The organism is Candidatus Thiodiazotropha sp. AKIB8, from assembly GCF_058244675.1.
In genome coordinates, this window is sequence record NZ_JBSYOO010000005.1 from 1 (window position 1) to 57,671 (window position 57,671).

The following is a 57,671-nucleotide window of genomic DNA, read 5'->3' on the forward strand; positions in this document are numbered from 1 at the left end:
ATGAACTCTTTGCCATCGATGGCTGCAAGATGCCGTCTAATGCCTCAAAGGAATGGTCGGGTACATTTAAAGAGCTTGATCAAAAGCGAAAAAAGATTAAACGCCAGATCCGTTACAACATGGATCAATACAAAAAACAAGACAAGCATCAGCGTCGTGATGATGAACGTGATCAGCGACGAAAGAAAACAATAGAAACATTGAATCAAGCGTTTGAGAGGATAGATAACTTTTTAAAGTCGGAAAGCCCAAGGATGGGGCAAGGCAAAATAAAAAAGGAAGTAAAGAGTAATATTACAGATAATGAAAGCGCCAAGATGACGACCTCAAAAGGCACAATCCAAGGCTACAATGGCGTGGCTGCCGTCGATAAGAAGCACCAGATTATTATTGACGCACAGGCCTTTGGAGAGGGCCAGGAACATCATACGTTAAAACCTATCCTTGAATCCGTTGAACAGCGGTATCAGCGTCTAAAGATCAATCAAGAGATCATCAAGAGCAATATTATAGTTACAGCAGATACCGGCTTTGCCAATGAAAACAATATGCAATATCTGCATGAGAATAAAATCAACGCCTATATTCCGGATAACAGATTCAGAAGCCGTGATCCTAAATTCAATGAGCAGAGAGAGAAATATGGCAAGCGCCATCAGGTGGGTAATAAGAAATCACAAAAGATAATCTCTGCTAGTGAGTTCAATTTTGTAGAAACAAGTATGACCTGTGTCTGTCCAGCAGGTCAGCAACTGAGCTTTCGCCGTGAAGGCGAGGATAAACTCGGTAATCACAAAGCCTTCTTCGAGGGAAAGCTATTACAATGCCGTCACTGTGACATCAAACAGCGTTGCATGAAGAATCCTGAATCAGCAGATCACCGCAAAGGCAAAGGACGACAAGTCTCGTTCATATTAAATAAGAGTGACAAACCAAGTTACACTGACTGGATGAAGCAACGTGTTGATAGTGAAGAAGGCAAACAGATATATAGTCACCGAATGTCGACTGTAGAGCCGGTCTTCGGTAATATCGGAACAAATAAGGGACTCAAACGATTCAGCCTAAGGGGCAAACGTAAAGTCCAGGGTCAATGGCAACTCTATTGTATAGTCCATAATATCGAAAAGATTATGAATTACGGAAAGATAGCAGCGTAAAGAGGCCAATCAGTAATAAATAGCTTCGTTTTTCGAAGTAGTTTAGATATTAAAGGATACATAAAGTATGTTGAACATTAATATTACTGAAGAAAGTCGCACTGCGACTTTTTTGTGTTTTCTTCAGCCTCGTTATGTGAGAAAGGATCGATAAATGAAGGATCAAGAAAAATCCAAAAAAATGCTACCGAGAGCAGAAGTGCTACTTATTGTACTTAGCTTCGCGCTTATTGGTGGTTTTATTGGTGTGTTAGTGCGGCTTTTCTATGGCTCGATAACTATTCTCCCAATTTCTGCCTTAATAATTGATATTGGTCCAGCAATACTTATTGGAGCCATTGTCGGTGGGATATTAGCCTATAAATTTCCGCGTGTGGCGTCCGTAGTAGCTTGCTCGTTACCAGTAGGTTGCGAAGTAAGTTGAAGGTGAGTTACCACATAACAAGCAAAGCAGCCGACGCTGTAAAGTACGCGGCTGCTTTGAACGTTAGGTTTTCAAAATGAAAAGGAAAATTCTTACATTTATCACAGCTCTATTTGGTGTTTCTGGATTGGTAGTAGCTGCAGTTCCATTTATAGCATCGTTGAATGTTAGTGAGCGAGCGTTAGCAAATCGACCGCATATTCCTATCGACCACATTGGAGAAGGTGAATCTGAGATAATTACCTCCGAAGGAGCTACCTATTCGATGACATTTATGGTGTATCGATCTTTGAAGGGAAATGTGCGTGTTTGGAAAATCCCGGTTTATAAAGGAAAAGTAATCCTACCAGACATTCATTGGGGAAGGTGGGCAATGTTATGTGATGAATTCACACTAGATAAGGTGAAAAATGTTTTTAGATGCCTAGATGAGCATTTACAACAATATAGTTGGGTTACAGATGAGATGCTGTGGGATGTAGATGGAAAGAATTTAGGTAAATTCACTGAAGATATGATTCTAGCAAAAGGAGTTCACTATTCTAAATACTTCGTAGTTGGTGTAGCCCCAAAATGAAACCTACCCAGCAGCGCAAGACGGACTTCGGTGCTGGCGCGCCTCTGCTGGTTCGCTGAACGTTATATGCTAGTAAATAGCAGATCTATAGCCGAAATTATTTCTACCCTAAATGCTTCGACTTCCGTTACTTGGGTTCGAAGCAGAGATTCCGGAACAGTTGTAATTTGATGGGTTAAAAGTACAAACTCTTTATCACTTATCTTTATTAATGGGCAAAGCTTTTTGGCAACCCTATGTTTTATCGAACCGGGTGTTGAAAAAGGTATAACTACTCGTGAATTAAGTTCATCGAGTAAATCATTTTGTACGTTTAGAAAATAAGGGTATGTTTTCTTTGTTGCCTTATCATCATTTTTATAAACCGAAAATTGACTCATTAAAAATCTCTGAATGAATCAGAAAACAATCCATGTTCCTCAACCAATTCGTTCAATGATTCGATGGCTTCCCTATTATCACTTTTCCATTTTTCACGCTCGCTTTGGCGTAATTGTTGAGCTAGTGCTCTCTCAAGTGTGGCTGAGAGGTTTATTTTCTGCGCGCGAGCTTTTGAAAGTAAGTCGCTATTTATACTTAAATTTGTTGGTTTCTTCGGGGCTTTTGAGTCATAAAACTGTGGCATTAGAACTTGCCTCCTAGATGTAATGCGTATACTCAATGCGTATAAATAGTTTACATTGTGAGTTAGCATATAACAAGGCAAATCACTCGGATGAAAAAAGGCTGAGCTGCGCTCTGCATTTACTGTCCGGTTATGGCTGGTAAAAAGGTTAGAAGATACATCCATATGTTTGTGAAGAATCCTGATTATTTCCACACATTTGTCACTAGAGAGTTGATAGTAGATTGTGTGGCTTATAACGGGGAAATTCTGATAGCCAGGTCTAATCTAATCGCAGGCGCTTCCAAGATTTGGATTTTCAGCTAACTGATTGAAGGAATCATCGAGCTGTTTAAGATACTTATTGCGCTGGTCTTTCGCCCACCGCTTCTGAGTGAAAACAGCAATAGCCATTAAATCATCTCTGGCTTTATTTTAAGCGAAAAGTTACGAGACAAATTTATACGTAGCGAGGCAGACTGGACGGGATGGCACTCTGTTGATGTGGCCATGGCGGCATTAGTAGGTATATTTTCGTTTTGTGGGGCCGTTTTCATATAGGTTAACCACGGTTTTATCGGATGCAGTCGCTAACGCTTCTGCACCGCTGATAGATACTTTATACATTACATTTGAGTGCATTATGAAAAGAATATTATTGGCTGGATCAACAGGTTACTTGGGAAGCTATATTGCAAAGGAACTTCAAAAAAGATCCTGCTTTTTTAGAACGATTGCTCGAAACCCAAAAAAACTTGAGCAAAATAATATTGAAGCCAACGAAGTGCTTAAGGCGGAACTGACTGAACCAGATTCCATCAGTGAGTGCTGCAAAGGTATTGATATCGTTATTTCAACAGTTGGCATTACAAGGCAAAAAGATGGTCTTACTTATATGGATGTAGATTATCAAGCTAATATGAATTTGTTGAATGAAGCTAGAAAAAGTGGAGTTAAAAAATTTATTTATGTTTCAGTTCTAAATGGTGACAAGCTTAGAAATTTGAAAATATGTGATGCGAAAGAGATGTTTGTTGAGCAATTGAAGAAGTCAGGGTTAGATTATTGTGTTGTTCGTCCGAATGGGTTTTTCTCTGATATGTCAGAATATTTTAAAATGGCAAAAAGAGGGAGAATATATCTTTTCGGAGATGGAGAGCTGAGAGCGAACCCAATCCACGGTGAAGACTTAGCGACTGTTTGCATAGATGCTATCGATAAGCCGTATAAAGAGGTTGAAATAGGAGGCCCTGAAACAATCACTCAGAATGATATTGCATTGATAGCTTTTGACATTTTGGGCACTAAGCCGAAAATAACTTATATTCCAGATTGGGTAAGAGTTACCATTCTCAAAATGGTCAGGTTATTAACTGGAAGTAGAGTATATGGACCAGTTGAATTTTTCATGACAGTCATGTCAATGAATATGCTAGCCCCTGAATACGGCAAACACACGTTAAAAGAATATTTCACGATTTTGAACAATACCAATGTATAACAACCGCTCGCTCACGGATTAAAAAAAGCGTTCGTTCTTCGCTCCGCATTTTATGCCCTGTGAAGAGGACGTTAAGGCTGTAGAAAAAAACTTTATAATATGTACGCCCTGCGCCCTATTCGAAAGTAATTGTGATTATCAACTATAGGGGGTCTAGAATTTACGTGGGTACGAAAAAAGATAAACAGAAAATGGTCGATAATTATTTCTATGAAAACTAATGAAGTTTTCTACATTCTCGATAGATCAGTATAATGAAATACATTTGTAGAGACTGTGGGTATAAAGTCGTTAAGAAGTCGAGTAAAATATCCTGTCCGAAATGTAATTCAATTTACATATTAAACAAGGAATCTACCTCAAATAGAAAAGTAACTGAGCCTAATGGAAGAAAGCCATTAATAGTCATTATACATTCAAGAGTTACATCTTGAATGTTTGATTATAGTTTCGATTCCTTTATCAAAACGGGTAACTCTCTTCTTTTCAAGTAGAAGTGTCAGATCTGGTTGAGACCAGTTCATCTAAATCTAAAACTGGTTCTGCGGTTTTATTCAGCTCTATGTTGATACAACCTCTGCGATCTCTTTCTCTCTGTCTGCCTCTTCTTTGAGAACCCGCAAAGTGATTTCCGCTGTTCTCATAATGTGTTGTTCTATGGCGTCGCAGGCCCGTTGTTTATCCCTGGCCAGGGCAGCATTACGTAACTCTTCGTGCTCTTGGTGCAGATCCCGGGGGATCTCTGTGCTCAAGGCGATGTTGCGATAGCGTTTGTGCTGATCATAGAGGATGCCGTAAAAGCGACGCAGCCATTTTGAGGTGCATCCGGCAATCAGCGCTTCATGAAAATCGTGATTGCGGATCTCCCACTCTGCCGGGTCTCTCTTTTCGGACTCCTCTACTTTCTCAAGTTGATAAAAGGTTGCCACGATCTGGGATTCCCAGGCATCGTCTCCATGTTCGATGCTCTGACTCAGGGCCTGTTTCTCCAGCAGGATACGCATGCGGGTAATGTCGGCGAGGTCTGTCTCTGACATTGGAGCCACACGAAAGCCGCGCTGCCCCTCGGCTGTGACAAATCCATCAGCGGTAAGGCGGCTCAGGGCTTCACGAAGTGGGCTTGCGCCAACGCCGTAGCTCTCCCTCAGGTGCTCAATACGTAGTTTCTCTTCCGGCTGCAACACCCCATGAATGATGTCGGACCTTAGCTTTAGATAGGCTTGATCGGTCAGGGTCCTGGCACCGTTCTGTGTGTTGCCATCATTGTAAGTTCTTGCCATAGCAGCATTTTCCGGTTAACGACTGTGAGGGGAGAGCAAACTATACCCTACCTTCTATTTATATGCGCAACAGTGACTTTTATCAATATTCTAGTCGTTTAATATGGATTTACAAAAAATATCGATAATAATCTTGCAAATCGATAAAATATCGCTATTCTTGTGTTTATCGATATTTTGGAGCGATTACCATGTCCTACCAACTTACCATCGAACCCACCGGTGACGAGGTCGAAGTCGAAGAGGGTCAGAATATCCTGGATGCCTGTCTTCGAGCGGGTATCTGGATGCCTCATGCGTGCTGCCATGGTCTATGTGGTACCTGCAAGGTAGAGGTGGTTGACGGTGATGTGGAGATTGGTGATGCCTCAAATTTTGCTTTGATGGATATGGAGCGTGACGAGGGGAAGGTGCTGGCCTGTTGTGCAACTCTTCAGTCGGATACGGTGATCGAGGCCGACATTGATGAGGAGCCCGATGCCCGTGTTATTCCAGTCAGGGATTTCGAAGTCGAAGTCGTCAGGCTGGAAAACCTGACCCATGATGTGAAGGGGGTGTGGCTGCAGTTGGATGGAGATGGTATCGACTTTCAGGCTGGCCAATATATCAATCTCTATCTGCCTGGGATTGAAGTACCTCGCGCCTTCAGTCTGGCCAATAAACCATCTGACAGCAATCTTATCGAATTGCAGATCCGTCTGGTTGCAGATGGTCAAGCGACACCGATTATTCACAACGATCTGAAGGTCGGCGACAAGTTGAAAGTCACCGGGCCCTATGGTCGTTTTTTTGTGCGCAGCTCCCGTACCGAACCGATGCTGTTTATCGCTGGGGGTACTGGTCTTTCCAGTCCCAAGTCTATGATTCTCGATCTGTTGGAGAACGGCTCTACTACTCCAATCACACTGCTGCATGGTGTACGTGCGAAGCGGGATCTCTATGACCAGGAGCTGTTCAGCTCTCTGGCTGAAAAACATCAGAACTTCAGTTATGTCCCTGTGCTTTCACAGATGGAAGAGGGGGATGAGTGGCGTGGGGAAACCGGTTATGTCCACGAAGCGGCACAGCGTCTTTTCGATAACAGCTTTGCCGGAAACACTGCCTATCTTTGCGGTCCCCCGGTAATGATTGAGGCGGCAATTCGTGCCTTGATGCAGGGCCGTCTGTTTGAAAACGATATTTTCACCGAGCGTTTTCTCACCAAGGATGAAGAGAGTCGTAAACGCAGCCCGGTATTCAAGAGGCTCTAGTGCGATTTGAAATCTATGTCGAGGACAAGGATGCCAGTTTCCATTGTGGTGATGAGCAGCGCCTGTTGCATGCGATGCAGGCCCAGGGTTTAGGCTCGATTCCGGTTGGTTGCAAAGGCGGCGGCTGTGGCGTCTGTCGTATCCAGATCACCAAAGGAAATTACGAGACCCGCAAGATGAGCCGCACCCATGTAAGTGAGGAAGAGGAGCGCCTGGGCATTGTTTTGTCGTGCCGTGTCGTCCCCAAGAGCGACCTCTGTTTGAGGTTGGCGCCGAAACCGAATCAAGAAGTATCCGAGAGCGCAGTATAGCGCTCCGTAAATAGAAGAAGCATAAGCACAATATCAACGATAGTGGGTGAAGACCCAATAGGAGGAGTTCATGGCGGTAACTAGCGACGATCAGGCGGTTCGATTTATCCAGATCACTCTGGGCGAAGTGGGTGTCTCCAGGGATCAGTTAAAGATCGATGGTTTCACTGAAACAGGTCACCAGGAGAATGCACGCCACTTTATGAAGAGCTGGAGTGAATTTGACCGTAGTAATGATGCGTCTGGGCATAAACGTAAAGAGAAGAATTGAAGATGGCTGTAATAACTGTCAGTGCAAAAAGTCTCCATTGGCAAAGTGCCATGGAGGTGGTGAAGGCTGCCAATCGGCGAGCTGAGGAGTTGGGTGTCACGGTGAATGCCGCTGTTGTTGACCGGGGTGGCAATCTGCTTGCTTTTCAACGTCACAACAATGCGGCCCTGCACTCTATCTCGATCTCTATAGACAAGGCCTATACCGCGGTGAGTTTCGGTTTTCCCACTTCGGAGTGGATGTCGGCAATCGGTGATCAGCCGGCTCTACGTGAAGGGCTGGTACAGCGCGATCGGCTGGTGATTTTCGGTGGCGGTCTGCCTATCCGGGTGGATGGTGAACTGGTTGGTGCTGTCGGTGTATCCGGCGCTTCGGAAGCTGAGGATGAGCAGTGCGCTTTGGCTGGATTGGAAGCCATCGGGATTGCCACAAATTGAACAAAACCCCCGATGCATGCAGCGGGAAATCTTAGGACATAGGCGTAATGACGGTGAATAGAATGAAAGAGGTCAAACACTTCATCAATGGTGAATTTGTCGGATCTGCTTCGGGCAAGTTGTTCGACAACATCAACCCGGCGACTGGGGAGAAGATCGGCATAGTGCATGAGGCAGGTGCACCAGAGGTGGACGCAGCAGTGAATGCAGCCCGTGCAGCTCTGCAGGGGGATTGGGGCAAGATGCCACTGGCGGAACGTACCAACCTGTTGCACAAACTGGCGGATGGTATTACCGCCAGGTTCGATGAGTTTCTTGAGGCGGAGTGTCTAGATACGGGCAAACCGCAAAAGCTGGCCTGTCATATCGATATCCCGCGGGGTGCGGCCAACTTTAAGATCTTTGCCGATGTGGTGAAGAATGTGCCGACTGAGAGCTTCATGCTGGATACGCCGGATGGGCAGGGTGCACTCAACTATTCAGTACGTAAACCCAAAGGTGTGATTGCAGTGATCAGTCCCTGGAATCTGCCCCTGCTGTTGATGACCTGGAAGGTGGGTCCGGCACTGGCTTGTGGCAATACCGTGGTGGTCAAACCATCAGAAGAGACTCCGTTGACCACTGCGCTGCTGGGTGAAGTGATGAACCAGGTGGGGATTCCGAAGGGGGTCTACAACGTAGTGCATGGTTTCGGCCCCAACTCTGCCGGTGAGTTCCTCACCCGCCACAAAGGGGTTTCTGGCATTACCTTCACCGGCGAAACCGGAACCGGTTCGGCGATTATGAAAGCGGCTGCAGATGATATTACCGACATCTCCTTTGAGCTTGGTGGCAAAAACCCGGCTCTGATCTTTGCCGACTGCGATATGGACAAGGCTATCGAAGGTACCCTGCGCTCAGCCTTTGCCAACTGTGGTCAGGTCTGTCTGGGGACAGAGCGGGTCTATGTTGAACGGCCGATCTATGAAACCTTCGTTGAGCGGCTGAAAAGCGGTGCCGAGGCTTTGAAGCTGGGCAAGTGGGACGACCCGGAAACCGATTTGGGGCCGCTGATCAGCGAAGAACACCGGGATAAAGTGCTCTCCTACTATCGTAAAGCAGAGGAGGAGGGAGCTACTGTAGTCACCGGCGGCGGCACCCCTGAAATGGCCGATTCTCTGGCATCAGGCGCTTGGGTAGAGCCGACCATCTGGACCGATCTGCCTGACGATGCTGCTTGTGTACAGGAGGAGATTTTTGGTCCCTGTTGTCACATCCGTCCTTTCGACAGCGAAGAGGAGGCGATCGCTCTGGCCAACGATACCGAATATGGCCTGGCAACAGCGATCTGGACCGAGAACGGCTCCCGTGCCCATCGGGTTGCGGCTCAAGTGGACGCAGGCATCGCCTGGGTCAACTCCTGGTTTCTGCGCGATCTGCGCACCCCCTTTGGTGGCTCCAAACAGTCAGGTATCGGCCGTGAAGGTGGCGTTCACTCTCTAGAGTTCTACACCGAACTCAAAAACGTCTGTATCAAGCTTTGAGGAGTTATCGATGTTGAACGAACAACGTATAGATGAGCTGGGGGACGAGCTCTATCAGGCCCTGAGTCAGCGGCAGATGATCGATCCGCTGACGGAGCGGGAGCCGGAGATCACCATGGAGGATGCCTACCACATCTCCCTGCGAATGGTGAACCGACGGGTTGAGAGCGGTGAATCGATCATTGGTAAGAAGATTGGTGTCACCTCAAAAGCGGTGCAGAACATGCTCAATGTGCACCAGCCGGATTTCGGTTATCTCACTGATCGAATGGTCTACGGTAATGGCGATGAGATGCCGATCAGTGAACAGCTGATCCAGCCTCGGGCAGAGGGGGAGATCGCCTTCATGCTGAAGCGTGATCTGATCGGCCCCGGCGTCAGTAATGCTGATGTATTGCGGGCTACCGAAGCGGTAATCCCCTGCTTTGAAATCGTCGACTCCCGCATCCGGGATTGGAAGATCAAGATCCAGGACACGGTGGCGGACAACGCCTCCTGTGGACTATTCGTGCTGGGTGACAGGGCGGTGGATCCACGCAAGGTTGACCTGGCAACTGCAGGCATGGTGGTAGAGAAGAACGGACAACTGCTCTCTACCGGCGCTGGTGCTGCAGCACTCGGTTCACCGGTGAATTGTGTCGCCTGGCTGGCCAATACCCTGGGCAGCTTCGGCATTCCCCTGAAAGCGGGAGAGGTGATCCTCTCTGGCTCTCTGGTACCACTCGAACCGGTGGTGGCGGGAGACTTTATGCGGGTGGAGATCGGTGGTATCGGCTCTGCTTCGGTCCGTTTCACCTGATTTTCCATGAGGAGCTGGGATGCAGGTAAACATAAGAGCAAGGGCTGAGGCCCTGTTAAATCTACGAGGTTAGGATTAATGAACAAAATCAACGCCGCCCTGATCGGCTCCGGCAACATCGGTACCGATCTGCTCTACAAGGCACTGCGCAGTGACTGGATCAATCCTGTCTGGATGGTGGGTATAGACGCCGCTTCCGAGGGGTTGGAGAGAGCCCGTAAGCTGGGCCTGAAGACCACCCATGAGGGGGTCGACGGACTGGTGCCCCATATGAAGGATGACAATATTCAGATCTGTTTCGACGCCACATCTGCCTATGTACACGGGGAAAACAATCGCAAAGTACAGGAGCAGGGCTCGATCATGATCGATCTTACTCCGGCTGCGATCGGTCCCTTCTGCGTGCCGCCGGTCAACCTCAAGGATCATGTCGGCAAGCGTGAACTGAACGTCAACATGGTGACCTGCGGTGGACAGGCGACCATTCCAATGGTTGCCGCAGTCAGTCGGGTACAAGCGGTGGCTTACGGGGAGATCGTTGCTACGGTTTCATCCCGCTCAGCCGGGCCTGGCACACGCAAGAATATTGATGAGTTCACCCAGACCACATCCGGTGCTGTGGAGAAGGTTGGTGGTGCCAAAAAAGGTAAGGCGATCATCATCCTCAATCCTGCGGAGCCGCCATTGATGATGCGCGATACCGTTCATTGCATCACCGAAGATGAGCCTGACCAGGCTGCCATTACGGCGTCGATTGAAGCGATGATCAAGGAGGTACAGAAGTACGTGCCTGGCTATCGATTGAAAAACGGTCCGGTGTTCGACGGTAACCGGGTCTCGGTATTCATGGAAGTGGAGGGGCTGGGTGATTACCTGCCAAAGTTTGCCGGTAATCTGGACATTATGACTGCGGCCGGTCTGCGCACTGCGGAGATGTTCGCGGAAGAGATCGTCAACGGAACATTAGTATTGCAAGCGGCATCGGCCTGAGGAGTAAATCATGAATCTATCCGGTAAGAAAATAACCATCCACGATATGAGCCTGCGTGACGGCATGCATGCCAAACGCCATCAGATCAGCCTTGATGAGATGGTTGCTGTGGCCTCGGCCCTGGATGAGTCCGGGGTGCCGATGATCGAAGTCACCCATGGCGACGGCCTGGCCGGGGCATCGGTGAACTACGGCTTTCCCGCACACAGTGATGAAGAGTATCTGCGGGCGGTACGCCCATATGTGAAACAGGCGAAGATCTCAGCGCTGCTGTTGCCAGGTATCGGCACGGTACCTGAGCTGGAGATGGCTGCCGATTGTGGTGTGGATACCATTCGCGTGGCGACACACTGTACCGAAGCCGATGTCTCTGAGCAGCACATCACCAAGTCCCGCGAGTTGGGCCTCGACACAGTCGGCTTTCTGATGATGGCGCATATGGTCGGCCCAGAAAAACTGATCGAACAGGCGAGACTGATGGAGGGTTTCGGTGCCAACTGTATCTACGTTACCGACTCCGCAGGCTACATGCTGCCCGATGATGTAAAGCTGCGACTGAGTGCAGTGCGGGAAGCTCTTCAGCCAGAAACTGAACTGGGTTTTCATGGTCACCATAACCTCTCACTGGGGGTGATCAACTCATTGGCAGCGGTGGAAGCCGGTGCTAACCGCATTGATGGTTCTGCTGCAGGGATGGGCGCAGGCGCCGGTAATACCCCTCTTGAGGTGTTTGTCGCTGTAGCCGAGCGGATGGGTGTCGAGACCGGTGTTGATCTGTTCAAACTGATGGATGTGGCAGAAGACCTGGTTGTGCCGATGCTGGACCGTCCTATCCGGGTGGATAGGGATTCTCTGACACTGGGTTATGCCGGGGTCTACTCCTCCTTCCTGCTGTTTGCCAAGCGGGCTCAGGAGCGTTATGGCGTCTCATCCCGAGATGTACTGGTTGAGCTGGGTAAGCGGGGCATGATCGGTGGTCAGGAGGATATGATCGAAGATGTGGCGATGGAGATGGCCAAGGCGCAGGGGGCAAACTGATGGGTACTTTGACAGAGACACAGATCGCGGAGCTGGCGGAGTATCTGGAAAACAGTGAGCTGGAAGCGAAAGACGCCACCAAGATCACTAGCCAATATCCTGATATGGACTTCGAGGATGCCTACGACATCCAGTTTGAGATTCGTCGCCGCAAGGAGGCAAGAGGCACCAAGATCATCGGTCTGAAGGTGGGTCTTACCTCGCGGGCGAAGATGAAGCAGATGGGGGTGGAGACACCGATCTACGGTTTTCTCGCCGACTACTTCGACCGTCCCGATGGCGGCGAGATCGAGACCGATCAGCTGATCCATCCCAAAGTTGAGGCCGAGCTGGCATTTGTCACTAAGGCACCGTTGCGTGGCCCAGGTTGCCATATCGGCAATGTGCTGGCCGCGACTGACTTCGTCATCCCGGCGGTGGAGATCATCGACTCCCGATATGAGAATTTCCGTTTCGACCTGATCAGCGTAATCGCTGACAACGCCTCCTCATCCCGCTTTGTGCTGGGCGGCCAGATGGCCGATCCCGCCGATGTGGATATGCGCACCCTCGGTGTGGTGATGGAGAAGAATGGCGAGGTGGTGGAGCTGGGCGCTGGTGCCGCTGTATTGGGCCATCCTGCTGCCAGTGTGGCACTACTGGCCAACATGCTTGGTGAGCGGGGTGAGGAGATCCCTGCTGGCACCCTGATTCTCACCGGCGGTATCACTGCGGCTGTGGCGATGGAGAAGGGAGATTGCCTGAATGTTAGATACCAGGGATTGGGCAGTGTCGGGATGCGGTTTGTGTGAAGTGAGATTGAGATGGAGTTCCGAGGTGAGACATCGATGGTGCGGCAGGGCCACACCCTACAGAGGATTGGTGGGTAGGGTGCGGCCCTGCCGCACCGAATAGTGTACTTAGTGTCGGCATCACCGCTGCTGTGGCGATGGAGAAGGGTGGCTGCCTGAATGTGGGCTACCAGGGAATGGGTAGTGTTGGTATGCGGTTTGTGTAGGGTTCGGCCCTGCAGAAATGCATAGATATGAAAATAATAACCACCCATTCTGAAACTGAACGGGTTGGAGACAAGAGGATCAGCAGATGAGTAAACATCATCGAACGAAACCACTCAACCCTTGGCATGCCGTCCCCTGGTTGTTCATAACGCTATTGATCGGTGGCTGCGAAGCCCCTTTGGATCTGACCCTGGTCGAGCGGGAGATAAAGAAACCGATCTACCGCTTTGATCAACTGAAGGCAGCAGCTGCCAACCATCGCCGGATCATTGCGGTGGGTGACTACGGCACAGTACTGACCAGTGTTGATAAGGGTGAGAGCTGGCAGCGAACCCAGCTGCCGACAAAATCCTCACTGATCGCAGTGAGCAGTTGTGAAGATGGCAGCTTTGCCGCTATCGACACCGTGCGCAAGGTCTGGTTCTCCGATGCCCAGGGTGGTGAATGGCAGGCGACCCAGCTGGAGACCATGGAGAGTCCCATGGCAATCAGTTGTGACCCCTGGGGTCGGCTCTGGGTCACCGCCAGTTTCAGTACCCTGATCCATAGCGATGAGAATCGTGGTAATTGGCAGGAGGTATCCCAACAGGAGGATATGCAGTTTACCTCGATCCAATGGCTCGATAGGGATAATGGTGTGGTTGCCGGGGAGTTCGGCTCGCTCTACTTCACCCATGACAGCGGTGAAAGCTGGGAGCGGGGCAATGATATCCCCAACGAGTTCTACCCGATGGCAGCCTGGTTCCGCACCCTGGATGAGGGCTGGGTTGCGGGTTTGAGCGGCACCATCCTGCATACCAAAGACCGGGGAGAGAGCTGGCAACGCCAGGACTCGGTCAGTAAGGCGCCAATCTATAGTCTGATTCCCCAGGGGGAGCGGCTCTACGCCACCGGCGATAACGGAACCCTGCTAGAGCTGCAAGGCGACCGCTGGGAAAAGGTGCCTGATGCACCCCGTCTCTTCTCCTATCTGATCACCGCTATACCTCAGGGTGAGGAGCGTCTGTTGGTGATGGGTGGGCAGGGAACCATCAGCCCCATCGCAACCGAATTTGCAGGAGCTGTCCAATGACCATGCACGCCTTCTCCCACTGGTTGAAAAATATTGACGACCTGGTGTTCAAATTCCCCAAGGTCTTTCTCATCGTAATTGCTGCATTGACCATTTTCTTCGCGTTTCAGGTTCCAAAGGTGCAGATGTACTCTGACTTTGCCGACCTGTTGCCCCAGGAGCATGAGTACATCCAGCTGCATAATTCGATTCGCGACACCTTTGGTGGTGCCAATAATGTGGTGATGGCGGTGGTGGTAGATGAGGGTGACATCTTCACCCAGCAGACCCTGGCGCGTATTCACCGTATCACCCAGGCGGTGGATAATGTCAGTGGCGTCAACCACAATCTGCTCGCCAGCCTGACCCACCGAACTTCACGCAAGGTCTGGCTGACCGAGACCGGTGATGTCAATTCCCAGCCCTATTATGACCCACTCCAGGAGAGTTGGTCGGAAGATGAGCTGAACAAACTTCGCGATGATGTGATGAGTAATCCGCGGGTCTTCGGACTGCTGGTCTCCCCGGATCTCAAAGCGGCGCTGATCAAGGCTCAGTTCAATGAAGGGCAGTTGAACTATGATGAAATCTTCACTCAGCTTCAGCAGATAAGGGATCAGGAAGAGGCCGCCGGGGTGTCGATCTATGCCACCGGCCAGCCGATGTTGTGGGGCTGGGTCTACAGTTATCTCGATCAACTGTTTCTCATCTTCACTACCACGGTAGGGATCATGCTGTTCCTGCTGATCATCTATTTTCGTCGTGCCTACGGTATTTTGCTACCCATGTTCGGTATTACCATATCGGCGATCTGGGGACTCGGAATTCTCTCCCTGCTCGACTACAACCTGGATCCTCTGACCCTGGTAATACCTTTTCTGATCTCCGCCAGGGCCATGTCTCACGCAATACAGTTGGTGCAGCGCTTCTACGATGAGCTGGAGGAGGTGGGTGAGTCCCGGGAGGCTGCCCATCGAACCTTTGATTCACTATTCCGCCCTGGCAGCCTGGGCATAGTGTCGGATGCCATAGGCCTGTTGCTGATCGCCCTGGGGTCTGTGCCGATCAATGTGAAACTGGGTGTCTACGCCTCACTTTGGGCAGTCTGTGTGGTGTTTACCGTGCTGATTGCAGTGCCCCTGATACTCTCCCTGCTGCCGAAACCGAAACCCGCCGCCAAACGTTTGGCAGCAGAAGATGCCTTGTTCGGTCGGGTGGCCTCACTGGTGGCGAAACGACAGGGTGGGGTGATCGTCCTCGGCCTGGCTGGTGTGATTCTGCTGTTGGGTGCACAGCAGAGCAGTAAGGTGCAGATTGGCGAGTCGGAACCCGGTTCACCGATACTCTATCTCGATCACGACTACAACGTCTCTTCCAAGGTTATCAACGAGCGCTTCCCCGGTTCCGAGGAGCTCTATATCGTTGCCAGAACCGATGAGAAGGGGGGTATGAAACGGCCGGATGTGTTGCAATCCATCGAGTCTTTTCAGAACCATATGCTGCTCGACCCGGAACTGGGTGGTGCCAAGGCGGTACCCGATCTGGTGAAGCAGGTTAACCGGATCTTTCACTCTGACGATCCCCGTTGGGCGATCATTCCCGACAGCGAAGCCTATGTGGGTGGCTTGATGTTCGCCTATATGGCTTCCAGTCCAGTGCCGGGCGCACTTAAGGAGTTTGTTGATACCGATGACCGTGTGGCCAATATCGTCTTCTTCTACAAGGATCATCAGGCAAAGACCATTCGTCGGGCGATTCATCGAGCCAAAGAGTGGATAAACGATCCTGGCAATAGTGTTGAAGGACTACATATCGAACTTGCTGGTGGTCTGGTGGGTGTCACCGCTGCAATGAACGAATCGGCCTATGAGAGCAACATGTTGATCATTCCACTGGTACTGGCGCTGATCTTTGTCTTTGTCACCTGGTTCTATATGTCGCTCCATGCAGGATTCATCATGTTTCTGGCGATGATGTTCTGTACCGTCTCCACCTATGCCTACATGGGGCTGGCATCGATCGGCATTAACGTCAATACCGTACCGATCATTGCGGTGGGTATCGGTGTCGGTATCGACTACTCCATCTATATCATGGACCGGATTCGTGAGGAGACTGCAAAGGCCTCGGGTGATCTGCAGCGGGCGGTGTTGACTTCCATTGCCACCACCGGCAAAGCGATCGGTTTTACAGCGGCCTGTCTGATCGGTGGTGTGATCATGTGGGTCTTTATCTCTGATCTTCGTTTCCAGGCCGATGCGGCTCTGCTACTGGTAGTGATGTTGATACTCAATGCCCTGGCGGCGATGTTCCTGGTGCCCTCCTGGGTGATGATTTTCAAGCCGAGTTTCATCGGCAGCGCCCGCTACGATGATGATGGCGTACTCTATGCTGACAAGCCTCAGCGGGACATGGCGCTTACTTAACCAGTATTTGGTGGAGCATGGCCCCACCCTACACTCTTGATTCACCCGTTGGGTGGGGCCAGGCCCCACCAAAACCATTTGCAGAGCTATATGCAATGAGTCTCTTTGCGCTTTAGTAAGCACTAAGCTTCTGATCCCTCCCTCGGCCGGAAATGATTTCCGGCCTTTTTTTGCTCGTTGGTAATTATCGAAATAATCACAAATCATCATTTGATTAATTAAAATATCGATATTTTTACGATATCCGTAACCTGTTCGTTATTGCGTCAATTATATCTAATAAAAACAGTAAGTTATGAGTTGGCACGCCTGCTGCATAGTTAACTTTCGCTTACATAATTTCAGAAAGAGGAGGAGGCTAGGATGTTCCTAGAAAGTCACAAACAACTACCGGGAAGGGAACATCCGGTCTTTAAAGCCACACTGCTGGCTGCTGCTGTCACGACCTCTCTGAGCGGAGGCCAGGCCCTGGCCTATAGCTCGGAAGACGGTACTACACAGGTCAACGGATTTGTTGAAAACGCCACCTACAGCCGCCAAAACGTCGGTCTGAGTAAGATGCGCAACACGGTGTTGATCGAAGGCTCTAAGGATTATGGAGAGCAGGGGGCTTTTTCAAACATCAGCTTCGTTGGTGCTTTCCGTGCAACCTACGATGGCGTTTACGATCTCAATGACGATGAATTCGGCAACAACGCCGGTGGTTCCATTAATATGGAGTCTGTAGGCGGTGCCGGTTCAACAACCTGGGGTGCTTCCGATGTCTCAACCGGTGTGTTGGGATTTGGTTTTGATACCTCAGAAAACCCTAACGAAGGGTTGGTCAACCTGGGCAGTGCCATTCACGATACGGATGGTGGGGTCGGCCTTGGTGTGCCGGTTCGTCCCTGCGACGTAGACTCTCGTGGTTGCATCGATGACTATCTCGATTTCTCAGAGAGTGATCTGAAATACCCTGAATTCAACGATCGACTCGATTTTCTTCGAGAGGCCTATATCGACGCAACCCTGCCAACAGATAGTGCCGCAACCTGGAACTTCCGTCTCGGCAGACAGCAGGTTGTGTGGGGGCGTACAGATCTGTTTCGGGTCCTCGATGTGATCAATCCGGTGGACTACTCCAGACATAACATCTACGACGAGCTGGAGGATATCCGTATCCCGATGTGGATGGCCACTGGTGAGTACAGAATGGGGGCAACCGAGACCTTCGATGATCTGAACATGCAGTTTCTCTGGAACTTTGACAAGTTCCGACCCAACAGTCTCGGTCAGGGTGGTACACCCTATGCGATCCTTGATGCAGGTAGTTTTTTCCGGGCGATGAAGAACTGTTGGGATAACGGCTGTTCCGTCTCCAACTTTGCCGGGGGTGCGCTCTCAACCGATTTTCCAGAACATGTGATCGGTATCCGCGACGTACATCTTCCAGACTGGTCATTGAGCAACTCCCAGGTGGGTGTCAAGCTTGAGGGTGACTATTCGGGTGTAGGCTTCTCGTTGAATGCCTTGACCTACCGTTCCCAGATGCCTTCTCTGCGTGCGGTTGTGGATAACGCGGATAACCCCTTCACTACGGAAGTCGAGTCACAGAGCTACGACTATCTGATCGCCTTCGATATGTATTTTCCCAGGGTCAACCTGATCGGTGGTTCTCTCGACTTCTATGTGGATGACATCAAGTCGGTGTTTCGAGTCGAAGCGGCCTATACCCAAGGCGAGGAGTTTGCCAATACGCTGCGACCGGAACTCTATTCAGAGTCTGATATGTTCCGCTACGTATTGGGATGGGATCGCCCAACGTTCATTCCATTCCTCAACGATAAACGTGCCTTTCTGTTATCGGCGCAGCTGTTCGGCGAGTACATGGTTGATCACGAGCGGGAGAAGGTCAACGGTATCGAAGCGGGTAATCCCAATTGGGAGATCAACCACGTGGGTACCTTGCTCGTCAAAGGCTGGTATCAGAATGACCAGGTCAGTCCCCAGGTCATCATGGCCCATGATTTCAAGGCCCATGCCAGCGTCATCGCACCCTCAGTCGATTGGTTGATCAGTGACAACCTGCGGCTCACCGTGGGTGCCAACTTCAAGATCGGCGACGGCGCACAAGAGTATGACGATTGCCGCTCCTGTAACCCTTTTCCCCCGTTTACCGGCGATGGCGAACCGGGTGATCTTGCACTGCGAAATCTGGCTGGATACGAGCCCCTTGGTCGTTTCCGTTCCGGGCCTATCGGTATGGCCCAGGCAGAGGATGAGTTTCAGATCACCCTGCGATATCGCTTCTAAGTTTTGTTATGGAGGTTTTGAAAATGCGTTTGCTTAATACAACGCTGATGGCGGGACTATTGATAGCTGCCAATATTCCCGCCCAGGCGGCAACAGCGGAAGATGTGGAGAACAGCTTCTATCCCTATAAAAATGGTATCCCAACCCATGACGGACTACAGGTGGGTATGGTGATCGATCAGTCCAACGTGGCCCAGTTCAAAGATATCATCGATCCTGCGATGTTTGAGTTTGTCAGCCAGGGGTGGACCAAGATCACCGTCGGTGAGACCACCTCTTTCGATCTGCATCCCAACTATGTACAGGCCACCATGGATGGCCTGGGCAAAGTTAAGCTGGGCGAGAAGTCCGGTGAGATTGAGGGCTTTGTCGCTGGTCGGCCCTTTGCCGAAGAGCCATCGATGGATGATCCCAGGGTGGGGGAAAAACTCGCCTGGAACTACAAGTACGGTTACAACTGGGGTGACAATGCAGCGATCTATCCTTTCTACTGGAAATACAAGGATATGAAATCGGGGAAACTGGAAAGAACCATCAAGTTCAATTTCCACTTCCTCAACTATATGCACCGGGTAAACCAGGAGCCCCTGCCTGAGATCAGCCCAAATCCTTCAAAACTGTTTCGCGCCATCTACGTGCAGGCGCTGGAGCCTTTTGATGTTAAGGATACCCAGCTGCTGATTCATCGTTACGAAGATGACTTGAAGCGTGACAGCGCCTGGCTCTATCTCGGTTTCCAGCGTCGGGTACGTCGTCTGGCATCCGGTCAGGTGACGGATGCCTTTCTTGGCTCCGACGTCATGATCGAGGATTTCGAGGGCTATAACGGTCGCATCAATGATATGGAGTGGACCTTTAAAGGCACTAAAAACATCCTGGTGCCTTTCTATAACCACAATGCACTGCCTAATCTCTCTGAAGAGCATAAGGAGTCGGATGGTTATCAGTTCGTGCATATGGGCGACAAGGGCGACTGCTTTCCCCAGATCACCTGGCAGCTGCGTAAAGTCTATGAGCTGGAGAACAAGCCGAAGGATGCAAACCATCCGATCAGTAAGCGGGTGCACTTTATCGATGCTCAGACGTTCACCATTCCCCGTACTTTGACCTACGACCGTAAAGGGGATCTGTGGAAGAGCTGGCAGATTGGACAGGCTCATCCGGATCACCATCTGCCGAAGAACAAAGGCACTGGGGTGGCGATCGATGACTCCTTTACCATGATCGATGTGCAGGCGATGCACTGCACCACGGGGCAGTTCAAGGGTCAGGTTGATCCCAAGCTGAATCCTGCCAGAAAATTCACAGTACAAAACTTGAGAGCTTCCGGTCGTTGATACCGTGCTGTTGTCTGGCGGCTGTTGTCGCCAGACATTTTTTGAGGAGTATCGGAAAGCTGTTCCTACAGTGAATATCAGATACGGATTGATCTTAGATTAAGGATTTTGATGATGGCTGAATCGACAGACGTCACTCTCTACTTCAACTTCCGCAGTCCATACTGTTATCTTGCCACCAAGACCATGTGGTCGATATTCGACGACTACCATGTGCGTATGGTTTGGCGTCCATTGGGTGGATGGGATGGCCGCTCACCACCTGAAGAGGTATTAAAAAAGCTGCCGATTGCAAGACAGGATATGGCGCGATTTGCCAGGCGCCTGGGTATTCCAGTCAATCCACCACCGAAAACCACTGATCCAACCCTGGCGGGTGCCGGTTCATTGCTGGCTGAAAAGCGAGGTCTGCTGAGGCCCTATATCAATGAAGTGATGCGTAAGGAGTGGGCGGAAGGTAGCGATATAGGACAACTCGATATCCTTCTGGATGTGGGTGAAGCTGTCGGACTCCAGCGGGATGAGCTGGCTGCGGCAGCCACTGATTCAGATAATCAGACGCAGCTGCTCAGAAACTGGCAAGAGGCCGATGAGCGGGGTGTAGTCGGCGTACCCACTTTCATAGTCGGCGACGAGTTCTTTTGGGGACAGGACCGCATCGATTTCGTAGATGAACATCTGCGGGAATTAAGGCTTTCCCGCATATGAGTCTCAAACCCCAGCTCTATGATAAAGAGGAGTGTCCGTTCTGTTGGCGTGTGCGAATGGCGCTGCATCGCTGCGGGGTGGATTTTCAACGTCTGGCCTATGATGAGTATGAACATGAGTGGACCTCATTGACACCTTACAATACGGTGCCTGTGTTTAAAATGGGTGATTCGGTGATACACGATTCATCGGTGATGCTGGAGTATCTCGACGAAAGCTTTGGGGGGCTGTGGCCGTCTACCCCTGAGGCGCGTGCCTTTGCGCGGGGGATTGCCCTGTATGCAGACAGCGCGGTAGGCAGACCGGTCAGGGATCTGGTTTTTCAACGACGGGATCGGGCACCTGCCGAGTGGGATGAGGAGGTCATAGCCAATGCCATGGGGCAATGGCACAAGTCACTGCCCTATCTCGAAGAGCGGCTGGAGGTATCGGGCTATTTTGTCCCTGGTGGAGGTATCGCCGATTTTGTATTGGCAACACGCTTCGGGCTGGCGTTGGCATATGATATGCCTTCCCCCCGAAGCCCAGGATTGATGGCTTGGTTTGAGAACATCGCCGCTCAGGCAGAATTTTCAGAGACTGCTCCGGGTATAGTAAAAGAGAAATTGGATCGAGGCTGGTTGAGATGACAGACAATCAAGAGTTCCCAACTGACAACAATGATGAGGGTGATCCACCGGTTACGGTTATGGTGACCCGAAAGCCGGTAGTCGGTAAAGAGTCCGAGTTCGAGGCGTATGTCACTGGCATAACCCAGGCCGCCATGCAGTGGCCTGGACATATGGGCACCAATGTCTTCAGGCCCAACAAGCCTGATGGGAGCTATCGCATCGTGTTTAAATTCGATCACCGCAGCAATCTTGAAAAATGGGAAAACTCAAAGGAACGTGGTGAGTGGCGGGAGATTGCGGAGCAGGTCAGTCAGCCCCGGGAGATTCAGACCATCACAGGCATGGAGGCCTGGTTTACCTTGCCGGACTGCGCGATTAATGTACATCCACCGAAGTACAAAATGGCATTTCTGGTCTGGTTGGGGGTGTTTTCTCTGGTGACTCTGCTGAGTCTACTGATAGGCCCTTATATTGAAGGTCTGCCATTGGTGGTTAAAACGTTTACTTTAACCATTATCGTCGTTCCAACTTTGACCTATTTTGTGTTGCCCTTTTTGACCCGGTTGTTTTCGCGCTGGCTTTATCCCTCGGGCTCAAATCAAACTTGAGTTTTTTTCTCCTGCCCATGCTCAGTACCGGAATGGAAGTTATCTGGCATCTTTGTGGCTTCCACAGGAATTGAGGAGTCTATGAAACAGAGGGGTAATCGATTGGCACCGAGATGCGGAGGTGAATGCGTACGCCGGTTATGATCCGGCGTACGCAGTGACATACTAACCAGGCCTTGATCTGAGCCACGCTTGTAGCCCTGAGTCTATTAATATCTATGGCCTGGTTAGTAATTGCTGATGAAAGTTTTTGCGGTTTGAGTATTACTTTCTATGCCAGCATCTGCGTAATCACTCCCTTGTTCATGGTCATCCCGCCAAGTGAGATATTGCTGTTTCCGAAAGTGGTGATCGGTATTCCCATCGCATTGGCAAGGGTCACAAACAGGTCGTTGTGCGGGCGACCGGCGCCATTCCACCGGTAGGGGAAGTTGACGTCCTGATCAGTAACAGTCTGACCGTTTCTATGGTTAATTGCACTGAAGCGCATGTATTGACCTGTCTTTAGGTAGCCTTGTGCATCACCGATCACCAACCAGGGAAGGCGTGTCAGGTCGTGACTGCCATCGGAGAGTTGTGAGTGGACTACAACCAGTGTGTTATCGAGCAGGCTGGTTCCATCAGTCTCTTGCAGGTTGTCAAGGAAGTCGAGGGTGTATCGAACCTGGTCAAAGATACGCTTATCGGATGCGTCGACAGTAGCAATCGCAGCCGAATTTGTCAGTGCCGGAGAGTCGCCAGAGACCTCATGGTAGAGGGCATGGCTATCGGAAGTGCCATAATCACCATTGCTGTAGTTAAACTCATAGTCTGGTGGCAAGGAGAAAGAGAGATTGACGACACGAGTTGTGTCAGTGTGCAGTGCCGCCGCCGCCAGTTGAGCCATCAGCTCACAGTGCACCCGCCAGTTCGGATTACTTAGGCTGCCTTTTTGATAGCCCTCATCCAGCTGCGACCAGGGGTCGATGATCGAAGACTGCAATGGGCGGTTCGCGTCCCTTCCGCTGACTATATTTGAGGCGTTGTAGAGATCACTGCGCAGGTCTCGCATCTGTGTGAGTTTGACGCGATCTTCGGAACTCACGCTGTTCAGCAGCCGGTCATACTCACCACGTACAAAAGTGTGAAGCAGGGCTCTGCGGGTCTGAGCTGGTGTTTGAGTCGTTGCGTTTGGATCGAGTGGGGTCGGGAACAAGCGATCCCACACATCCGGCACATAGGTCATAAAGGGCACCTGCTGGCCAGGTGCTGAGTAGGAGAGATTACCCGTACTTCGATCCCATTGACTGGCGTGGGGTGTTGCTCGTAGCTCGAGGGACTGGAGGCGGGTGGCAGCCCCATTGGCCGCCAGCTGCTGTGCGATGAACTGATCGATGGTTGGTCCGGTACCGGAACTGGCTGAAACGCGGTTGTTCGCTGTCAGTGATTGCGTCATCCCTTCTATATGGGCGTTAGCAGGCCCTGTCGGGTCAACCATGGCGCTGAGCATGTCCAGGTGCTGAAATATCGTGGTTCGGTCTCGATAGGGATTGAGTGCACTCATCTTGTCACGGAAGGCCCATGCGGTATCGGCCTGATCCTGCGGCACCATCTGTGGGCCTGCCACGACCGGCTCCCAGCTGCCGCGACGGGCACCCCATTCGACCTCGATGAAAAGAATGCGCTGTGGTACGCCTGTTGCTGCCTGTGCACTGGGGCTGGACAGCCAGGGAAGCGAAGCACCAGCGGTAGTGGCAGCCATCATTTTGAGAGCGGTTCTACGGTTGATTCGTTTAGTCATGTCACTCTCCTGATTAGTTAATAGTTGGACGGCTGCGGAATGAAGGTGACATGACAAGTTCGATCACCAAAGATTGCATGCTGTCTGTGTTGGTCAGCTGGTTGCTGAGATTGGTGATTTCGCAAGCATCTTGACTGCTACTGTTGCGGCCAAGTGCAAAACGGAACATGTGCTCACTCATACAGCTACTCACAGTTCGACTTGTGGGTAACTGCAGTGCGAGGTCAACGGCACTTTGCACGGTTCCGGTGATGTCGGTGCCGGCGAAGCTGCCCGTGGCATCCACTTGGCAGCCGTTCTCCACGGCACGGTAGCGTCCCAGCGCATCGTAGTGTTCGAAATTAAAACCAGCACTGTCGATGGCATCGTGGCAGGCTGCACAACCCGCTGAAGCGGTGTGCTTGAGTGATACTTCATCTCGCGTGGTGCAGACCTGGGACTCATCGACAACAAGATTCTCATCAGGCATCCCGATAGCAGCAGGTGCTGGCGGGGGAGCGCAGACAATCCCGGTGAGGAACTGCACGCCACGCAAAATTGGCGAGTGACGGCTGTCGTGGGATGTTGAGGCCAGGGTACCTGGTTGAGTCAGTACGCCTGCACGTTCTGTCATATCCAGATTGACCTGAACCAGCTGGTCACTGTTCGGAGCCGCCACACCGAAGATCGGTGCCAAGCGGTCATTAACATAGCCATAGCTGCCGGACATAAGAACAGACCATGAGTCTGTGTTCCATAACGCATGTTCAACATATTTGATCACTGATGTCTTCAAATCGCTGCGTAGCACATTGTCAAACTCAGGAAATGCGTCTGTGTTAAGCGCCATAGTATCGAGCTTATAGAGGCCAAGCCATTGCACGAAGAAGTCTGTCAGAACCGGTCTGGCGCGGGGGTCGTTCAACATGCGATTGGCCTGAGCACGAAGGACGCTGTCTGTCAGCAGGCTACCATCTTCCGCTGCAGCCAACAGAGCGCTATCCGGTACTGTTGCCCAGAAGAAGTAGGATAAGCGCGAGGCGAGTTCGTAAGCATCCAGCTCCCTGGCATTGCCTACGGCGTTTGAGGAGCCAAACTCAGGACGATACAAGAAGTTTGGTGACTCAAGCAGGGCAGTGATTGCCAGGCTAAGGGCCTCCTCTGGTGTGGCTGCATTCAAACCACCATCGATCAGTGCGTCAATTGCAGTGCTCTCTTCAGCTGTCAGAGGGTGCCTGTAGATGCGTGGTGCGATATCGTTTAAGGCACTACGCGCGCACGCCTCATCATTGCTGTTACTGCATGGCGCCCAACTGGCCAGTGACTGGATTGCCGCTGTGGCAATGGACTCCGCTGCCGTGGCATATTGCTCTACAGCCAGTGCCGACGGCGCTTGGCCTTCAGCCGCATTGGTGAATCCGTTCATGCGTTGATCGACGGGTAGGTTCAAGCTCGGCAGGGATGCACCCGGGAACAAGCTTGTGACTGTGTTCTGATATTCGACTTGATTCAAGCGTCGAATCGGCGCACCTGAGGAGCCAAATACCGCTCCTGTGCAGTCAACCCCGCCGACAGTGGTTCCGGGATCACTGTCGTTATTTGCTTGGTCGTCGGAACCGGTGTCGTTGCCACTGTCAGTTTCTCCGTCATTCCCGGCGTCATCTTCGGTACCGGTATCGCTGCCACTGTCGGTATCGTTGCCGTTGTCAGTTTCTCCGTCATTCCCGGCGTCATCTTCGGTACCGGTATCGCTGCCACTGTCGGTATCGTTGCCGTTGTCAGTTTCACCGTCATTCCCGGCGTCATCTTCGGTACCGGTATCGCTGCCACTGTCGGTATCGTTACCGTTATCAGTTTCACCGCCATTCCCGGCGTCATCGTCTGAGCCGGTATCGCTGTCACTGTCGGTATCGTTGCCGTTATCAGTTTCACCGCCATTTCCGGTGTCATCGTCTGAACCGGTATCGTTGTCACCGTCAGTTTCGTTGCCGTTGTCAGTTTCACCGCCATTCCCGGCATCATTGTCTGAACCGGTATCGTTGTCACCGTCAGTTTCGTTGCCGTTGTCAGTTTCACCGCCATTCCCGGCATCATTGTCTGAACCGGTATCGTTATCACCGTCGGTATCGTTGCCGTTATCAGTTTCACCGTCATTCCCGGCGTCATCGTCTGAACCGGTATCGTTGTCACCGTCGGTTTCATTGCCGTTGTCAGTTTCACCGTCATTCCCGGTGTCATCGTCTGAACCGGTATCGTTGTCACCGTCGGTTTCATTGCCGTTGTCAGTTTCACCGCCATTCCCGGCGTCATCGTCTGAGCCGGTGTCGCTGTCGGTATCGTCTTCATCATCAGTTTCGGAATCATCCCCGGTCTCAGTATCATCCTCTGAGCCTGGAACAACATCTACCTCGCTTTCAATCCCATTCACCAGGAAACTGCTGGGCATCTTGGCCCCACTGGGTGATGCGATAAAACCAAAGGTTACCTCGTGGTCAGGTTTTACTATCCGGTTGCGTCTTTTTCCTGACAATACATAGTTATTACCTGAATGAGAGACCAGTTTTGCATTCCATAACTTTTTAATCTCGAAGTCAGCTTTGAAACTGATGGTCCAGCCCTCTATTACCTCGTCACCGATATTGCGAATAGTCGCCATACCCTGAAAGCCTCTCTTCCAGTCATTGACAGACTTCATCATGACTTCAGTCTGGTGATTATGGTTGAAATTGCCCTGTGTTGATTCACCCCTGTCAATAACGGTAATTTCGTTAGGAATTGGGCTGTCAGCTGGTCCGGCGACAATGGCGAATCTCACCTTCTCACCAGGAAGAATGGACTGATTGTCATCATTACCTTTAAGGATATAGTTGTCCTCGGCATGTGAAACAACCTCTGCTCCCCAGATACGCTTAATATCGAATTCCGCATCGAAACTGATCTCCCAGTTTTCGATGGGCTTATCGGTGTCATTGCTGATCACGCCGATGCCCAGAAAGCCCATGCCCCAGTTAAACTTTTTAATGATTTTGGCGGAACCTGAAATCCCCGGATCGTCCGCGGAAGTAACCGTCACCGTGGTGGCTGCTGAATCCATGGCACCACTATCATCATGCACAGTAAGCGTTACATTGTAGGTGCCTTGGGCACTATAGGTATGGGATGGCTTTGGCCCGGTGCCAGTTGAGTTATCTCCAAAATCCCAATCATAGGCAACAATGGAACCATCCGGGTCTACGGAGCCACTGCCATCAAGTACAATCTCTGTATTAGCGGTTGCTGTATAGGGACCGTTGATATCAGCCGTAGGTGTAAGGTTGCCTAAACCGATAACTGCTGTGGTTGTTACGGTATCTATGATGCCATCACTATCAGTGACAGTAAGTGTGATGTTGAAACTCCCTGCATCACTATAGGTGTGAGTTACATTGACACCGTTCGCTGAATTACCATCACCAAAATCCCAGGCATAGGTGGTAATTAGCCCATCAGAATCAGTACTGTCAGCGGCACTCAAATCGAGGGGCTGATTAACAGTTCCGGTATATGGGCCATCAGTAACTGCAGCAGGGGGTTCATTGACCACATCGCCAATAGTGGCAGTGGTTGAGCCGGTTGCAGTTGAACCGCTGTCATCAGTCACTTGTAGTGAAATGTTATAGACGCCTGAATCTGTATAGGAGTGCGATGGAGTGACGCCTGTGCCTGTGGTGCCGTCACCAAAATCCCAGGTATAGCTGACTATTTGGCCATCTGTATCACTGGAAGAGGATGCATCAAAGGCAATAGACTCATTGACTGTGCCCGCATAGGGGCCACGTGGATCGGCTGCTGGCGCCAGATTGCCCTGTTCAACACTGACCGATGTCACGTCTGAATCCACGGCATTGTTATCATCAGTCACTGTCAGAGTAACGTTGTATGTACCACTGTCTGCATAGGCATGGGTAGGACTGATGCCGGTTCCGAAGCTGCCATCGCCAAAATTCCAGTCGTAACTGGTAATCATGCCGTCTGCGTCTGTTGAGCCGCTGCCGTCAAAGGTAATCGTTTCATCCGCTTGACTGGTGTATGGGCCCATGGCATTGGCAACAGGAGGTTGATTGCCTGCACCAATCGATACCGCAGTGGATGCGGTTGTGCTGTTACCCTGATCGTCGGTAACGATTAACGTGACATTGAAGCTACCTGTTGAGGTATAGGTATGGGCAGCCTGTACTCCATTGCCACTGCTGCCATCTCCAAAGTCCCAGGCATAGCTGGTTATGATGCCATCTGTATCAGAAGAGTTTGATGCATCGAAGCTCAATTCAACATTCTGAGTGCCACTGTAAGGGCCGCCTATATCTGCAACAGGGGCTTGGTTTATCACTTCCAGATCAAGTAGGCCCGCAATAATCTCTGCAGGTAATGCATTACTCGATACTGCGCCGCCGTTGACGACATTGTTAGCGCCCTCTGTCCAGCCTGGCTGGGTATCACCATTGATCTCATCAATATTGCTTATATTGTTGGGATCATTGTCTGAATTCAAAGATTCAAGTGCTACATAATCATTGTTGTTTTGACCCATGTCCCAACCGTAGCTATTAAGTTCACTGTAGCTATCGGTATGACATAGTGCACAGGGATCGGCCAGATTATCATCACTTAGCGAATTGGGGTAAGCGACTCGCCAGCTATTGAGTAATCGTGTTGTGGCCTGTGCCTGTGTGGAAAGGGTTAGCACACTAAAGATTATAAGTGTGCTGAGCAAAGCTGATGGTGAGAAAAATATTCGCTTTTGCTTTGGAAACATCGAAACCACTCCTTTGTTCGGTTTGTTGTTTTTTTTACGCAATACTCAATGTGCATTTGTCACGCCTGAATGCCAGGCTCGGTGTTTGAACCAAGCCTGAATCATCTAAAGCATGTTACGTGCACATAATGATAAATCCCGACAACGACAAGGTCGTAAACTTCCAAATATCCCTATCCAACTTTCTAACCATCCTTGTTTTATTTGAGATGCTACTTGATTGTGCGCTCTGTTTTTAAACGTGCATCACTTAATGTGTTTGGCGTTGGTCACAAATTTAGTGATTGCTGTCGGTTGTCTATAATAATTAATCGTAGTTAACCATTGCATACTCAGGAGAAAACTAAATTCAACAAGGAATCTTTATATGAATTTGGTGAATCGTCTAAGCTATTTAATTAAAAGTTTAAGTTTATTATGTGGACCCTCGACAAACACGCGGCGATTATTAGGTAGTTACTATTTAATTTACAAGATGTAAGATCCTGGGCGGTGGCGATATCCTGATGAGTGGTTGATTTTCGCAAGTATTAAAGATGTATTGAGGTTAATTAGGTATGGCTGAATTACACTATATTTATAGTAGTGCCATTTAATAGGTTAGAGATACCGCGATGCTGAGTGCAAAGCTATAAGTTAGGATCTTAGGAAGTTAAGCGTCTTTCAATTAGTGATAAGTTTCAGAAATTATTATAAAAATAATAATTAAAAGTGTTACCTGAATTGGGAGAGGAAAGGGTTTAAAAAATTATCCTTTATAATTTTATATTTTACGCATTTGGTATCTTTTGATTGATTGCTATATATGCAGATTACTGAATAAATTACTTACCAATTTATAATTATCCCTGGCTGAAGAATAGGAGAGATTGGCTCAGTTTATTCTATAATCTGATAATAATATCGATCTATTTGTTCTTATATTGGCTTCTTGCGAAGCAGTTTTAGAACGATTAGATAGACATTGTCATTTCGATGATTAAAACGAAATTCACTCTCTCTGTAATGTAAGTAGAGCATCTCTCTGCGGATGCCTTTCATCTTACTCAGACGAAGCTTCGCATACGCAGGGAACGATTCATCAACTTTAGTTTGCCCAACAAGCCAAGCCTCTCTTTCGTGCTCTTCAGTCAGACGAATACGAATTTTGATGTAGATGGTATTGATCGACCTGACAGAAATTCCGGTTAGTCTGGCGGTATCAGAAGCGGAGAAATCGAGAGAAAAATATCGGATGATTTGGCGGAATTTCTTCTCTCCAATTCGGGATCGTCTGTAATACTTGTTTTTACTAACCATTTCCGAAACTTTGCGCCAGTCAATAGATGCTTAACTTCCTAAGTATGTAAGATTTGTCGTTGCTCAAACTCAACTTGGAAAAGATTGTTTAATGATCAATCGACTGAGTCAGATCTCTTTCTCAAAGCTTATAATTTAGTTTGATTAAGCAGATCTATGAGACGCTTGACAGGTCCTAAGTGTTGCTAAATGCGTTTTTAGTAACAAGATGTAAACGCATGAAAGGGGGTGGGTGCCCGACTAATGGTTGATTGCCGCAAGCAAAGAGTAAGCTGACGACATGAAAATCCCCTATTGGATGGGGAATCAATTCAATAGATTTAATTTACATCTGCAGTGTGACTGCGCACAAAACATTATGTGTAGGTAGAAGCACAGAACAAGTTATGGAAGCTGCCTGCATATCTACAAGCAACCGAAAACGAAGGCGACAGATTAAGAGCGCTACGGTGGTAGATATCTATGAAATCGAGGCCGTTAAGTTATGGCAGTGCTAATTTGGCAAACAGATTCAGTACCAGTATGGATAAGAGCAACATTACCAGCGCATACTTACCGTTCCATCTCAAGCTGTCAGAGGTCTGTTGTTTGTAACGCCCCTGCATGGCGAGGTTGATGCCGGAGAAGGGGCTGGTGCCGGTACCAATGGCCCAGGCTGAAATAAAGGTCATGGCCAACAGGGTGCCATTCGGGTTGAGGGGGGCCAGCAGGGTACCCAGTGCGGCGATATTGATCACCGGATGCACGCCCAGAATCGAGGTTGATATCATGAATATCAACACCAGGGAGGCCTCGAAGCCGGTGAATTGATCGAAGGGGAGCCAGCCGCCAAAAACGGCAAATACAGCATTCAGCCCTGCCGCCATAACCCCGGCGGCGAGGAACAGGGTTAGCTCATTCTGCATACTGGGCAGCTCTTCGGTGATATGTTGCAGAACACGAGAATAGGGACGGGAATGACGCACCAGGGTGACCGTCAGGGATAGTGTAGGCGCCAGCAGTGCGATGATTCCAAGAATATGCCAGTCACTATTCCACTGGTGTAACACTAAGACAGACAACGCCAGTATACCGGGCAGTATCAGGGCTGATGGATGCATGGGATAGCCAGTGAACTGATCGTTGCCCTGGCACCCCAGGGCGGTAAGCAACAAGGCACTCACTGCCAGGGGAATACCCATCAGCCAGAGTTGCGGTAGCGAGGCACCCGGCGCATAGGTGAAGGCGGCGGCCATGGCAGCAAAGAAGGGGGACCAGAATGCCGCAGCGGTAAAGCCCCGAGTCAGAACAATGGTTTGTGCCTGGTTAAGACGACCAAGGCGACTGATCCGGTCACCCATGATAAATACCGATGAGAGGTTGATTACTGAGCCGAAGAGGTGCACACCGAAGAGGGTTGACCAGACTGCCCGCCTTCCCGATGGCAGGGTCTCTCCCTGTTCGGTATCCGGTCTGGTGATCAGCCGCAGAAAGCTGACAGCGGCGAGCATGCTCAACAGCAGTGCGTTACCTGAAAGTACCATTCGCCAATCTGGTGAAATATGATGCATCAGACCCCAGGCTATGCCGATCAGGCCTATGCCGACCAGGATCAAGATCTGACGCCGGGTCTGGATGGAAATATCGGCAATCAGCAACAGTCCTGCACCCCAGGTGAGTATGCCGATCAGTGTTTTGGGAAAGCCCCCCGCCAGGGTGTGGATCACAGCAGTGATGATCGCAGCAGAAAGCAGCCAACCTGCAACAGCGCGACGCTTCAAAGGATAAAGACCAGGGCCAGAGGAATTATCGCCAGGCTGGCGAGATTGCCGAAGGCAACCATCGAGGCAACCTCATCTGAAGCAAGGTGATATCGTTCAGCCAGGAGGAAATTCATCACCGCAGGGGGCAGAACAGAGAAGAGTAACAGGATCTTGCTCATCTCCTCAGAAGGCTGCAATAAAGCAATCGCCGCCGCGGCGCTGATCACTCCGGTGGCAGGGCAGAGGAGCGCGCCAACCAGACCGGCTCTCCAATGGCTGATATCGACCTGGATCAGCCGTACTCCCAGTGCCACCAGCATCAACGGAATGGCAACTTTGGAGAGCATTTCCAGTCCTGGCATCAGCAGTGCCGGAGCATGCCAGTCGCTGATGTGGGCAGCGATACCGGCTAGCGTGGCGAGAAACACAGGATTCTTCATCAGGCTCATGGGATCGAGTCGTCCGCTAACCAGCCAGATCCCCAGGCTGAAATGGAGACTGGTGGAGACCACGAAGGCAACGACTGCAAAGGGTAACATGCCATCACCAAAGGCCAGCGCTGCCAACGGCAGACCCAGGTTGCCTGAGTTGTTGAACATCATGGGGGGTAGAATAACTCTGGGTCGGAATCGTAACAGCCGGGCCAGTGGCCAGGTCAACAATCCTGATCCCAGCACGATGATCACTGTGCCCCAGGCAATAGAACGCCACTCAGGCGAGTTGGGTATCTTCTCTGAAAGTACATAAAATAAAAGCGCCGGCACGAAAAGATTCATATTAACCCGATTGGCGGAGTCCATATCGCTGCCATTGAGTCGGCCGTAGAGATAGCCCAACAGAGCAATGCCAAATACCGGCAGGGTGACTTCAAGTATCTGGCTGAACATCTCGTCAATCTCGCTAATGTTGAGGCACTGTTATATGCCACTTCAATCGTTAATCACAAGCCATGCTTTTGCCGATGATTTTGTGACCAGATCTAACTGGCCCTGTTTTTTCGGCGTGCAGAATAGTGTCTGGAAGAGATTCAAGCAACGTAAGGTACGGCCTAGTTTGTCAGGCCTGGTCTACCCAGGATCATCTTCTGTCATGACTGTCATTCCGGTTCTCCTATACTTTTCTCGATCCCACGCTGCAGAGTGGGAATGAATGCGGCAGCCCGTAGCCTGGATGAAGTGCAACGGAATCCGGGAGAGCACTGCACCAATCATCCCGGATTCCGTTGCACTACATCCAGGCTACCTTGCTTGACTTAAAGTTGTAGCGTGGGGCCATGCCCCACAAAAAAGCTCGATGCCAAATAAAGTTACGTCTGTCTTCCCTAGTCTATCTGGTGGGCGTGACCCGACCATGCCGGGGCGGAAAGCGTCACCCATACAGTAGACCGAGATGATGTGGGATTCGATCTCTAATCTCCATCCCGTTTTTTAAGCCGGTAGGCCAGTTGAGGGCGGGTCATGCCAAGCAGTCTGGCGGCCTGACTGAGATTGCCGTTGGCTTTTTCGACAGCGGATTCCAGTATCAGAGTCTCTACTGCTTCGAGGCTGCCGGATTGGTCAAGTACCTGTTCGACCAGCGAGTCCAGGGGTTGTGATTGTTGAGATTGGGAGAGTAATGTGCTCGGCACATCCTTACTCATATTGAGACAGGGGAAGAGATCCTTGAGGTCGATAGCATGGCCATTGGTTACAATGATCACGCCCCGTTCGATCATATTCTCCAGCTCCCGGATATTGCCTGGCCAGTTGTAGTCATGCAGGGATTGCATCGCCGGTTCAGTAATGCCATTGACCCGCTTGCCGTGTCTTGCGGTATATTTTTCCAGGAAGCGCTCCACCAGCAGAATGATATCGTCCTTGCGCTCCCTCAATGGGGGAATGATCACCGGATAGATGTTCAAGCGATAGTAGAGATCGGAACGGAAGCGTCCGACGGCGACGGCCTCCTGCAGATCCACATTAGTCGCGGCAATCACCCGCACATCGACCTTACGGGTTCTGGTGTCACCGACACGTTCGATCTCCCCCTCCTGCAGAGCCCGCAACAGCTTTGCCTGGGCGTTCATCGACAGTTCTCCAACCTCATCGAGAAAGAGCGTGCCCCCGTGTGCTCGCTCAAAACGTCCGGGACGTGATTGTAAAGCGCCGGTATAAGCCCCCTTCTCTACCCCGAACAGCTCTGACTCGATCAGCTCTTCCGGGATGGTGGTGCAGTTGATGGCGATGAAGGGGCTCTTCTCCTGAGGACTGATACTGTGCAGTGCCCGGGCAAACATCTCCTTGCCGACGCCGGTCTCCCCAAGCAGGAGCACAGTGACATGACTCTCTGCCACTTTACGCAGCATGTCGCAGGCCTCCTTAAATGCCCGAGAGGTTCCAACCATGTCACCGATGCCGGTCTGCTCCTGCAGTGAGTCGCGCAGATGACTCACCTCGTCCTGCAGCGCCAGCAGTTGTTCGGCCATAGGATCTGGCCGGTAGTGACGCCGCTCCTCATCTGCATCATCCCACTCTTCAATGGGTTTGCCGATGATGCGGCAGTGACGGTCACCCTTGGCGTGGCACTCCACCTCGCGATAGGCGATGAATCGACCCATAATCTCGCTGGTGTAGCCGGAAGCGTAGCCGATCTGAGTCCAGCAGACTGGTTCGGTATGAATGCCGAATAGCTTCAGATGTTCAGAGGCCTCATGGGAGTTTTCCCAAAGGAACTCCCCATAGAAATGGCGTTGGCGAATATCGATATCGATCTTGATCGGCTTGACGTGCACCACCCCCTCAAGGGTGTGCAGACGTGGTCCCATCATCAGCAGATCCTCGTCATTACCTTCCGGCAACAGCTTGCGGGCCAGGTCGGCATCTTTCGCCCCAGAGGCATAACCCATCCGGGTCAGTACGCCTCGTGCCCGGTCATGACCAAGCGTATCCATCAGCTCTTTTCGCAGAGCCCCCATGGCATGGGTATGCATTAACACCATGCGGTGGTCGTTGAGCAGGATCTTTCCCGCGTCGAAAGTCAGGTGCAGATTTCGGTCCTCCATGGGAAGACCTGAGATACTCAATTGAGATGACATCTATCCTCCACCCCGTCTTTCATGATGTTCGGGGATATTGTTTGGTATAAAAAATCATCCGTGAATGGCGTATGACTTGTTGGTATTTTTTTTGGAGATTTAATGTCTCCTGCATACGCTTCTTACTTTTTATAGTGCCAACTCAGTTTTTAATCAAATAATAAATTTACTTGGATTGAAATCAGGATTCATCATATTTGCGGCAACCGAATATATGTTTTTGTGCAAACGCAGCATAACTGATCGTTTGCGTTGAACTATTTGATCAAATTTCCCAAATGATTAACTGCGTTTGATTTTATCGTTAAGACCGGTCCCAGCCATTTAACTTCTATATTTCATAATATATATATTTATCAGGTAGTTATGGTTTTTGGCATAGCTTCTGCAATCCTAATCTGACCAGAAACATAGAGAGGCTGGATTAGAGGCCTCCATTTTTGAGAACAGGAGGATGTCATGCGGGAGTATGTCCCGAAAATTGGCCAGGCCTATATCAGGGTTACTGGCGAACGACTCGGAAAGTTCATTGAGTTTGAGTTCTCCATCAATGATGAGGACTTGACCGTTGAGCTGATCCTCCCCCATGAAGCTTTCAAGATCTTCTGCGACAAACATCAGGCCCGAATAATCGAAAACCCGGATGAGATTGTGCCTGCCAAGGGTCCCGGTCTCTACCGGGAGTCGCGCTTCAATAGCGGAAGATCCGATACCCCAGGAGGAACAGAACAGCGATGAGTATCGAAATCAAAACCATGAATGTGGAGCCCAAACGCCAAACCTTTGCCCATGTGGCACGGCGTCTAGGTTCCGATGCCCCAGCTACCCGTTATGAGGAGGGGGTATACGACCTGCAGGCCACTACCCATTTTCACTATCGGCCTATTTGGGGGCCGGAGATGTGGCACTTCGATGAGGGTCGTACCGCCATAAAGATGGAAGATTGGTACAAGTTCAAAGATCCCCGTCAGTACTACTACGGTACCTACACCATCGCCCGAGCCAACATGCATCAGACCACCGATCGTAACTTCGCCTTCGAAGAAAAACGCAACCTGATGTCCAATATCGATCCTGCCTGGCGGGAGATGCTCGTCAACTATCTGATTCCACTGCGCCACTATGAGTGGGGCGCGAATATGAATGCCTGCTCGATCAGCGATGCGGGCTACGGCACCGCGATCACCTCAGCTGCAATCTTCACCGCTGGTGATCGGTTGGGTATCGCTCAGATTTTATCCCGCATCGGTATAGCGCTTGGTGACGGTACTGGTGAGCTGCTCGATGAGGCGAAAAGCCAATGGATGGATGCTGAGGCCTGGCAGGGCACACGCAAAATGGTGGAAGACAGCCTGGTGCTGAAGGATTGGTTCGAAGCCCTTCTGGCACAGTTTCTGGTGATGGATGGACTGGTCTATCCCCTGGCCTATAACCACTTCGATAACGAAGGCCAGAAACACGGTGCAGCGGCAATCTCAATTCTATGTGAGTTCATGGTCGACTGGAGTGCAGAACACAACCGCTGGGTCGATGCGGTGATCAAAGTGGCAGCCAAGGAATCTGAAGAGAACCAGAGGCTCCTCTCTGAATGGTATCGCCAGTGGCGGCAGGTGGCAGTGGAAGCTCTGCAGCCCCTGACAGCAGAGGTTTTGGGTGATGGCGCTGAGACAGCCCTTGCTGAAGTCAGTGAACAACTCGATCTCCGGGCCGGCAAGCTCGGCTTAACCGTATAACAGGAGGCCGAGATGGCTGGCATCGTATCCATAACCCTGCAAAACAACGACGAGGCTCGTCCAGTGATCGAGTCGATTATGCAAGACAATCCAAGCGCCAACGCCAACTACATGCCCGGCGTGGTCAAGATCGACTGTCCGGAACGATTGGTGGTCAAGGCGGAGTCGGTATCTGAGCGTATCGGCCGCGATTGGGATCCCCAGGAGATTCATCTCACCATCGTCTCCATGGGCGGCAGCCTGGATGAGGATGATGAAGAGCTGGTTCTCTCCTGGGGCGCCTGACCCGAATCTATCATCCGGCCACTTTAAATTAGCTGACTCATGGTTTTAAGAATGGTTTATCAGATATTGGCAAATCAGATTGAGTTACCGGCAATCGCAAACCGGCAACTGAACCATGAGAAAGGCACGATCATCCCGTTCCCGGATGAACTATTCGGGTTAACACTGGAGGAGCAATTCAAATGACACCCCCACGCAAGAAAAAGATGAATCTGAAACAGCGCTACGCGCTGATGACTCGAGGTCTCGACTGGGAGACCAGCTACCAGAAAATGGACGATGTCTTTCCCTATGACACCTTCGAAGGGATCAAAATAACCGACTGGTCCAAATGGGAAGATCCATTCAGACTGACCATGGACGCCTACTGGAAATACCAGGGGGAGAAAGAGCGCAAACTCTACGCGGTGCTCGACTCCTTTGCCCAGAACAATGGTCAGCTTGGAATCTCCGATGCCCGCTATGTGAATGCCATAAAGCTGTTCCTGACCGGCGTCACGCCACTGGAGTATCAGGCCCATCGTCACTTCGCTCACCTTGGGCGGCATATTCGCGGCGTCGGTCCCCGGGTGGCAGCACAGATGCAATCTCTGGATGAGCTGCGTCATGCGCAGACCCAGATCCATACCATCAGCCACTACAACAAATATTTCGACGGTTTTGCCGAGTTCCCCCACATGCACGACCGGGTCTGGTATCTGTCAGTACCGAAGTCGTTCTTCGATGATGCCTGCAGTGCCGGACCGTTCGAATTCTTTACCGCGATCTCATTTGCTTTCGAATATGTACTGACCAACCTGCTGTTTGTCCCCTTCATGTCCGGTGCGGCCTATAACGGCGATCTGGCAACGGTCACCTTCGGTTTCTCCGCTCAGTCGGACGAAGCACGCCATATGACCCTTGGTATTGAAGTGATCAAATTCATGCTGGAGCAACACCCGGACAATCTGCCCATCGTGCAGAAGTGGGTCGACAAATGGTTCTGGCGTGGCCACAAACTCCTTGGGCTGGTGGCGATGATGATGGATTACATGCTGCCAAAACGCATCATGTCATGGAAAGAGGCTTGGGAGATCTATTTTACCGAAGCGGGGGGTGCTCTGTTTGAAGACCTCTCCCGCTATGGCTTGCGGGTACCCAAATTCGCAGACATCGCTACCGAAGAGGCGGAGCACATCTCCCATCAGAATTGGTCGATCTTCTATCAATACACCCAGGCAGCCGGTTTCCACACCTGGTTGCCAACGGATGAAGAGATGGCCTGGTTGTCGGAGAAATATCCCAATACCTTTGATAAATACTACCGCCCACGCTTCGAAATGTGGCGGGAGATGGAAGCCAAAGGTGAGCGTTTCTACAATAACGCACTGCCCCAGCTCTGCCAGACCTGTCAGATTCCGATGGGCTATACCGAACCCGGTGACCCCACCAAAATCGGCTTCCGTAGCACCGAATTCCAGGGCGAGCGTTACCACTTCTGTTCCGACGGTTGTAAGGACATCTTCGAGAATGAACCGGAGAAGTTTGCCCAGGCCTGGCTGCCAGTGCACCAGATCTTTCAGGGCAACTGCGGCGGTGCAGATCTGAGTGACGTGCTCAAGTGGTACCACATGGATAACGGTAACGACAATATGGACTATACCGGTTCGCCGGATCAGAAACAGTGGGATGCCTGGCAGGCGGCCCGAAAGAGAGTGGCCAGCTAACCTGCCGGCCTATACCCAGCCGTCATCAGGATTGCTGCTGGCGGAAGGACAAAGAGATTTAGAGAGAGGAGGTTTACATGGCTGTCGTTGCACTCAAGCCTGGCTATGCGGATGCAGTTGATTTCCGCGATAGAAAAGAGAATTTTCATGGTAATCAGGTGGTATATCTCCACTGGGAAGAGCACCTGAGTTTCTGTTCGGCAATTGCCTTTCCGCTACCACCTGAGATGCCCTTTGCGGCGCTTAAAGATGAACTGATTGCAAAGTTCTACGGTATGCACCCCGACTACAAATCAGTCAATTGGGGGGAGGTCGAGTGGAAGATTGATGGTGAATCGGTAATCCCCGATATGAGTAAGAGCCTGGCCGAAAATGGTGTCGGACACAAATCTCTGGTCTGTTTCCGTACACCAGGACTCAATGGATACAGAGGTTCCTGCTCATAATTCTTAGAAATACCGGTCCATTAGAGACTGTTTTAACAAGACTATTTATTGATACCGGCTGTACCTAGATACGGCAACTATTGGAGGATTCATTGATGGCTATTAAAGGCGTTATGCGTCCGGGTCACGTCTCCCTGCGTGTACTCGATCTGGACGAAGCACTAGTCCACTATAAAGAACGGCTGGGCCTGATTGAGACAGACCGGGATGAGCAGGGACGCGTATACCTCAAAGGCTGGGATGAGCAGGACTGGTTCTCAGTGGTGCTAGGGGAGTCTGACACCACCGGGATGGATTTCATGGGTTTCAAAGTCGACAGTGTCGAGACCATGAACGAACTCGAACAGAAGCTGAAGGATTTCGGCTGCAATGTTGAAAGGATTCCTGCCGGTGAGCTTAACCATTGTGGTGAACGTATCCGCTTTGATTCGCCCACCGGTCATCTATTTGAACTCTATGCAGACAAAGAGGTAAATGGAACCGAAATGGGGCGGCTCAACCCCGATCCCTGGCCTGACAATCTCAAAGGTATGCAGGTACAGCGATTTGACCACTGCCTGCTCTACGGTGATGACCTGGACGGCAGTGTCAAACTCTTCACAGAAGTGCTCGGTTTCGATGAGACAGAGAGGGTTATGGATGGGGAGTTTCAGCTCGCTTCCTTCCTCACCTGTGGTATGAAGGCTCATGATCTGGCGATTATTCGCCACGAGGAGAAGGGTAAACTCCACCACGCTTCATTTCTTCTCGGTTCTTGGGAAGAGGTGCTACGCGCTGCCGACATTATCGGTAAGCATAAAATATCGATCGATATAGGCCCGACCCGTCATGGCATTACCCGGGGACGTACCATCTACTTCTTTGATCCATCCGGGAATCGGAATGAAGTTTTTCATGGTTCATATGACTGGTACCCTGATCACGAGCCCATCACATGGACTGCAGAGGAGTTGGGTAGTGCGATTTTCTACCACGACCAGAAGCTGAATGAGCGTTTCCTGAGCGTTGTTACCTAATACACTGCAACTGGCACAGAGAGTCCCCGATATCAGGGGGCTCTGATTCAATTATCCACCCGTGAAAACAGCTATTCTCGTTGCCACGCTCCAGCGGGGAATGAATATGCCGAAACAAGATTTTCCATCCGCTACTCTATTCAGCAGGTAGCACGAGAGACTATCGGGCTGCTGTTGTATGACAGAACGATTCTTACCTTAGACCATGTTTTATAGATGGTTTTTCCCAAGTCGCCAGGTGGTTGACATTCGCATCAGTAAATAGTCCAAATGTTGGAAATATTGGATATTTTGATTATGTGCTGATGTTTTTCCAGGCATGGCACTTTTTTTTGTTACCTATGTGACAAACTTCAATTCACTTCAATTTGAACCAGGCAGTTACTTAAAGACGACATATTGTTTAAACTCCCCGCATAAAGCAGTACGCTTTCACTGGATATTGATACCAATCCCATTTCAAACATGTGACAGGTGGCAAGGCTTGAATTGTCTACGGCCTGATGCAGCAACAACCAGACTCTCAATTTATGAGGGAACAGGACATTTACCATGTCGAAAGAAAAAGCCGGCTCAAGTAAAAAAGCAGAACAGATCTGTAATTCGTTGGCAGCACTGCCACCCCTGGGTATGGATGCAGAAGCAATTTCATTCGATTTCCGGCGCTATTTTGCCCACACACTGGGCAGAGATGATCACTGCACCTCGAGTCACTACCCCTACAAAGCACTTGCGTTGGCGATGCGTGACCGACTGATCGAACGCTGGAAGCTGACCCGATCGAACTACGAGGAGTCTGACTGTAAGCGTACCTTCTACCTCTCTCTTGAATTCCTCATGGGGCGGGCACTTAGCAATGCCATCCTCAATCTGAATATCTGTGATGATGTTGATAAAGCCTTCATCGATCTAGGTATAAATCTGGACCACATCAGAGAGAGCGAACCGGATGCGGGTCTGGGTAATGGCGGGCTTGGGCGCCTTGCGGCCTGTTTTCTCGATAGCTGTGCAACATTGCAACTACCGGTTCGTGGCTATGGATTGCGCTATGAGTACGGTATGTTTCGGCAACACATCGCCAATGGCCAGCAGATTGAAGATCCGGATCATTGGCTTCGTGATGGTAACCCCTGGGAGCTTGAGCGCCCAGAATATACCCAGCAGATCAAATTCGGTGGACGCACAGAGCATATCAATGGCCAGGTTCGCTGGGTGGATACGCAGGATGTATTGGCCGTACCCTATGATCTGCCGGTGCCCGGATACCGAAATGGGACGGTTAACACATTGAGGCTTTGGAAGGCGGCAGCCACAGATGAGTTCAATCTGGAGGAGTTTAATGCCGGCAGTTACACAGAATCAGTAGAGGCGAAAAACAACGCTGAACACATTACCATGGTGCTCTATCCAAACGATGCCAGTGAGAATGGTAAAGAGCTTCGTTTAAGACAACAGTACTTTCTCGCATCTGCCAGTATCAGAGATGTGATGCGAGAGTGGAAAGAGAGTCATCCTAACTTTGATAATTTTGCAGATAAAAACTGCTTTCAGTTGAATGATACTCATCCCAGTGTCTCAGTTGCTGAGTTGATGAGACAATTAATGGATGAGCAGAATCTTTCATGGGATAAGGCTTGGGAGATCACCTCGAAAACCATGGCCTACACCAACCACACCCTTCTCCCAGAAGCGCTTGAACGATGGCCGGTGAAGCTGTTCAGTTGTCTGCTGCCGAGGCTGTTGGAGATCATCTATGAGATCAATGCACGCTATCTCAGCGAGGTTGCCCTGCGTTGGCCGGGAGATAGTGATCGTCTGCGTCGAATGTCGATCATCGAAGAAGGGGATGAGCCGATGGTAAGGATGGCCTATCTGGCAATAGTCGGTAGTTTTTCCATCAATGGCGTGGCAGCACTGCATACTGAACTGCTCAAAAAGGGACTATTCCTCGATTTTTATGAATTCTGGCCGGAACGTTTTAATAATAAAACCAATGGTGTTACACCTCGCCGCTGGCTGGCAGCTTCTAATTCAGGTTTACGCAAGCTGATCGACGAAACAGTTGGGAATGGCTGGATATCAAACCTACAACAACTGCAGCAGTTGAAGGAGTTGGCTGAAGACAGGGCGTTTCAAAAAAAATGGCAACAGATAAAATTAGAGAACAAGCAACATCTGGCTGACCTGGTAAAAGTAGATTGCAGTGTGGAGTTTGACCCGGAGGCGATGTTTGATGTTCAGGTGAAGCGCATACATGAATATAAACGGCAACTGTTGAATGTTTTGCACATTATTCATCTCTACTGTCGTATCCGCGCAGGTGAGGTTGAAAACTGGACGCCCCGTTGTGTTTTAATTGGCGGGAAAGCAGCACCAGGCTATCAAATGGCCAAACTTATCATTAAGTTAATTAACAGTGTTGCCAAAATTATAAATCATGACAAAAAGGTCGGTGACCGTCTTAAAGTAGCCTTTCTTCCAAACTACAGGGTAACTGCGATGGAAGTTATCGCACCGGGTACCGATCTCTCTGAGCAGATATCAACTGCCGGTAAGGAGGCATCGGGTACAGGGAATATGAAATTCATGATGAATGGTGCTGTAACCATTGGCACCTTGGATGGTGCCAATATTGAGATTCTTGAAGAGGTTGGTGAAGATAATTTCTTCCTCTTTGGCTTGACCAGTGAAGAGGTTGAGGCCAACCGGGCACACTACTCGCCAAACAGCATCATCAATAGTGATGATGACTTCAAGCGGGTTATGCATCTGTTGGAGAGCGGATATTTCAACCAGTTTGAGCCTGGAATTTTTGACTCTATTATCGAGGCCGTCCGCAATCCATACGATCCCTGGATGACAGCTGCAGATTTTAGAGGTTATATCGATGCCCAGGAGAGAGCTGCCCAAGCCTACAGAAACAAACCGCTGTGGACAAAAATGAGTATCATTAACAGTGCCAGATGTGGTCGTTTTTCAACGGATAGAACGATCAGTGAATACAACCAGGATATATGGAAGTTGGATGCGGTGCCTGCACCTGCAGTGAATGGTTATTAGGGCCTGTTCGATTAGTGTTAACAGGCCCGAGTATGAAAAACTGTAGTAGAGTTGTAATTTTATGGAATTGACCTGTTGGATATATCGCAGTCCACGTAAGGACGAAATGTATTTGTACGTCACAAAGGAGGGTGATTTTTCAAGTGTCCCAAATGGTCTGCTTGAAAAATTTGGGACACCTGCAAAGGTGATGGAGTTGACTTTACATTCAAATCGATCTCTTGCGAGAGAAGATGTAACGGTAGTTATGGAAAATCTTGTCCAACAAGGTTTCCACCTGCAAATGCCGCCAAAGATGGATGTTGATCTCTATACTGGCGACTGAATAAACCTGGGTTGAGCAAAATAGTGTAGGCCGGCTATTACGAAGATTCGTAACGCAGGAGTGGCCAATTATTGTGCGAGCTGCCGTTCATCACTTGTTCAGGGTCTCCTTAACTTAATCTGATTTCAGTCGTATCTCATCTGATTTGTGATATGTCTACTGCACACAGAACCTAATATTAGATTGTATTTATTACCCAATCCACGATCGCCCTGCTGCAAACATATATGCTGTGCAGTATTCGCTGTATTTAATTAAATTGTATAATTAATCCATGTTTGATTAATGGTGTGGTTGTCGTTATAAAGCGCTTTAGTTATTACTAAAGTATGACGGAAATGTAAAATTACTTCGTTCAATAAGTTTTTTGAAACGTGAATTGTAATATTTTTGTGAACAATTACGTAATTAAGGGTAATTGTTTTGTGTCAAAAAATTATTAATGGTAGTTTTCTTCCTGAACGAGCCACGTATGTGGAGTGGCTTTAGCAGTTAGATTTTTTTAAGGACGAAGATTATGAAGATGTTAACTATACGTTCTGTTGCGCTGTTAGCAGTTCTTTTAATTTTATCTCTAGGTGCAAATGCTGCATCCTATGATGCAGGCAGTTTCTCTGATCTTGGTGATACTTACGCAACACCACAGCCTACAGGCAATTTCCTCGACTCCTACCATTTCACTGTAGATGCACCTCTACTCGATATTTCCATTGGTGGGTCGCATCAAGGTATGTTCCAAGACGATCTGCTCCTGACTAATTTGAATACTAATGAGCAGTATCACTTGGGTACTAGTTTTCTAGAGACATTCAGTCTGAGTGCGGGTGATTATATATTTACTATTTCAGGCTTTGCGCTGAATGCTATCGACCCTAAAATGAGCTCAGATTATGATCTGACTATGAGTGCTGTGCCACTTCCTGCAGCTGCATGGTTGTTTGGTTCTGCTCTTATTGGTTTCGTTTCATTTGCCAGAAGACGCTCTGTATAGCTATTGTCATATAATTCATATTGACTGAGAAGTAGCAGTCATATCAATCTGAATCAAAGTAGAGTCCACTGACCGGCCACAAATTTGTTGGCCGGTTTTACTTTGTGTTGCTTATAGGTTTGTTAGAAGTTTTTGGTAACAGCGCTATGTTATTTGGTTTGATTAGATTTTCGAACTGCAGTGCTGACATTGGATGATGATAGTAATAACCCTGAATAATATTGCAGCCGTTGCTCTGTAACCATTCAACCTGCTCCTTCTTTTCTACACCTTCTCCAATAGTTTTCATATCCAAGCTTTTAGCGAGAGAAATAATAGAGTTTACAACCGCTATTGTACGGCGGTCATTCGGTAGTTTGTTGATAAATGATTTATCAATTTTGATAACATCTACAGGTAGTTCGCTAAGGTAGCTTAGGGATGAAAAGCCTGTTCCAAAATCGTCTACTGCAATAGAGAAGCCAGCGCGTTTTAGGTTGTTGAGTAGTGGAAGATTACTGCCTTCCTTGCTGACAAGGACATGCTCAGTAAACTCCAGCTGTATCCGAAAAGGTTCTATATCATATTCTATCAGTGTATTTTCCAAGCGATTTATGAAGCGTTTATCGAGTAGCTCATTGCCCGATACATTGACGGAGACCTTCATGTTATTGTCCCACTGCTTCAATTGACGGCAAACCTGGGTGAATACCCAATCACCAACAGCAGAGATCAAGCCGGACTGTTCTGCTATTGGTATGAAACGTCCAGGCGGTATAAATCCGCGCTCAGGATGTTTCCACCTCAACAGGGCTTCACAATTTGTTATAGTGTTGGTCGTTATGTCCACAAATGGCTGATAGACGATCTCCAGACTTGATTCAATGATGGCGCTACGTAAAGCGCTTTCCAGCTCCAGGTAGTCTTGCATGTCATGATGCATATCTATGGTGTAGAAGCGATATCCGTTCTTGCCATCGCGTTTTGCTGCATACATTGCTGTATCTGCGTTTTTAATTAACTCATTTTTATCGTGACCATCTTGTGGGTATTGTACGATTCCGATGCTGGTGCTGATGCGTAACTCTCTGTTATTGCATTTAATTGGTAGTGCCAAACTATTTATAATTGTTTCAGCAATTATTGCCAGCTGTTTTTGATCAGCGGTATTTTTTATAATTACAGTAAATTCATCGCCACCAAGTCGACAGACGATGTCATCTGAGCGTAGAGAGTCTTCGAGTCTCCATGCTGTTTCATTTAAAATATGATCTCCAACTTCATGTCCTAGAGAATCATTTATAAGTTTAAAGTTATCCAGATCAAGGAAAAATACAGCCAATGGGATGTGGTAAGTTCCTGCTTCAGCTACTGCTTCTGTCAATCGATCCAAAAAGTAACGTCTGTTGGGTAACTTGGTTAATTTGTCGATATAAGCCAGTGTCTCAAGTTCATTTTCAAGTTGCTTGCGTTGAGTGATGTCACTCAAGACGACAAAGAATTCATTCTTATATTTATCTTCTGAGTCGAAATCTTCAATTCTTATGGTCATGTGTATGGGGAGGTCACTATGTTTTGAAATGGTAATGTCAGTAGACCAATTTAATTGCTCTATGTGAGTCATGCCCATAGAGACTTCATGGTGTTTCTGTTTATCTATTCCGAGATGAGTAAATAGACCTTGAAGTGTCATTCCGCGATAAAACTCTATCGTATCTCCAGTGATATTAGTGAAGGCTTGATTGATGAATGTAATTTCTTTTGATGTGTTGAAAATTGCAATCGCGTCATTAGTGTCTTCGACAAGTCTGGCAAGTTGAGCAATACGTTGAGTTTTGGTTTCAAGGTTCTGCGCCATGTTATTCAAGGTGGATGCAAGTAGCTCTATTTCACCTATTGCCTTTGTGGGCGCGCGTGCAGAGAGGTCACCGCTCGACAATCGTTGAGCAGTCTCTCTCAGTTTTGTTAATTGCGATGAAAGTTTGATCGATACGCCATGAAGAATGAGCAATGAAATAGTTAGCACTAGAATGCTGTAGATAAGTACATTACTAAAATAACTCGTCATTAACGAATAGTATTCATTATCAGAGATCCCAACTTCAATAGTGCCCCAGACCAACTCCGATATGTGAAGAGGTTTTGTAAAAATGAAGGCGTCTTTAGTATTGCTTTGAGAGTAGTCTGAATGGTGTCTAATGGTGTAAGGGGTGTCGCTGTTAAATAGAGCTTGAGTTGAGGCTGGTGCAATGGATTCAACCTTCCAACCACTTTGGCTAAGGCTTAGTTTTAAGCCACTATTGGAAATAAAATTAACGAAGGTGATTTCTGGCGTTTTATTCAGAACGTTTTTGGTGTAATTAATTACATTGCTATAGTCTTCTGTGTATAGACCTTCACCGCAGGCTGCAATTGTTGTGTTGGCAAAAGTATTACCCTGTGCGGCAAGCATGCGCGTTAATTTGTCACTGTAAATCGGTAGCAGTGCGAATGAGAAGGCAAGACTTATTCCAAGTAGAATGACGGCCATACGAATATAGAGATGCCGGAATATGGTATTCTTTAACTTCATCGTTTATTACCGACCAGTCTGGTGTACTCTCTCTGCAGTGATCTGACCTCATTTAATGTTTCTTTATTGATCTTGTGCAGACGCACAATACCAAATGTATCCAATACATGTTTTAGTCTTCTACTTGGCTTGTCAGTCAGTATGCTGGGCTCAAAATTATCGATTCTTTTTTGTGAGAAATCGTGGCGTATTCCTACAGCCTGATGAATCATAGGTTCTGATTCGGTTAGAATCTCCAATCTGTTTTTTATTTGAGGATTAAGTGACTGAGCGATTATGTAGTTGTATTTAGGTACAACTGCAGCGTTAATTTTTCCGAAATAGAGGTCTATGATAGAGGTGTTATCTCCCTTTACTCTGTGAATCTCTTTGAAGAAAATGTCACTCACAGGTAGCTCTTGTTTAAGTAGTTCAACATCCAGGAAAAGTTTCCCGACTTGATGGCTTTCGCCTAGACTCAATATCTTATTTCGCAACTGACTTAGGTGGGTCATGTTGTCATCCCGGCGGACCAAAACAAGATAGTTTTGTTTGAGTTCGTCGCCAAATTGAACTGAGTAGCGTGCTGTTGGGTGTATGAGGTTTTCTAATTCGATGAAATTCAACGAGCTGGTGAGTATTGCTTGAATAGTGCCTTGCTTGAATTTATCGAAGAGTTGGTTTTGATTTTCATAAATTTTTAAATTAAAACTCTCATTTACTTCCGAAAGTAGTTCATTAAAAACTACTTGAAACGCGATCTCTGCATCTGTGATCGAGCGATCATTAAGTGATCCCAGGCTACCGCCAACCTGGATAGGGTCAAGTTTCTTATCGTTGGCAACTACACCACTACCTGCGAACAATAAGCAGGTTAAGGCGATGCACAGCAGTATGTACCTCAGCATTTAGGCTCTCACTGGTCTACTGCAGGGCTTCCTTACCCAATAAATAAGATATTTCCGCTAGATGCAATGCCTGATCATGCTTGGCGCGATAGTGATTAGCTCTGATCATGGCATCAAAAAGATTGGCTTCAATAACCTTTTGAGTATCCACAGCGCCGCTTTTATAGGCTCTACTGGTTAGGTTGCGATTCTCTTTTGAGGTTATGAGGGAGTGATCTGTAATCTTGACTTGTCGCTGAGCGGCATGAATCTTCAGGAACAGATGCTTAACCTGCATGGCAACTGCATCTTTAACCAGTAGATGCTGCTGTGCGACTTTTGTCTGTTCACTTTTGGCAGCAGATACCTTATAGCGAGTCCGTCCCCCTTCAAAAAGGTTCATTTTAAGACCGATGCCGATCATCCATGAGTTTCTATTGGTTTTGTTGTCTAGGCCGCCGTCAAGGTCACTGTTGAATCCCTCATAAGAGCCAATTAAACCTAGAGTGGGATAGTAGCCGCTCTTTGCTTCATCCACTTTCGATTCATAAGCAGCCACAGCAAGTTTAAGCTGTTCGACTTCCGGGTTAAAGGCCATTGCCTGTTCGATCAACGGTTCAAGCTTATCGCTATCAAGGTTTTTCAGTTGATAGTCAGATTCAAGTTTGATCTTCTTATGCCATTCAAGTCCCATTGCAAATGTTAATGCAGAAAGTGCTGCTTCATGATTCGATTGAAATTCTGCGGTTGTCGACTGGGCCATGGAATAGGCCAGTTTACTTTTTAATAGGTCGAGCTTGTCAACGGAGTGGGAGCCGCCTTTATAAAAGGCATCGGTAATGTCCCGCAACACCTCAAATGAAAGGGTGATATCCTCGGCTAAATCGAGCAGTTGTTGAGTGTAGAGGGCTGCATAAAAATAGCGTTTAACATCCTGAACAACCTGCAGACTGGTTCTTCTGATCTCCTGAGTTGCCAGGTCAATGCCGATCTTTGCCTGTTTGACCAGGCTCTGACGCTTTCCACCGGTATAGAGCGGGTAGGTAACATCCAGTGAGTAGAGGCTGGTATCCCGGCCTAGCAGGGCGATCTCCTGAGATGGAATGGATACTGGAGGTAACATGCCGGGAGCAATATCAAAATTCTGTTGAGGATATTCGAATACAGCCTCTTCATCCCGGCGCTGAAAGCCAAGGTTGAGGCTGACTGTAGGCCAATAGCTGGATGCGGCTTGTTGATACTGAGCCTCAGCGGTGATCAGTGCCTGTGGGAATTGGTTCTCAGTCGGTTATTTTCCAGTGCCATATTGATGGCTTGGTCGAGGTTGAAAACATCGGGACTTGCAGGGTTATCAGAAGAGTTTGCCTGGGTGGATAGGGATATAAGAGATAAACAGCAAATTATGAAAATCTTTGAGCAGATACTTTCAATGCTCAAAGGGGTGATACTCATTGCTCTACCCCATGATAAACAATGATTTTTCTGCATAACGCTTTTCTTTTTTTAGATTAGTTGAACACTACTGACATCTTCCCTTGATGTGGCAATTACCCATACGTGAGCCTATCTCACTAGATCTATCGACACAAATCATATGGTTCTTGAGTTTAGAATATAGTGGTTTTCTAATGTTATTGTGCAAATGGATAGAGGTATGTTGGATGATAGTAACAATCTATCAGTTTTATTAGCGATAAACGATTGTGAAAAAAGCTAAATAACGACTAGCCTTAAATGAACAACCACACTAGAGGGGGATCAGTTGCAGGATGAGAGCATGAGTGAATATAAGTCTGGCAGGAAAAACTCTGCAACAGAGCATCCATTGTCAAAGCTCTGGCTATTGGCTGCCGGCTGGTTACTATTTGGACTCGGTGTAATTGGCGTTGTGTTGCCTTTGATGCCTACCACCATTTTCTGGATAGGTGCGGTCTGGTGTTGGTCCAGAAGTGCGCCCCATCTTACTAAACGCATTCTTGCTCATCCCCGGTTTGGGCAGCCGGTCTATCTCTTCATCACCTACGGTCAAATGACAAGAACGGGAAAATGGATGTCACTGGTTGGTATGACTGTTGGCTTTGCTCTCTTTCAGTTGCTTGGTAACCCTGGGTGGCCTATTTCACTCGGGGTCTGTCTCATATTGGCGCTTGTGGCGATATGGCTTTGGCAGCGACCGGAACCGGTTTTCTCATCTGACGAGCAGGATGCGCTGTGATTGATGGCCTGAGTAGTGGATATTAAAATCATGTTGTAAAAAAAATGATTAACTCTTTTGTTATGTTGAAAAAGAATAAATGGAATTACTAATTAATTTAAGTGTAATAGTAGCTTTTGTGCTGGGAATGATTTTGTTGCTTCTGAGCATGTTTGTGCTTCATACATATGAGGCAGAAACAAAGAAAAGACCACCATCAGTGCAATTCTGGCCATTTAATAAAGAAATAAATGAATATTACCCAGGTATTTCTAAACTGGGGAGATTTTTACATATTGGAGCAATTGTGTGTGCCTTGCCATACATAGTGAAATTAATAGTTTCAACATAACGAGCACTCAAAAGGCTATCGCCTTTTGTCGCCCCTTAGCTTAAAAGTCAACGCGGTATGGCGATTATCGACACTTCCTGGGCCGGTTTTATGCTGTGAACCAATCCTCTTATCAGGCGAAACCCCGATTCACCGAGCTTTAGGCGATCTGCCCAATTGGCTGCAAAGCGATCATAGCCAAATCGCAGCACGCCAGTTGAGGCAATTTCAAATCCGCAGTCGCTGACCAGATTTCCCAAGGTCTGTACGTTCCAGGAGTAGAGATGATGGTTTGGTTCGTTTGCATCGTATTGTTGATAGCGCTTCTCTTTTTCATAGGGTACGAACAACAACAGCTTTCCACCATTTTTTATTAATCGATGAATCTCCGCCAATACTTCAACCGGCGAGGGAACATGTTCGAGTACATGATGACAAACCATGACATCCACTGAATGGTCCGGGAGCTTGGAGGTATCTGCTATAAATTCTATATCTGATTTGCTGATTAGGGATTCCAGGTGTGCAGCAAGATCGAAGCCGAGTCGCTTCTGACAATTCAGTTTGGCAATATTCCAGCCGAAGCCAACACCATACTCCATCACCACATCGGTCGACTTAACATGGGGGGCGATCTTCTCATATCTGAGTTGGGTTACCCATGGAAAGGCCCGCTCAGGGATCTCACGCTTTTTACCATGATACTCACGTCCCTGGTCACCCTGATAGCGTTGTTTGATTTGCTCTTCGGCTTTCATCTGATAGTTTGTCTGCGATTTTCGTACTGTTATTGACTCACTATATCATGGGAACTTCTGCTGCAGGGCTGGCTTGAGATTGGCTCTAATAGTGAGGCGGAGGTGGTTCAGCTTCGCCATCCTGCAGAGGTGAAGGCTCCAGTGCTTTGAGTTTCTCTCTCAAGCCATCCATTTCAGAGATAAGTGCGTCTAATTTTTCCTGCTGTGAGGCAACAGTCTCACTCAGGGAATTTATCGCCTCATCCTGAAATGCAATACGGCTCTCTAATTCAACAATGTGATCATCCATTTCCAGGTGACACCTTATCTTGGGTAGCGGTCATCTAAATTTGCGGGGCAAAGGACATTCCGCATGATGCCGATCAGATCCAACAATTGGTGGTTACGGATACGATAGTAGATACGGTTTGCCTCTTTTCGTGAAACCACGATGTTTTTGTTGCGTAATTGTTCAAGATGCTGAGAGATATTGCTCTGTGAAGTACCTGTTCTCTCTACGATTTCACCTACCGAAAGTTCATTTTCCCCAAGGGAGCATAGAATCTTCCAACGCAGGGGGTGAGCCATGGCTTTCAGAGCATTTGCTGTCAGAGAGGTGTCTTCTTCTTCGGACAGACGTGGATCAGTTGGCTCGTTCATTGTTTACACTCCTTGGGAAGTGGAACTGGTCACATCCATTTCACGGACATAACCGGTCATATCTTTGGCGATACAAATTATATGGCTGATTTCGTCGTTACTGTCTTTAACAGCGGTACGGGAAAACAGGATGGGTACACGGCGTCCATCCTTGGCAATAAATCGTGCTTCGATACGACTCAATGCACCGGTACGGATCAGGGCTTCAAGCCAGGTGCCGAAAAACGCCCCCGCCTGCTCCTCTTCCTCCTCCTCGAAGACATCCCCAATAGACATCTGCAATAGGTCTGCCTCGTTGTAATCGAGCATTTTACAGGCGGCTGGATTGGCCGATTCGATCTCGCCCAGAGGGTTGAGAACCAGCAGGGCTTCCCCCATATGGGTAATGATGTTCTCCAGATGTTGCTTGGCTGAGGCAAGTTCCGCGGTACGCTCGGCGACCTTCTGCTCCAGCACTCTATTCAGCTCACGCTCTTTCTCTATGAGTCGAAAGTAAGTGCTGATTTTGTTCAACAGTTGATTGTCATCGATAGGTTTCAACAGATAGTCTACGCCACCTACTTCATACCCCTTTTGTTGAAACTCCTCAGTCTTGAATGCGGCGGTAAGAAAGATGATAGGGATATGTTTGGTTTTATTGCGGATTTTCAGCATGGATGCAGTCTGGAAGCCATCCATTTCCGGCATCTGTACATCCAATATAATCAGGTCGATGGTGGGATCCTTGATAGCAATATCGAGGGCCTGTTGACCTGAGGTGGCTTCCAGAATCTCCACATCCATGTAACGCTGGACAAGGGTGCGCAACGTAAACAGATTATGTTCGTGATCGTCTACGATGAGGAGTTTAAAGCCTGCGTATCTTTTCATCTTTAAAGCTGCCGATCTGTTTACCCTGGCAATGGTCAAGTCAGAAACTTGAGCCTTTAGTAGATCCCAATCTGCAGCTATTTTCCCTTTGCCAAGGTCAGGATCTATCTATTCTCTAATTGTTATCCGCTATCTGTTTGTCGATTAGCGTTTTTAGCTTCTCCGTCACTACCGGTTTTGTGATGGTCTCATTTGCTCCGGCATTCAGGCTCTCGATACGGTCTTCTTCCGTATTCTTGGCACTGAGAACAATGATGCTCAACTCTTTAAGCCCCATCTTCTCACGGATATGTCTGATCGTATCATAGCCATCCAATTCAGGCATCATGATGTCCATCAACACCAGGCTGAAATCCTGGTCTTCGAGCAGTGTGTCGATGGCTTCCTGGCCGTCTCCTGCAGCAACCACTTCAAAGCCCCAGTCCTCCAATTGAGGGGTCAGAGCCAGTAGACTTTGCAGGTCATCATCTACAACCAATATGCGGTGGTCTTTGAAAGGTGGGGGCAGTGCGTTCTTTGTTTCAGGTGATGGCTGTTTGGAATTGCGCAGTAGCTCAGTCTCTGCAGAGGGATCGTGGAGTTCCACCTGAGCGTCAGGAAGTGCCTGATAGTCGAACTGTTTTGGCAGGCAGAGGGTGAAGGTGGCTCCCTCTCCCTCTTCACTTACCAGTGTGATGTTTCCCTCCAGCAGTCGAGCCAACTCACGGCTGATGCTCAGGCCCAGGCCACTGCCGCCAAATTTGCGGCTGGTGGATCCGTCGGCCTGCTTGAAAGCTTCAAAAACCAGCTCCTGTTTGCCTTGGGGTATGCCGATGCCAGTATCTTCGACTGCAAAGCAGATTGGCGGGTTGGCACTATCAGAATTAACGAAAGCACGGAGCGTTGCTCCACCGCTATGGGTAAACTTTAAAGCATTTGAGAGGAAGTTCTTCAGAATCTGCCGCACCTTTTCCTGGTCTGATAGAAAGGTTTCCGGTGCATTGTCATCGATAACAAGTTTCAAGTAGAGTCCATTCGCATCGAATTGTGGCTTTACCAGGTCGACCAGGTCTGTCAGCAGGTTTCGAAGTGAGATCTCCTGAAGTGTGAAACTGGCTCTTCCCGCCTCTATTCTCGAGAGATCAAGGATATTGTCGATCAGGGCCCTCAAGTCCTGTCCGGCTTCGTGAATGACCTGTAGCTGGCTTTGCTGCTCAGAACTCAATTGATTATTCGATTCGTTGAGCATTTTAGAGAGCAGCAGTATGGAGTTGAGGGGAGTTCTCAGTTCGTGGCTTACATTGGCAAGAAATTGTGATTTGTAACGATTTGACTCTTCCAGTTGCAGTGCATGCTGCCGTTGCTGGTGAGCCTGCTGGGCATGGGTCTCTGCGAGTTCGGTCAACTGCTCTCCCAGTTGTTTGATTTCGCTTGAACCACGCCAATCGAAACGTACAGCCTCATCTTGACGAAGTACCCGCTCCATACCATCGCGTAAGCGGTCGCCAAAATGCTCTGTGCGAAGTGCAATCCAGCGTGCGACCATCAATAGGATCAGCAGCGCAATCACAACTATGGTCATCACGCGGCTGACCAGGATATTTCGGAATTTGTCCAGTGGCGAGGGATCGACAGGGCGCCCGACCCAGAGGGGGCCTGAGTCCTCCGTGGTAAACAGGGGAACCCAGATAACCTGCCTCCCCCGTCCCTCCCAAAGGGTCAGTTTTCCCTCCTTGAACCGCTCCTGCAGGCCGTTGAAGTCTTCAAAGGCCCGGGACTGTGTGACCCCTCTCAGGCGTTGTTCCAGATAACTGCCGTCATTGGTGACCCAGAGGGTGTTGCGATAGGCTCTGGCCATCCCTCCGACGTCGATATTGACTACAACTGCTCCCAGGGTTGTGACCAGGTCGTTATCGTCTGGCCCGAGGATGGGGCTGATCATACGCAAAGTCATAAATCGGCGTGGGTCGAGATGCGCAGCGCTTGGGTTCAGGCTGATTTTACTGGCGGCGACACGCCCGAACTCCAGTCTTACGTTGTGCTTGAAAAATGCCTCAGAGGGCATGTCAGGGGTTTTGATTGTCGGTTCCCATTGACCGGTGCGGTGGTTCAATTCCAGCCAATAGCGGGGTTTTCCTCGTAGATCGAGAAACAGAATCTGGAAGATATCCTGGTGATCGCGCAGTATCTGGTTAATCCATTCTGTGTAGCGTACTCGAGCCAAGTCGATCTGGTTTTTGTCACTTTGTGTTTGACGGTTCCCCAGTATCAGTCCGGGTTCAGGTAGCTTGGCCAATAACCGCAACATCTCGTGGCGACTGGCCAGGTGTTCATCCAGGTCACGAAAATCGGCTCTGAGGTTTTGTAGATAGGCTTTGTGGTAAAAGAACTCCAGCCTCTCCAGCACAAAGGGTAGATTGGTCAGCACCATGGCGGTTAATGGTGCAAAACCGAACAAAAACAGAATAATCAGAATCTTGGTTCGGAGTTTCACAAATTGTAACCGCCTTGCTGCTTGATGCTCAGTCCTGATCGGACAATTGTTTAGAGGTTTAGGTGATTTCTCTAACTAAGTCAATAACTTGAGCTGCATGTCCTTTGGGTTTTACGTCGTAAATGGCCTGACGTATGACGCCTGATTTGTCGATAATGAAGGTCGAGCGCAGTATGCCCATACGCTTTTCACCATTTTTTTCCTTCTCCCGCCATACATCATAAGACTTACACACCTCTCCCTCAGTATCAGCCAGAAGTTGAACGGTGAGTCCGTGTTTGTCTCGAAATGAGGCATGACTGACGCAGTTATCCCGGCTGATACCGATGACTTGAGTATCATGCTGAGTGAATTCATCCATTAAATCTGATAGCTCCACCGCCTCGATGGTACAACCGGTGGTGTCATCTTTTGGATAGAAGTAGATCACCAGATTCTGCTGCCCCAAAAACTGAGCGGATCTGATGATGTGCATATCTGAATCGGGCAACTCAAAGGGCGGCGCTTGATCTCCGGGGTTGAGCATGGTGACTCCTAGATGATTGTTGTCGTTGTGTTTTATTACGGTCGTTACGCTGTGTTACGAGATGTCCCTCTGTCATATCATGGTGCAATATAAATATTATGGTTTGGTCGTTGTTGATCAGAGGTTCTGCACCCACAGGATTCAATACGCAAGATAGTTGACTCACAGGAGTTCGGTCAACCATCCTTTTCGGCCTTTTTTCATTAAGTAGCATGAGGAAACCTGTTAGAAGTTGAATCTGGTTGGAATAGTAGGAAAATTGTCTGATTGGTTGCATAATATGGGCTATATAGGGTTACCTTTCAGCCCCGACAGCGGGAATCGAATCATAGCCGCAGTAGCGGCATTTGTTTTTTTCAGTGGCTGGTTGCCTCTCAAGCAGGAAAGCAAAGAAACAACGTGAAGGCCAAATAGATATGTACGACGATTTTTACAAACTCGAAGGAAAGCCGTTCCAGCTGACTCCGGATCACAAATTCTTCTTCAACAGCAAAGGTCACAACCGTGCCATGGCCTATTTGCGCTATGGATTGGAGCAGGGAGAGGGATTCATCGTCATTACCGGCGGCATCGGGACGGGTAAGACGACACTTGTGCGGAATCTCTTCGATGAGTTGAGCGAGATGAACGTCATGGCGGCTCAACTGGTGACCACCCAGGTGGATCCGGAAGATATGCTGCGAATGGTTTGTGCTTCGTTTGGCTTGGCCCACGAAGGATTGAATAAAGCCACACTGCTGCATAATCTTGAGGCTATTGCCAGAGCCCGTCACGCCGAAGGCAAACAGATGTTATTGGTCGTTGATGAGGCGCAGAATTTACCACCGCGATCAGTGGAAGAGCTGCGCATGCTCTCCAATTTCCAGGTCAATAACAGGGCTTTGGTTCAGACCTTTCTCCTGGGCCAGGAGGAGTTTAAGCGTACCCTGCAGAGCCCGGGAATGGAGCAGGTGCGTCAGCGCATTATTGCCTCCTACCACCTGGATCCGCTGAGTGTGGACGAGACCGAAAAATATATAGTGCATCGTTTACAACTGGTTGGCTGGAAAGAGGATCCGACCTTCAGTGACGGCGTGTTCAAGATGATCTATGAATTTACCGGGGGTGTACCCCGTCGCATCAACGCGATGTGTGATCGTCTGATGTTATTCGGATGTCTGGAGGAGATGCATGAGCTCAATAAAGATGCTGTGCTCTCAGTGATGCATGAACTGGAGCAGGAGGTGAGTTTCAATCCTCCTGGTGATGAGAAGCAGCAGTCACCACAACTGGCTTCAGTCTCACCCTTGCATCCAGGGGGAGCTGCAGCGGGGAATCAACAGGCAGTTGCGCCGCAGCAGACTGCCCAACCCGTAGCAGATGCAGATGAGCTGGTCTATCGTATTCAGGATCTCGAAAAGGAGATTAGTACGCTTAAGAAAACCCTGCGCAATGAGCAAAAATTACTGCGCAAGGCCATTCTTCTGCAGATGGATCTCGATGAGTATGATGATATCGAGTAGGGCTTTACTCTCCAATTGATGCTTGTAGTTCTCTACAAGTTACAGCTGATTAGTCCAGAGCGGGGCCAATGATCGCATCGACGGTTTCGAATCCACGTGCTTCCAGGGCTTCTGCGATATCCTCCCAACGATAGTTGGTATTGGTCTCTTCAGCCTGGGCGATAATACCGGTAGCAAATCGGTAGGCTTCATTTCGATCCAGGTCATGGGGGACTTTGACCAGTTTAATCTCTTCTGGGCGTCTACTGGGTAATACCATTATGGTCTCATTCATCAGCTCATTGCCTCATTTTTCAGCTGTGGTTTTATTCGTATATAGGGATACTATACCGCAAGTTCATACCCATTAAGCAATCATGCACTAGTGACTCTGTTCGATAGATGTTGTTGATCAGGGTTTCGGGGCTAGTGCAGGGTTGTTACTGATAGAGCTTAAGCAATATTTTCTATTTTTTTTGCCCCATACTCGCTATGTCATATTGCCTTTACAGCACTTAAGTATCACTGATTTGTATAGTGTTACTCTTTTTTAGA

52 protein-coding genes and 1 pseudogene are annotated in these 57,671 nt (G+C 49.0%); 33 read left to right on the top strand and 20 right to left on the bottom strand.

Annotation, left to right across the window (positions count from 1 at the left end; translation table 11 throughout):
• From AC4IFB_RS00465 to AC4IFB_RS00475, 3 genes are all read left to right on the top strand, one after another.
• The coding region (locus AC4IFB_RS00465; protein WP_490779060.1) for a transposase at positions 1-1,160 on the top strand (1,160 nt) is incomplete at its 5' end.
• A 154-nt stretch (positions 1,161-1,314) separates the two neighbouring features.
• Positions 1,315-1,584 (top strand): hypothetical protein, encoded by a 270-nt coding sequence (locus AC4IFB_RS00470; protein ID WP_490777478.1) that lies wholly within the window; start codon positions 1,315-1,317, stop codon positions 1,582-1,584.
• A gap of 76 nt (positions 1,585-1,660) precedes the next feature.
• Positions 1,661-2,161: a hypothetical protein gene (locus AC4IFB_RS00475; protein WP_490777477.1), complete on the top strand. Its 501-nt coding sequence runs from the start codon at positions 1,661-1,663 to the stop codon at positions 2,159-2,161.
• Positions 2,162-2,223: 62 nt separating this feature from the next.
• Here the strand turns inward: AC4IFB_RS00475 and AC4IFB_RS00480 are convergent, their stop codons facing one another.
• The 3 genes and pseudogenes from AC4IFB_RS00480 to AC4IFB_RS00490 form a co-directional block, all read right to left on the bottom strand.
• On the bottom strand, positions 2,224-2,541 hold the full coding sequence (locus tag AC4IFB_RS00480; protein ID WP_490779061.1) for a CcdB family protein: 318 nt from the start codon (positions 2,539-2,541) through the stop codon (positions 2,224-2,226).
• Positions 2,541-2,786 (bottom strand): type II toxin-antitoxin system CcdA family antitoxin, encoded by a 246-nt coding sequence (locus tag AC4IFB_RS00485; RefSeq protein ID WP_490779062.1) that lies wholly within the window; start codon positions 2,784-2,786, stop codon positions 2,541-2,543. Before AC4IFB_RS00485 ends, AC4IFB_RS00480 begins: the two co-directional genes overlap by 1 nt.
• 267 nt (positions 2,787-3,053) lie before the next feature.
• Positions 3,054-3,185 (bottom strand): annotated as a pseudogene (locus AC4IFB_RS00490) (type II toxin-antitoxin system RelE/ParE family toxin); the annotation flags it as partial.
• A gap of 223 nt (positions 3,186-3,408) precedes the next feature.
• Between AC4IFB_RS00490 and AC4IFB_RS00495 the strand changes: the two are divergent.
• Positions 3,409-4,266: an SDR family oxidoreductase gene (locus AC4IFB_RS00495; RefSeq protein WP_490779063.1), complete on the top strand. Its 858-nt coding sequence runs from the start codon at positions 3,409-3,411 to the stop codon at positions 4,264-4,266.
• Between the two features lie 560 nt (positions 4,267-4,826).
• On the opposite strand, the gene AC4IFB_RS00500 is transcribed toward AC4IFB_RS00495, so the two are convergent.
• Positions 4,827-5,546 carry an FCD domain-containing protein gene (locus AC4IFB_RS00500; protein WP_490779064.1) on the bottom strand — a complete coding sequence of 240 codons (720 nt, stop codon included), beginning with the start codon at positions 5,544-5,546 and terminating at the stop codon, positions 4,827-4,829.
• A 191-nt stretch (positions 5,547-5,737) separates the two neighbouring features.
• On the opposite strand from AC4IFB_RS00500, the gene AC4IFB_RS00505 reads away from it, so the two are divergent.
• The 16 genes from AC4IFB_RS00505 to AC4IFB_RS00580 all read left to right on the top strand — a co-directional run bounded on the left by AC4IFB_RS00505 (position 5,738) and on the right by AC4IFB_RS00580 (position 22,197).
• Positions 5,738-6,796, top strand: coding sequence for an NADH:ubiquinone reductase (Na(+)-transporting) subunit F (locus tag AC4IFB_RS00505; protein ID WP_490777471.1), 1,059 nt, complete (start codon positions 5,738-5,740; stop codon positions 6,794-6,796).
• Positions 6,796-7,107 (top strand): 2Fe-2S iron-sulfur cluster-binding protein, encoded by a 312-nt coding sequence (locus AC4IFB_RS00510; RefSeq protein ID WP_490777470.1) that lies wholly within the window; start codon positions 6,796-6,798, stop codon positions 7,105-7,107. Before AC4IFB_RS00505 ends, AC4IFB_RS00510 begins: the two co-directional genes overlap by 1 nt.
• A 70-nt stretch (positions 7,108-7,177) precedes the next feature.
• A complete protein-coding gene (locus tag AC4IFB_RS00515; protein ID WP_490779065.1) occupies positions 7,178-7,378 on the top strand; it encodes a hypothetical protein in 201 nt (66 codons plus the stop codon).
• A 2-nt stretch (positions 7,379-7,380) separates the two neighbouring features.
• Positions 7,381-7,815, top strand: a complete 435-nt coding sequence (locus AC4IFB_RS00520) for a GlcG/HbpS family heme-binding protein (protein ID WP_490777468.1) — start codon at positions 7,381-7,383, stop codon at positions 7,813-7,815.
• Between the two features lie 62 nt (positions 7,816-7,877).
• On the top strand, positions 7,878-9,338 hold the full coding sequence (locus tag AC4IFB_RS00525) for a 2-hydroxymuconic semialdehyde dehydrogenase (RefSeq protein ID WP_490777467.1): 1,461 nt from the start codon (positions 7,878-7,880) through the stop codon (positions 9,336-9,338).
• 10 nt (positions 9,339-9,348) lie between these two features.
• Positions 9,349-10,137, top strand: a complete 789-nt coding sequence (dmpE, locus tag AC4IFB_RS00530; RefSeq protein ID WP_490777466.1) for a 2-oxopent-4-enoate hydratase — start codon at positions 9,349-9,351, stop codon at positions 10,135-10,137.
• A gap of 78 nt (positions 10,138-10,215) precedes the next feature.
• Positions 10,216-11,127: an acetaldehyde dehydrogenase (acetylating) gene (locus AC4IFB_RS00535; RefSeq protein WP_490779066.1), complete on the top strand. Its 912-nt coding sequence runs from the start codon at positions 10,216-10,218 to the stop codon at positions 11,125-11,127.
• Positions 11,128-11,137: 10 nt separating this feature from the next.
• Positions 11,138-12,166 (top strand): 4-hydroxy-2-oxovalerate aldolase, encoded by a 1,029-nt coding sequence (gene dmpG / locus AC4IFB_RS00540; RefSeq protein WP_490779067.1) that lies wholly within the window; start codon positions 11,138-11,140, stop codon positions 12,164-12,166.
• Positions 12,166-12,957: a 2-oxo-3-hexenedioate decarboxylase gene (dmpH, locus tag AC4IFB_RS00545; RefSeq protein WP_490777463.1), complete on the top strand. Its 792-nt coding sequence runs from the start codon at positions 12,166-12,168 to the stop codon at positions 12,955-12,957. Before dmpG ends, dmpH begins: the two co-directional genes overlap by 1 nt.
• Before the next feature lie 292 nt (positions 12,958-13,249).
• Positions 13,250-14,236: a WD40/YVTN/BNR-like repeat-containing protein gene (locus AC4IFB_RS00550; protein ID WP_490779068.1), complete on the top strand. Its 987-nt coding sequence runs from the start codon at positions 13,250-13,252 to the stop codon at positions 14,234-14,236.
• A complete protein-coding gene (locus AC4IFB_RS00555) occupies positions 14,233-16,641 on the top strand; it encodes an efflux RND transporter permease subunit (protein WP_490779069.1) in 2,409 nt (802 codons plus the stop codon). The genes AC4IFB_RS00550 and AC4IFB_RS00555 overlap by 4 nt, the downstream gene beginning before the upstream one ends.
• A gap of 363 nt (positions 16,642-17,004) precedes the next feature.
• Complete coding sequence (locus tag AC4IFB_RS00560; protein WP_490779070.1) at positions 17,005-18,933, top strand: DUF1302 family protein; 1,929 nt, start codon at positions 17,005-17,007, stop codon at positions 18,931-18,933.
• Between the two features lie 23 nt (positions 18,934-18,956).
• Entirely contained in the window at positions 18,957-20,270 is a 1,314-nt protein-coding gene (locus tag AC4IFB_RS00565; protein WP_490779071.1) for a DUF1329 domain-containing protein, read from the top strand.
• Positions 20,271-20,384: 114 nt separating this feature from the next.
• Positions 20,385-20,978, top strand: coding sequence for a 2-hydroxychromene-2-carboxylate isomerase (locus AC4IFB_RS00570; RefSeq protein ID WP_490779072.1), 594 nt, complete (start codon positions 20,385-20,387; stop codon positions 20,976-20,978).
• Positions 20,975-21,607, top strand: coding sequence for a glutathione S-transferase family protein (locus tag AC4IFB_RS00575; RefSeq protein ID WP_490779073.1), 633 nt, complete (start codon positions 20,975-20,977; stop codon positions 21,605-21,607). Before AC4IFB_RS00570 ends, AC4IFB_RS00575 begins: the two co-directional genes overlap by 4 nt.
• A complete protein-coding gene (locus AC4IFB_RS00580; RefSeq protein ID WP_490774898.1) occupies positions 21,604-22,197 on the top strand; it encodes an antibiotic biosynthesis monooxygenase in 594 nt (197 codons plus the stop codon). The genes AC4IFB_RS00575 and AC4IFB_RS00580 overlap by 4 nt, the downstream gene beginning before the upstream one ends.
• A 271-nt stretch (positions 22,198-22,468) precedes the next feature.
• Here AC4IFB_RS00580 and AC4IFB_RS00585 read toward each other — a convergent pair whose 3' ends face one another.
• The 6 genes from AC4IFB_RS00585 to AC4IFB_RS00610 all read right to left on the bottom strand — a co-directional run bounded on the left by AC4IFB_RS00585 (position 22,469) and on the right by AC4IFB_RS00610 (position 34,865).
• Positions 22,469-23,977, bottom strand: a complete 1,509-nt coding sequence (locus tag AC4IFB_RS00585; RefSeq protein WP_490774897.1) for a DUF1552 domain-containing protein — start codon at positions 23,975-23,977, stop codon at positions 22,469-22,471.
• 13 nt (positions 23,978-23,990) lie between these two features.
• Positions 23,991-28,751 (bottom strand): PKD domain-containing protein, encoded by a 4,761-nt coding sequence (locus AC4IFB_RS00590; protein WP_490779074.1) that lies wholly within the window; start codon positions 28,749-28,751, stop codon positions 23,991-23,993.
• A gap of 918 nt (positions 28,752-29,669) precedes the next feature.
• A complete protein-coding gene (locus AC4IFB_RS00595) occupies positions 29,670-30,050 on the bottom strand; it encodes a hypothetical protein (protein ID WP_490774895.1) in 381 nt (126 codons plus the stop codon).
• Between the two features lie 482 nt (positions 30,051-30,532).
• A complete protein-coding gene (locus AC4IFB_RS00600; protein ID WP_490779075.1) occupies positions 30,533-31,810 on the bottom strand; it encodes a hypothetical protein in 1,278 nt (425 codons plus the stop codon).
• Complete coding sequence (locus AC4IFB_RS00605; protein ID WP_490774893.1) at positions 31,807-32,679, bottom strand: AEC family transporter; 873 nt, start codon at positions 32,677-32,679, stop codon at positions 31,807-31,809. The genes AC4IFB_RS00600 and AC4IFB_RS00605 overlap by 4 nt, the downstream gene beginning before the upstream one ends.
• A gap of 521 nt (positions 32,680-33,200) precedes the next feature.
• Positions 33,201-34,865, bottom strand: a complete 1,665-nt coding sequence (locus AC4IFB_RS00610) for a sigma 54-interacting transcriptional regulator (protein WP_490774892.1) — start codon at positions 34,863-34,865, stop codon at positions 33,201-33,203.
• Positions 34,866-35,324: 459 nt separating this feature from the next.
• Between AC4IFB_RS00610 and AC4IFB_RS00615 the strand changes: the two genes are divergently transcribed.
• The 9 genes from AC4IFB_RS00615 to AC4IFB_RS00655 all read left to right on the top strand — a co-directional run bounded on the left by AC4IFB_RS00615 (position 35,325) and on the right by AC4IFB_RS00655 (position 44,427).
• Entirely contained in the window at positions 35,325-35,603 is a 279-nt protein-coding gene (locus AC4IFB_RS00615) for a phenol hydroxylase subunit (protein ID WP_490774891.1), read from the top strand.
• Complete coding sequence (locus AC4IFB_RS00620) at positions 35,600-36,598, top strand: aromatic/alkene monooxygenase hydroxylase subunit beta (RefSeq protein WP_490779076.1); 999 nt, start codon at positions 35,600-35,602, stop codon at positions 36,596-36,598. Before AC4IFB_RS00615 ends, AC4IFB_RS00620 begins: the two co-directional genes overlap by 4 nt.
• A gap of 12 nt (positions 36,599-36,610) precedes the next feature.
• Complete coding sequence (locus tag AC4IFB_RS00625; RefSeq protein WP_490774889.1) at positions 36,611-36,883, top strand: MmoB/DmpM family protein; 273 nt, start codon at positions 36,611-36,613, stop codon at positions 36,881-36,883.
• Positions 36,884-37,065: 182 nt separating this feature from the next.
• Positions 37,066-38,589 (top strand): aromatic/alkene/methane monooxygenase hydroxylase/oxygenase subunit alpha, encoded by a 1,524-nt coding sequence (locus AC4IFB_RS00630; RefSeq protein WP_490774888.1) that lies wholly within the window; start codon positions 37,066-37,068, stop codon positions 38,587-38,589.
• Positions 38,590-38,666: 77 nt separating this feature from the next.
• Positions 38,667-39,035 carry a phenol hydroxylase subunit P4 gene (locus AC4IFB_RS00635; RefSeq protein ID WP_490774887.1) on the top strand — a complete coding sequence of 123 codons (369 nt, stop codon included), beginning with the start codon at positions 38,667-38,669 and terminating at the stop codon, positions 39,033-39,035.
• 95 nt (positions 39,036-39,130) lie between these two features.
• Positions 39,131-40,051, top strand: coding sequence for a catechol 2,3-dioxygenase (locus AC4IFB_RS00640; protein ID WP_490779077.1), 921 nt, complete (start codon positions 39,131-39,133; stop codon positions 40,049-40,051).
• Positions 40,052-40,681: 630 nt separating this feature from the next.
• Positions 40,682-43,111: a glycogen/starch/alpha-glucan phosphorylase gene (locus AC4IFB_RS00645; protein WP_490779085.1), complete on the top strand. Its 2,430-nt coding sequence runs from the start codon at positions 40,682-40,684 to the stop codon at positions 43,109-43,111.
• Between the two features lie 61 nt (positions 43,112-43,172).
• Positions 43,173-43,436, top strand: a complete 264-nt coding sequence (locus AC4IFB_RS00650; RefSeq protein ID WP_490774884.1) for a YcgL domain-containing protein — start codon at positions 43,173-43,175, stop codon at positions 43,434-43,436.
• Positions 43,437-43,953: 517 nt separating this feature from the next.
• A complete protein-coding gene (locus tag AC4IFB_RS00655) occupies positions 43,954-44,427 on the top strand; it encodes a VPLPA-CTERM sorting domain-containing protein (RefSeq protein ID WP_490779078.1) in 474 nt (157 codons plus the stop codon).
• A gap of 97 nt (positions 44,428-44,524) precedes the next feature.
• Here AC4IFB_RS00655 and AC4IFB_RS00660 read toward each other — a convergent pair whose 3' ends face one another.
• Genes AC4IFB_RS00660 through AC4IFB_RS00670 form a run of 3 tightly spaced genes read right to left on the bottom strand, consistent with a single transcriptional unit; the run spans position 44,525 to position 49,105 of the window.
• Positions 44,525-46,978: a putative bifunctional diguanylate cyclase/phosphodiesterase gene (locus tag AC4IFB_RS00660; protein ID WP_490779079.1), complete on the bottom strand. Its 2,454-nt coding sequence runs from the start codon at positions 46,976-46,978 to the stop codon at positions 44,525-44,527.
• Positions 46,975-47,865 carry a phosphate/phosphite/phosphonate ABC transporter substrate-binding protein gene (locus AC4IFB_RS00665; protein WP_490774881.1) on the bottom strand — a complete coding sequence of 297 codons (891 nt, stop codon included), beginning with the start codon at positions 47,863-47,865 and terminating at the stop codon, positions 46,975-46,977. Before AC4IFB_RS00665 ends, AC4IFB_RS00660 begins: the two co-directional genes overlap by 4 nt.
• A 16-nt stretch (positions 47,866-47,881) precedes the next feature.
• A complete protein-coding gene (locus tag AC4IFB_RS00670; RefSeq protein WP_490779086.1) occupies positions 47,882-49,105 on the bottom strand; it encodes a TolC family protein in 1,224 nt (407 codons plus the stop codon).
• Between AC4IFB_RS00670 and AC4IFB_RS00675 the strand changes: the two genes are divergently transcribed.
• From AC4IFB_RS00675 to AC4IFB_RS00685, 3 genes are all read left to right on the top strand, one after another.
• Positions 49,076-49,321, top strand: a complete 246-nt coding sequence (locus tag AC4IFB_RS00675) for a hypothetical protein (RefSeq protein ID WP_490779080.1) — start codon at positions 49,076-49,078, stop codon at positions 49,319-49,321. The genes AC4IFB_RS00670 and AC4IFB_RS00675 overlap by 30 nt on opposite strands.
• A gap of 300 nt (positions 49,322-49,621) precedes the next feature.
• Positions 49,622-50,059, top strand: coding sequence for a YbaN family protein (locus AC4IFB_RS00680; protein ID WP_490779081.1), 438 nt, complete (start codon positions 49,622-49,624; stop codon positions 50,057-50,059).
• A 79-nt stretch (positions 50,060-50,138) separates the two neighbouring features.
• On the top strand, positions 50,139-50,390 hold the full coding sequence (locus AC4IFB_RS00685; protein WP_490779082.1) for a hypothetical protein: 252 nt from the start codon (positions 50,139-50,141) through the stop codon (positions 50,388-50,390).
• Between the two features lie 47 nt (positions 50,391-50,437).
• Here the strand turns inward: AC4IFB_RS00685 and AC4IFB_RS00690 are convergent, their stop codons facing one another.
• The 6 genes from AC4IFB_RS00690 to AC4IFB_RS00715 form a co-directional block, all read right to left on the bottom strand.
• The gene (locus AC4IFB_RS00690) at positions 50,438-51,127 is read right to left on the bottom strand and encodes a class I SAM-dependent methyltransferase (RefSeq protein ID WP_490779083.1); all 690 of its coding nucleotides are present in this window, start codon (positions 51,125-51,127) and stop codon (positions 50,438-50,440) included.
• A gap of 85 nt (positions 51,128-51,212) precedes the next feature.
• A complete protein-coding gene (locus AC4IFB_RS00695; protein ID WP_490774877.1) occupies positions 51,213-51,416 on the bottom strand; it encodes a SlyX family protein in 204 nt (67 codons plus the stop codon).
• A gap of 14 nt (positions 51,417-51,430) precedes the next feature.
• Positions 51,431-51,766, bottom strand: coding sequence for an ArsR/SmtB family transcription factor (locus tag AC4IFB_RS00700; protein ID WP_490774876.1), 336 nt, complete (start codon positions 51,764-51,766; stop codon positions 51,431-51,433).
• A gap of 3 nt (positions 51,767-51,769) precedes the next feature.
• The gene (locus tag AC4IFB_RS00705; protein ID WP_490774875.1) at positions 51,770-52,636 is read right to left on the bottom strand and encodes a response regulator; all 867 of its coding nucleotides are present in this window, start codon (positions 52,634-52,636) and stop codon (positions 51,770-51,772) included.
• Between the two features lie 115 nt (positions 52,637-52,751).
• Positions 52,752-55,109, bottom strand: a complete 2,358-nt coding sequence (locus AC4IFB_RS00710) for an ATP-binding protein (RefSeq protein WP_490774874.1) — start codon at positions 55,107-55,109, stop codon at positions 52,752-52,754.
• Between the two features lie 58 nt (positions 55,110-55,167).
• Positions 55,168-55,635: a peroxiredoxin gene (locus tag AC4IFB_RS00715; RefSeq protein WP_490779084.1), complete on the bottom strand. Its 468-nt coding sequence runs from the start codon at positions 55,633-55,635 to the stop codon at positions 55,168-55,170.
• A gap of 416 nt (positions 55,636-56,051) precedes the next feature.
• On the opposite strand from AC4IFB_RS00715, the gene AC4IFB_RS00720 reads away from it, so the two are divergent.
• Positions 56,052-57,137: an XrtA/PEP-CTERM system-associated ATPase gene (locus AC4IFB_RS00720; protein WP_490774872.1), complete on the top strand. Its 1,086-nt coding sequence runs from the start codon at positions 56,052-56,054 to the stop codon at positions 57,135-57,137.
• A gap of 49 nt (positions 57,138-57,186) precedes the next feature.
• Here the strand turns inward: AC4IFB_RS00720 and AC4IFB_RS00725 are convergent, their stop codons facing one another.
• Complete coding sequence (locus tag AC4IFB_RS00725; protein ID WP_490774871.1) at positions 57,187-57,411, bottom strand: hypothetical protein; 225 nt, start codon at positions 57,409-57,411, stop codon at positions 57,187-57,189.
• Between the last annotated feature and the right edge of the window lie 260 nt (positions 57,412-57,671).

What these genes read in the sequence shown, in the direction of transcription:
- AC4IFB_RS00470 (WP_490777478.1), top strand. Translation starts at nt 1,315, where the DNA reads ATGAAGGATCAAGAAAAATCCAAAAAAATGCTACCGAGAGCAGAAGTG.
- AC4IFB_RS00475 (WP_490777477.1), top strand. Translation starts at nt 1,661, where the DNA reads ATGAAAAGGAAAATTCTTACATTTATCACAGCTCTATTTGGTGTTTCT.
- AC4IFB_RS00480 (WP_490779061.1), bottom strand. Translation starts at nt 2,541, where the DNA reads ATGAGTCAATTTTCGGTTTATAAAAATGATGATAAGGCAACAAAGAAA.
- AC4IFB_RS00485 (WP_490779062.1), bottom strand. Translation starts at nt 2,786, where the DNA reads ATGCCACAGTTTTATGACTCAAAAGCCCCGAAGAAACCAACAAATTTA.
- AC4IFB_RS00495 (WP_490779063.1), top strand. Translation starts at nt 3,409, where the DNA reads ATGAAAAGAATATTATTGGCTGGATCAACAGGTTACTTGGGAAGCTAT.
- AC4IFB_RS00500 (WP_490779064.1), bottom strand. Translation starts at nt 5,546, where the DNA reads ATGGCAAGAACTTACAATGATGGCAACACACAGAACGGTGCCAGGACC.
- AC4IFB_RS00505 (WP_490777471.1), top strand. Translation starts at nt 5,738, where the DNA reads ATGTCCTACCAACTTACCATCGAACCCACCGGTGACGAGGTCGAAGTC.
- AC4IFB_RS00515 (WP_490779065.1), top strand. Translation starts at nt 7,178, where the DNA reads ATGGCGGTAACTAGCGACGATCAGGCGGTTCGATTTATCCAGATCACT.
- AC4IFB_RS00520 (WP_490777468.1), top strand. Translation starts at nt 7,381, where the DNA reads ATGGCTGTAATAACTGTCAGTGCAAAAAGTCTCCATTGGCAAAGTGCC.
- AC4IFB_RS00525 (WP_490777467.1), top strand. Translation starts at nt 7,878, where the DNA reads ATGAAAGAGGTCAAACACTTCATCAATGGTGAATTTGTCGGATCTGCT.
- dmpE (WP_490777466.1), top strand. Translation starts at nt 9,349, where the DNA reads ATGTTGAACGAACAACGTATAGATGAGCTGGGGGACGAGCTCTATCAG.
- AC4IFB_RS00535 (WP_490779066.1), top strand. Translation starts at nt 10,216, where the DNA reads ATGAACAAAATCAACGCCGCCCTGATCGGCTCCGGCAACATCGGTACC.
- dmpG (WP_490779067.1), top strand. Translation starts at nt 11,138, where the DNA reads ATGAATCTATCCGGTAAGAAAATAACCATCCACGATATGAGCCTGCGT.
- dmpH (WP_490777463.1), top strand. Translation starts at nt 12,166, where the DNA reads ATGGGTACTTTGACAGAGACACAGATCGCGGAGCTGGCGGAGTATCTG.
- AC4IFB_RS00550 (WP_490779068.1), top strand. Translation starts at nt 13,250, where the DNA reads ATGAGTAAACATCATCGAACGAAACCACTCAACCCTTGGCATGCCGTC.
- AC4IFB_RS00555 (WP_490779069.1), top strand. Translation starts at nt 14,233, where the DNA reads ATGACCATGCACGCCTTCTCCCACTGGTTGAAAAATATTGACGACCTG.
- AC4IFB_RS00560 (WP_490779070.1), top strand. Translation starts at nt 17,005, where the DNA reads ATGTTCCTAGAAAGTCACAAACAACTACCGGGAAGGGAACATCCGGTC.
- AC4IFB_RS00565 (WP_490779071.1), top strand. Translation starts at nt 18,957, where the DNA reads ATGCGTTTGCTTAATACAACGCTGATGGCGGGACTATTGATAGCTGCC.
- AC4IFB_RS00570 (WP_490779072.1), top strand. Translation starts at nt 20,385, where the DNA reads ATGGCTGAATCGACAGACGTCACTCTCTACTTCAACTTCCGCAGTCCA.
- AC4IFB_RS00575 (WP_490779073.1), top strand. Translation starts at nt 20,975, where the DNA reads ATGAGTCTCAAACCCCAGCTCTATGATAAAGAGGAGTGTCCGTTCTGT.
- AC4IFB_RS00580 (WP_490774898.1), top strand. Translation starts at nt 21,604, where the DNA reads ATGACAGACAATCAAGAGTTCCCAACTGACAACAATGATGAGGGTGAT.
- AC4IFB_RS00585 (WP_490774897.1), bottom strand. Translation starts at nt 23,977, where the DNA reads ATGACTAAACGAATCAACCGTAGAACCGCTCTCAAAATGATGGCTGCC.
- AC4IFB_RS00590 (WP_490779074.1), bottom strand. Translation starts at nt 28,751, where the DNA reads ATGTTTCCAAAGCAAAAGCGAATATTTTTCTCACCATCAGCTTTGCTC.
- AC4IFB_RS00595 (WP_490774895.1), bottom strand. Translation starts at nt 30,050, where the DNA reads ATGGTTAGTAAAAACAAGTATTACAGACGATCCCGAATTGGAGAGAAG.
- AC4IFB_RS00605 (WP_490774893.1), bottom strand. Translation starts at nt 32,679, where the DNA reads ATGTTCAGCCAGATACTTGAAGTCACCCTGCCGGTATTTGGCATTGCT.
- AC4IFB_RS00610 (WP_490774892.1), bottom strand. Translation starts at nt 34,865, where the DNA reads ATGTCATCTCAATTGAGTATCTCAGGTCTTCCCATGGAGGACCGAAAT.
- AC4IFB_RS00615 (WP_490774891.1), top strand. Translation starts at nt 35,325, where the DNA reads ATGCGGGAGTATGTCCCGAAAATTGGCCAGGCCTATATCAGGGTTACT.
- AC4IFB_RS00620 (WP_490779076.1), top strand. Translation starts at nt 35,600, where the DNA reads ATGAGTATCGAAATCAAAACCATGAATGTGGAGCCCAAACGCCAAACC.
- AC4IFB_RS00625 (WP_490774889.1), top strand. Translation starts at nt 36,611, where the DNA reads ATGGCTGGCATCGTATCCATAACCCTGCAAAACAACGACGAGGCTCGT.
- AC4IFB_RS00630 (WP_490774888.1), top strand. Translation starts at nt 37,066, where the DNA reads ATGACACCCCCACGCAAGAAAAAGATGAATCTGAAACAGCGCTACGCG.
- AC4IFB_RS00635 (WP_490774887.1), top strand. Translation starts at nt 38,667, where the DNA reads ATGGCTGTCGTTGCACTCAAGCCTGGCTATGCGGATGCAGTTGATTTC.
- AC4IFB_RS00640 (WP_490779077.1), top strand. Translation starts at nt 39,131, where the DNA reads ATGGCTATTAAAGGCGTTATGCGTCCGGGTCACGTCTCCCTGCGTGTA.
- AC4IFB_RS00645 (WP_490779085.1), top strand. Translation starts at nt 40,682, where the DNA reads ATGGATGCAGAAGCAATTTCATTCGATTTCCGGCGCTATTTTGCCCAC.
- AC4IFB_RS00650 (WP_490774884.1), top strand. Translation starts at nt 43,173, where the DNA reads ATGGAATTGACCTGTTGGATATATCGCAGTCCACGTAAGGACGAAATG.
- AC4IFB_RS00655 (WP_490779078.1), top strand. Translation starts at nt 43,954, where the DNA reads ATGAAGATGTTAACTATACGTTCTGTTGCGCTGTTAGCAGTTCTTTTA.
- AC4IFB_RS00660 (WP_490779079.1), bottom strand. Translation starts at nt 46,978, where the DNA reads ATGAAGTTAAAGAATACCATATTCCGGCATCTCTATATTCGTATGGCC.
- AC4IFB_RS00665 (WP_490774881.1), bottom strand. Translation starts at nt 47,865, where the DNA reads ATGCTGAGGTACATACTGCTGTGCATCGCCTTAACCTGCTTATTGTTC.
- AC4IFB_RS00680 (WP_490779081.1), top strand. Translation starts at nt 49,622, where the DNA reads ATGAGTGAATATAAGTCTGGCAGGAAAAACTCTGCAACAGAGCATCCA.
- AC4IFB_RS00685 (WP_490779082.1), top strand. Translation starts at nt 50,139, where the DNA reads ATGGAATTACTAATTAATTTAAGTGTAATAGTAGCTTTTGTGCTGGGA.
- AC4IFB_RS00690 (WP_490779083.1), bottom strand. Translation starts at nt 51,127, where the DNA reads ATGAAAGCCGAAGAGCAAATCAAACAACGCTATCAGGGTGACCAGGGA.
- AC4IFB_RS00695 (WP_490774877.1), bottom strand. Translation starts at nt 51,416, where the DNA reads ATGGATGATCACATTGTTGAATTAGAGAGCCGTATTGCATTTCAGGAT.
- AC4IFB_RS00700 (WP_490774876.1), bottom strand. Translation starts at nt 51,766, where the DNA reads ATGAACGAGCCAACTGATCCACGTCTGTCCGAAGAAGAAGACACCTCT.
- AC4IFB_RS00705 (WP_490774875.1), bottom strand. Translation starts at nt 52,636, where the DNA reads ATGAAAAGATACGCAGGCTTTAAACTCCTCATCGTAGACGATCACGAA.
- AC4IFB_RS00715 (WP_490779084.1), bottom strand. Translation starts at nt 55,635, where the DNA reads ATGCTCAACCCCGGAGATCAAGCGCCGCCCTTTGAGTTGCCCGATTCA.
- AC4IFB_RS00720 (WP_490774872.1), top strand. Translation starts at nt 56,052, where the DNA reads ATGTACGACGATTTTTACAAACTCGAAGGAAAGCCGTTCCAGCTGACT.
- AC4IFB_RS00725 (WP_490774871.1), bottom strand. Translation starts at nt 57,411, where the DNA reads ATGAATGAGACCATAATGGTATTACCCAGTAGACGCCCAGAAGAGATT.